This window comes from Enterococcus sp. LJL51 (assembly GCF_054871795.1).
This window is the reverse complement of record NZ_JBTXLW010000002.1, coordinates 115,344-172,601: the sequence shown is the minus strand read 5'-3', so window position 1 is coordinate 172,601 and position 57,258 is coordinate 115,344. Positions and strand designations below refer to the sequence as shown.

The 57,258-nt window shown below is 36.7% G+C and carries 59 protein-coding genes, 2 tRNA genes and 1 other RNA gene; 20 read left to right on the top strand and 42 right to left on the bottom strand.

Features of this window, described 5'->3' with window-relative positions; translation table 11 throughout:
* The first annotated feature begins 137 nt into the window (after positions 1-137).
* A complete protein-coding gene (gene efbA / locus ACYSNQ_RS03015) occupies positions 138-1,841 on the top strand; it encodes a fibronectin-binding protein EfbA (RefSeq protein ID WP_426081320.1) in 1,704 nt (567 codons plus the stop codon).
* Positions 1,842-1,939: 98 nt separating this feature from the next.
* On the opposite strand, the gene ACYSNQ_RS03010 is transcribed toward efbA, so the two are convergent.
* Both ACYSNQ_RS03010 and ACYSNQ_RS03005 read right to left on the bottom strand, forming a co-directional pair.
* Positions 1,940-2,485 carry an ECF transporter S component gene (locus ACYSNQ_RS03010; protein ID WP_426081319.1) on the bottom strand — a complete coding sequence of 182 codons (546 nt, stop codon included), beginning with the start codon at positions 2,483-2,485 and terminating at the stop codon, positions 1,940-1,942.
* Entirely contained in the window at positions 2,457-2,828 is a 372-nt protein-coding gene (locus ACYSNQ_RS03005; protein ID WP_426081318.1) for a DUF4430 domain-containing protein, read from the bottom strand. The genes ACYSNQ_RS03010 and ACYSNQ_RS03005 overlap by 29 nt, the downstream gene beginning before the upstream one ends.
* Before the next feature lie 392 nt (positions 2,829-3,220).
* Between ACYSNQ_RS03005 and ACYSNQ_RS03000 the strand changes: the two genes are divergently transcribed.
* A tRNA-OTHER gene (locus ACYSNQ_RS03000) sits at positions 3,221-3,313 on the top strand.
* Positions 3,314-3,878: 565 nt separating this feature from the next.
* Here ACYSNQ_RS03000 and ACYSNQ_RS02995 read toward each other — a convergent pair.
* Positions 3,879-4,952 carry a ComEA family DNA-binding protein gene (locus tag ACYSNQ_RS02995; protein WP_426081317.1) on the bottom strand — a complete coding sequence of 358 codons (1,074 nt, stop codon included), beginning with the start codon at positions 4,950-4,952 and terminating at the stop codon, positions 3,879-3,881.
* A 315-nt stretch (positions 4,953-5,267) separates the two neighbouring features.
* Here ACYSNQ_RS02995 and ACYSNQ_RS02990 point away from each other — a divergent pair, with 315 nt between their 5' ends.
* The gene (locus ACYSNQ_RS02990; protein WP_426081316.1) at positions 5,268-5,636 is read left to right on the top strand and encodes a VOC family protein; all 369 of its coding nucleotides are present in this window, start codon (positions 5,268-5,270) and stop codon (positions 5,634-5,636) included.
* 279 nt (positions 5,637-5,915) lie between these two features.
* On the opposite strand, the gene ACYSNQ_RS02985 is transcribed toward ACYSNQ_RS02990, so the two are convergent.
* Positions 5,916-6,791 carry a hypothetical protein gene (locus tag ACYSNQ_RS02985; RefSeq protein ID WP_426081315.1) on the bottom strand — a complete coding sequence of 292 codons (876 nt, stop codon included), beginning with the start codon at positions 6,789-6,791 and terminating at the stop codon, positions 5,916-5,918.
* A 303-nt stretch (positions 6,792-7,094) separates the two neighbouring features.
* Here ACYSNQ_RS02985 and ACYSNQ_RS02980 point away from each other — a divergent pair, with 303 nt between their 5' ends.
* The 4 genes from ACYSNQ_RS02980 (at position 7,095) to ACYSNQ_RS02965 (ending at position 10,490) form a co-directional block, all read left to right on the top strand.
* Entirely contained in the window at positions 7,095-7,676 is a 582-nt protein-coding gene (locus tag ACYSNQ_RS02980; protein WP_426081314.1) for a hypothetical protein, read from the top strand.
* Positions 7,677-8,004: 328 nt separating this feature from the next.
* Complete coding sequence (locus ACYSNQ_RS02975) at positions 8,005-8,877, top strand: hypothetical protein (protein ID WP_426081313.1); 873 nt, start codon at positions 8,005-8,007, stop codon at positions 8,875-8,877.
* 394 nt (positions 8,878-9,271) lie between these two features.
* Complete coding sequence (locus ACYSNQ_RS02970; protein ID WP_426081312.1) at positions 9,272-9,604, top strand: hypothetical protein; 333 nt, start codon at positions 9,272-9,274, stop codon at positions 9,602-9,604.
* A gap of 535 nt (positions 9,605-10,139) precedes the next feature.
* A complete protein-coding gene (locus ACYSNQ_RS02965; RefSeq protein WP_426081311.1) occupies positions 10,140-10,490 on the top strand; it encodes a hypothetical protein in 351 nt (116 codons plus the stop codon).
* A 100-nt stretch (positions 10,491-10,590) separates the two neighbouring features.
* Here ACYSNQ_RS02965 and ACYSNQ_RS02960 read toward each other — a convergent pair whose 3' ends face one another.
* The 7 genes from ACYSNQ_RS02960 to ACYSNQ_RS02930 all read right to left on the bottom strand — a co-directional run bounded on the left by ACYSNQ_RS02960 (position 10,591) and on the right by ACYSNQ_RS02930 (position 14,379).
* A complete protein-coding gene (locus ACYSNQ_RS02960; RefSeq protein ID WP_426081310.1) occupies positions 10,591-11,547 on the bottom strand; it encodes a hypothetical protein in 957 nt (318 codons plus the stop codon).
* Entirely contained in the window at positions 11,547-13,019 is a 1,473-nt protein-coding gene (locus ACYSNQ_RS02955) for an AAA family ATPase (RefSeq protein ID WP_426081309.1), read from the bottom strand. Before ACYSNQ_RS02955 ends, ACYSNQ_RS02960 begins: the two co-directional genes overlap by 1 nt.
* A gap of 80 nt (positions 13,020-13,099) precedes the next feature.
* Positions 13,100-13,170: transfer RNA gene (locus ACYSNQ_RS02950), tRNA-Tyr, on the bottom strand.
* 97 nt (positions 13,171-13,267) lie between these two features.
* Positions 13,268-13,510: a hypothetical protein gene (locus tag ACYSNQ_RS02945; protein WP_426081308.1), complete on the bottom strand. Its 243-nt coding sequence runs from the start codon at positions 13,508-13,510 to the stop codon at positions 13,268-13,270.
* Positions 13,507-13,770, bottom strand: a complete 264-nt coding sequence (locus ACYSNQ_RS02940; RefSeq protein WP_426081307.1) for a hypothetical protein — start codon at positions 13,768-13,770, stop codon at positions 13,507-13,509. Before ACYSNQ_RS02940 ends, ACYSNQ_RS02945 begins: the two co-directional genes overlap by 4 nt.
* The gene (locus ACYSNQ_RS02935; protein ID WP_426081306.1) at positions 13,763-14,173 is read right to left on the bottom strand and encodes a YopX family protein; all 411 of its coding nucleotides are present in this window, start codon (positions 14,171-14,173) and stop codon (positions 13,763-13,765) included. The genes ACYSNQ_RS02940 and ACYSNQ_RS02935 overlap by 8 nt, the downstream gene beginning before the upstream one ends.
* Positions 14,170-14,379 (bottom strand): hypothetical protein, encoded by a 210-nt coding sequence (locus ACYSNQ_RS02930; protein WP_426081305.1) that lies wholly within the window; start codon positions 14,377-14,379, stop codon positions 14,170-14,172. Before ACYSNQ_RS02930 ends, ACYSNQ_RS02935 begins: the two co-directional genes overlap by 4 nt.
* A gap of 154 nt (positions 14,380-14,533) precedes the next feature.
* On the opposite strand from ACYSNQ_RS02930, the gene ACYSNQ_RS02925 reads away from it, so the two are divergent.
* Entirely contained in the window at positions 14,534-15,436 is a 903-nt protein-coding gene (locus ACYSNQ_RS02925; RefSeq protein WP_426081304.1) for a tyrosine-type recombinase/integrase, read from the top strand.
* A gap of 72 nt (positions 15,437-15,508) precedes the next feature.
* Here ACYSNQ_RS02925 and ffs read toward each other — a convergent pair.
* An RNA gene (ffs, locus tag ACYSNQ_RS02920) (signal recognition particle sRNA small type) lies at positions 15,509-15,594 on the bottom strand.
* Between the two features lie 31 nt (positions 15,595-15,625).
* Positions 15,626-16,144, bottom strand: a complete 519-nt coding sequence (tadA, locus tag ACYSNQ_RS02915; protein ID WP_426081303.1) for a tRNA adenosine(34) deaminase TadA — start codon at positions 16,142-16,144, stop codon at positions 15,626-15,628.
* 174 nt (positions 16,145-16,318) lie between these two features.
* Here tadA and ACYSNQ_RS02910 point away from each other — a divergent pair, with 174 nt between their 5' ends.
* The gene (locus tag ACYSNQ_RS02910) at positions 16,319-16,552 is read left to right on the top strand and encodes a hypothetical protein (protein WP_426081302.1); all 234 of its coding nucleotides are present in this window, start codon (positions 16,319-16,321) and stop codon (positions 16,550-16,552) included.
* A 39-nt stretch (positions 16,553-16,591) separates the two neighbouring features.
* On the opposite strand, the gene ACYSNQ_RS02905 is transcribed toward ACYSNQ_RS02910, so the two are convergent.
* From ACYSNQ_RS02905 to ACYSNQ_RS02895, 3 genes are all read right to left on the bottom strand, one after another.
* The gene (locus ACYSNQ_RS02905; protein ID WP_426081301.1) at positions 16,592-16,927 is read right to left on the bottom strand and encodes a hypothetical protein; all 336 of its coding nucleotides are present in this window, start codon (positions 16,925-16,927) and stop codon (positions 16,592-16,594) included.
* 83 nt (positions 16,928-17,010) lie between these two features.
* Positions 17,011-17,715 (bottom strand): zinc metallopeptidase, encoded by a 705-nt coding sequence (locus ACYSNQ_RS02900; protein WP_426081300.1) that lies wholly within the window; start codon positions 17,713-17,715, stop codon positions 17,011-17,013.
* Positions 17,716-17,880: 165 nt separating this feature from the next.
* On the bottom strand, positions 17,881-18,198 hold the full coding sequence (locus tag ACYSNQ_RS02895) for an inorganic pyrophosphatase (RefSeq protein WP_426081299.1): 318 nt from the start codon (positions 18,196-18,198) through the stop codon (positions 17,881-17,883).
* Between the two features lie 112 nt (positions 18,199-18,310).
* Here ACYSNQ_RS02895 and ACYSNQ_RS02890 point away from each other — a divergent pair, with 112 nt between their 5' ends.
* Positions 18,311-18,676 carry a YxeA family protein gene (locus ACYSNQ_RS02890; RefSeq protein WP_426081298.1) on the top strand — a complete coding sequence of 122 codons (366 nt, stop codon included), beginning with the start codon at positions 18,311-18,313 and terminating at the stop codon, positions 18,674-18,676.
* Between the two features lie 82 nt (positions 18,677-18,758).
* On the opposite strand, the gene ACYSNQ_RS02885 is transcribed toward ACYSNQ_RS02890, so the two are convergent.
* On the bottom strand, positions 18,759-19,763 hold the full coding sequence (locus ACYSNQ_RS02885) for a nucleoid-associated protein (RefSeq protein ID WP_426081297.1): 1,005 nt from the start codon (positions 19,761-19,763) through the stop codon (positions 18,759-18,761).
* Between the two features lie 389 nt (positions 19,764-20,152).
* Between ACYSNQ_RS02885 and ACYSNQ_RS02880 the strand changes: the two genes are divergently transcribed.
* Together ACYSNQ_RS02880 and ACYSNQ_RS02875 are read left to right on the top strand one after the other, a co-directional pair.
* Positions 20,153-21,496 (top strand): TrkH family potassium uptake protein, encoded by a 1,344-nt coding sequence (locus ACYSNQ_RS02880; protein ID WP_426081296.1) that lies wholly within the window; start codon positions 20,153-20,155, stop codon positions 21,494-21,496.
* 256 nt (positions 21,497-21,752) lie between these two features.
* Entirely contained in the window at positions 21,753-22,484 is a 732-nt protein-coding gene (locus ACYSNQ_RS02875) for a class I SAM-dependent methyltransferase (protein WP_426081295.1), read from the top strand.
* 517 nt (positions 22,485-23,001) lie between these two features.
* Here ACYSNQ_RS02875 and ACYSNQ_RS02870 read toward each other — a convergent pair.
* Positions 23,002-23,298 carry a transposase gene (locus ACYSNQ_RS02870; RefSeq protein ID WP_426081516.1) on the bottom strand — a complete coding sequence of 99 codons (297 nt, stop codon included), beginning with the start codon at positions 23,296-23,298 and terminating at the stop codon, positions 23,002-23,004.
* A gap of 442 nt (positions 23,299-23,740) precedes the next feature.
* Complete coding sequence (locus ACYSNQ_RS02865) at positions 23,741-24,097, bottom strand: winged helix-turn-helix transcriptional regulator (RefSeq protein ID WP_426081294.1); 357 nt, start codon at positions 24,095-24,097, stop codon at positions 23,741-23,743.
* 97 nt (positions 24,098-24,194) lie between these two features.
* Between ACYSNQ_RS02865 and ACYSNQ_RS02860 the strand changes: the two genes are divergently transcribed.
* The 3 genes from ACYSNQ_RS02860 (at position 24,195) to ACYSNQ_RS02850 (ending at position 25,548) form a co-directional block, all read left to right on the top strand.
* Complete coding sequence (locus ACYSNQ_RS02860) at positions 24,195-24,578, top strand: hypothetical protein (RefSeq protein WP_426081292.1); 384 nt, start codon at positions 24,195-24,197, stop codon at positions 24,576-24,578.
* A gap of 39 nt (positions 24,579-24,617) precedes the next feature.
* Positions 24,618-24,959, top strand: a complete 342-nt coding sequence (locus ACYSNQ_RS02855; RefSeq protein WP_426081291.1) for a YrdB family protein — start codon at positions 24,618-24,620, stop codon at positions 24,957-24,959.
* A gap of 460 nt (positions 24,960-25,419) precedes the next feature.
* A complete protein-coding gene (locus ACYSNQ_RS02850) occupies positions 25,420-25,548 on the top strand; it encodes a hypothetical protein (protein WP_426081289.1) in 129 nt (42 codons plus the stop codon).
* Positions 25,549-25,828: 280 nt separating this feature from the next.
* On the opposite strand, the gene ACYSNQ_RS02845 is transcribed toward ACYSNQ_RS02850, so the two are convergent.
* Positions 25,829-26,971, bottom strand: a complete 1,143-nt coding sequence (locus ACYSNQ_RS02845; protein ID WP_426081288.1) for a glycoside hydrolase family 88/105 protein — start codon at positions 26,969-26,971, stop codon at positions 25,829-25,831.
* Between the two features lie 313 nt (positions 26,972-27,284).
* Positions 27,285-28,265, bottom strand: a complete 981-nt coding sequence (locus tag ACYSNQ_RS02840; protein WP_426081287.1) for an aldo/keto reductase — start codon at positions 28,263-28,265, stop codon at positions 27,285-27,287.
* 219 nt (positions 28,266-28,484) lie between these two features.
* Between ACYSNQ_RS02840 and ACYSNQ_RS02835 the strand changes: the two genes are divergently transcribed.
* On the top strand, positions 28,485-29,852 hold the full coding sequence (locus ACYSNQ_RS02835; RefSeq protein WP_426081286.1) for an Nramp family divalent metal transporter: 1,368 nt from the start codon (positions 28,485-28,487) through the stop codon (positions 29,850-29,852).
* Between the two features lie 186 nt (positions 29,853-30,038).
* Here the strand turns inward: ACYSNQ_RS02835 and ACYSNQ_RS02830 are convergent, their stop codons facing one another.
* From ACYSNQ_RS02830 to ACYSNQ_RS02800, 7 genes are all read right to left on the bottom strand, one after another.
* Entirely contained in the window at positions 30,039-30,701 is a 663-nt protein-coding gene (locus tag ACYSNQ_RS02830; protein WP_426081285.1) for a PepSY domain-containing protein, read from the bottom strand.
* A gap of 153 nt (positions 30,702-30,854) precedes the next feature.
* Complete coding sequence (locus ACYSNQ_RS02825) at positions 30,855-32,222, bottom strand: sensor histidine kinase (RefSeq protein ID WP_426081284.1); 1,368 nt, start codon at positions 32,220-32,222, stop codon at positions 30,855-30,857.
* Complete coding sequence (locus tag ACYSNQ_RS02820; RefSeq protein WP_426081283.1) at positions 32,212-32,919, bottom strand: response regulator transcription factor; 708 nt, start codon at positions 32,917-32,919, stop codon at positions 32,212-32,214. The genes ACYSNQ_RS02825 and ACYSNQ_RS02820 overlap by 11 nt, the downstream gene beginning before the upstream one ends.
* 309 nt (positions 32,920-33,228) lie before the next feature.
* A complete protein-coding gene (locus tag ACYSNQ_RS02815; protein ID WP_426081282.1) occupies positions 33,229-33,417 on the bottom strand; it encodes a cysteine-rich KTR domain-containing protein in 189 nt (62 codons plus the stop codon).
* Between the two features lie 51 nt (positions 33,418-33,468).
* Complete coding sequence (locus ACYSNQ_RS02810) at positions 33,469-34,239, bottom strand: ABC transporter permease (RefSeq protein ID WP_426081281.1); 771 nt, start codon at positions 34,237-34,239, stop codon at positions 33,469-33,471.
* Positions 34,229-35,086, bottom strand: coding sequence for an ABC transporter ATP-binding protein (locus ACYSNQ_RS02805; RefSeq protein WP_426081280.1), 858 nt, complete (start codon positions 35,084-35,086; stop codon positions 34,229-34,231). The genes ACYSNQ_RS02810 and ACYSNQ_RS02805 overlap by 11 nt, the downstream gene beginning before the upstream one ends.
* 114 nt (positions 35,087-35,200) lie before the next feature.
* A complete protein-coding gene (locus ACYSNQ_RS02800; RefSeq protein WP_426081279.1) occupies positions 35,201-35,845 on the bottom strand; it encodes a TetR/AcrR family transcriptional regulator in 645 nt (214 codons plus the stop codon).
* Between the two features lie 358 nt (positions 35,846-36,203).
* Between ACYSNQ_RS02800 and ACYSNQ_RS02795 the strand changes: the two genes are divergently transcribed.
* The 4 genes from ACYSNQ_RS02795 (at position 36,204) to ACYSNQ_RS02780 (ending at position 40,784) form a co-directional block, all read left to right on the top strand.
* Positions 36,204-37,304 carry a helix-turn-helix transcriptional regulator gene (locus ACYSNQ_RS02795; protein ID WP_426081278.1) on the top strand — a complete coding sequence of 367 codons (1,101 nt, stop codon included), beginning with the start codon at positions 36,204-36,206 and terminating at the stop codon, positions 37,302-37,304.
* A gap of 67 nt (positions 37,305-37,371) precedes the next feature.
* Complete coding sequence (locus ACYSNQ_RS02790) at positions 37,372-38,091, top strand: ABC transporter ATP-binding protein (protein WP_426081277.1); 720 nt, start codon at positions 37,372-37,374, stop codon at positions 38,089-38,091.
* Positions 38,084-39,634 carry a hypothetical protein gene (locus tag ACYSNQ_RS02785; RefSeq protein WP_426081276.1) on the top strand — a complete coding sequence of 517 codons (1,551 nt, stop codon included), beginning with the start codon at positions 38,084-38,086 and terminating at the stop codon, positions 39,632-39,634. The genes ACYSNQ_RS02790 and ACYSNQ_RS02785 overlap by 8 nt, the downstream gene beginning before the upstream one ends.
* A 763-nt stretch (positions 39,635-40,397) precedes the next feature.
* Positions 40,398-40,784 carry a YxeA family protein gene (locus ACYSNQ_RS02780; RefSeq protein WP_426081275.1) on the top strand — a complete coding sequence of 129 codons (387 nt, stop codon included), beginning with the start codon at positions 40,398-40,400 and terminating at the stop codon, positions 40,782-40,784.
* Between the two features lie 319 nt (positions 40,785-41,103).
* On the opposite strand, the gene ACYSNQ_RS02775 is transcribed toward ACYSNQ_RS02780, so the two are convergent.
* The 14 genes from ACYSNQ_RS02775 to ACYSNQ_RS02710 form a co-directional block, all read right to left on the bottom strand.
* Entirely contained in the window at positions 41,104-42,411 is a 1,308-nt protein-coding gene (locus tag ACYSNQ_RS02775; protein ID WP_426081274.1) for an MFS transporter, read from the bottom strand.
* Positions 42,412-42,837: 426 nt separating this feature from the next.
* Positions 42,838-43,305 (bottom strand): MarR family winged helix-turn-helix transcriptional regulator, encoded by a 468-nt coding sequence (locus ACYSNQ_RS02770; RefSeq protein WP_426081273.1) that lies wholly within the window; start codon positions 43,303-43,305, stop codon positions 42,838-42,840.
* A gap of 393 nt (positions 43,306-43,698) precedes the next feature.
* Complete coding sequence (locus tag ACYSNQ_RS02765) at positions 43,699-46,002, bottom strand: immunoglobulin-like domain-containing protein (protein ID WP_426081272.1); 2,304 nt, start codon at positions 46,000-46,002, stop codon at positions 43,699-43,701.
* A gap of 255 nt (positions 46,003-46,257) precedes the next feature.
* On the bottom strand, positions 46,258-47,103 hold the full coding sequence (locus ACYSNQ_RS02760) for a hypothetical protein (protein ID WP_426081271.1): 846 nt from the start codon (positions 47,101-47,103) through the stop codon (positions 46,258-46,260).
* Complete coding sequence (locus ACYSNQ_RS02755) at positions 47,104-48,177, bottom strand: DUF3696 domain-containing protein (RefSeq protein WP_426081270.1); 1,074 nt, start codon at positions 48,175-48,177, stop codon at positions 47,104-47,106. It lies immediately after the preceding gene.
* Positions 48,162-49,688: a DUF262 domain-containing protein gene (locus ACYSNQ_RS02750; RefSeq protein ID WP_426081269.1), complete on the bottom strand. Its 1,527-nt coding sequence runs from the start codon at positions 49,686-49,688 to the stop codon at positions 48,162-48,164. Before ACYSNQ_RS02750 ends, ACYSNQ_RS02755 begins: the two co-directional genes overlap by 16 nt.
* 290 nt (positions 49,689-49,978) lie before the next feature.
* Positions 49,979-50,164, bottom strand: a complete 186-nt coding sequence (locus ACYSNQ_RS02745) for a type II toxin-antitoxin system antitoxin (RefSeq protein WP_426081268.1) — start codon at positions 50,162-50,164, stop codon at positions 49,979-49,981.
* Positions 50,165-50,199: 35 nt separating this feature from the next.
* Positions 50,200-51,219 carry an SPFH domain-containing protein gene (locus tag ACYSNQ_RS02740; RefSeq protein ID WP_426081267.1) on the bottom strand — a complete coding sequence of 340 codons (1,020 nt, stop codon included), beginning with the start codon at positions 51,217-51,219 and terminating at the stop codon, positions 50,200-50,202.
* Positions 51,220-51,425: 206 nt separating this feature from the next.
* Positions 51,426-52,031, bottom strand: coding sequence for an AAA family ATPase (locus ACYSNQ_RS02735; RefSeq protein WP_426081266.1), 606 nt, complete (start codon positions 52,029-52,031; stop codon positions 51,426-51,428).
* Complete coding sequence (locus ACYSNQ_RS02730; protein WP_426081265.1) at positions 52,028-52,903, bottom strand: class II fructose-bisphosphate aldolase; 876 nt, start codon at positions 52,901-52,903, stop codon at positions 52,028-52,030. The genes ACYSNQ_RS02735 and ACYSNQ_RS02730 overlap by 4 nt, the downstream gene beginning before the upstream one ends.
* Positions 52,904-52,929: 26 nt before the next feature.
* Entirely contained in the window at positions 52,930-53,340 is a 411-nt protein-coding gene (locus ACYSNQ_RS02725) for a tetratricopeptide repeat protein (RefSeq protein WP_426081264.1), read from the bottom strand.
* A 24-nt stretch (positions 53,341-53,364) separates the two neighbouring features.
* On the bottom strand, positions 53,365-54,648 hold the full coding sequence (locus ACYSNQ_RS02720) for a PTS sugar transporter subunit IIC (RefSeq protein ID WP_426081263.1): 1,284 nt from the start codon (positions 54,646-54,648) through the stop codon (positions 53,365-53,367).
* A 25-nt stretch (positions 54,649-54,673) separates the two neighbouring features.
* Entirely contained in the window at positions 54,674-54,982 is a 309-nt protein-coding gene (locus ACYSNQ_RS02715; protein ID WP_426081262.1) for a PTS sugar transporter subunit IIB, read from the bottom strand.
* Between the two features lie 37 nt (positions 54,983-55,019).
* Positions 55,020-57,101 (bottom strand): BglG family transcription antiterminator, encoded by a 2,082-nt coding sequence (locus tag ACYSNQ_RS02710; RefSeq protein WP_426081261.1) that lies wholly within the window; start codon positions 57,099-57,101, stop codon positions 55,020-55,022.
* Between the last annotated feature and the right edge of the window lie 157 nt (positions 57,102-57,258).

The window sequence follows — 57,258 nt, the reverse complement described above, 5'->3', positions numbered from 1 at the left end:
TTCAAATTTTTTTATAATACTATTTGCTGCTTCTTTCTATTCTCTTTCAACTGAAGCTTGTTTAGGCAACTTCTTTATTAATCAGGAAGTATTCGTTATAATAGGAGTATTACGGACTATAGAAAAGAGGAAATAACATGTCCTTCGATGGCGTTTTTACACATACAATTGTTCAAGAACTATCAGAAACACTTCTATCTGGAAGAATTTCTAAGATTCACCAGCCTTATGAAAATGAGGTTGTTCTGGTTATTCGTTCACATGGAAAAAATCATAAGCTTTTGCTTTCTGCCCATCCCAGCTATGCACGTATACAGCTGACAGAGATGGTCTATAACAATCCAGATTCACCACCAAATTTTGTTATGATGCTCCGCAAGTTTTTAGATGGCGCTATTCTTGACGGGATTCGTCAAATTGAAAATGACCGTGTCATTCATTTTTCCTTTTCAAAAAGAGATGAACTGGGCGATTTACAAAATATTTTATTAATCGTTGAGCTGATGGGACGTCACAGCACCATTGTCTTAATGAATCAGGACAGCGGCAAGATATTGGATGTTATCAAACATATCGGCAGCTCTCAAAACAGCTATCGTTCCCTTCTTCCCGGAGCAGACTATCTTGCGCCACCTGCAAAAAATCAAGTAAATCCATTTACCGCTTCTAAAGAAAAGGTGTTCGAACTACTGTCTATTGCTGAAGAACTGAACAGCACGTATCTACAGCAGCATTTTCAAGGTCTTGGCCGAGACACTGCCGAAGAGCTTGCCTTTCAAATGAAACAGCAGCCAAATAATAAAATGGTAATCTGGGAAAACTTTTGGAAAAAACTAAAGCAACCTACTCCCACACTAACAAAAACAGAGAAAAAAGAATTTTTTACTCCACTTGCCTATGACAGCTTACTTGGTGAAAAAGAACAGTTCGACTCACTTAGCTCACTGCTGGATGCTTTTTACAGCGGCAAAGCAGAAAAGGACCGTGTCAAACAGCAGGGCGGCGAGCTCATCCGAAAAATAGAAAACGAACGGAAGAAAAATCAAAGCAAGCTGATCAAGCTGGAAAAAACCTTAGCCGATACAGAAAATGCCGAGACTTTCCGGCGAGACGGCGAGCTTTTGACAACCTTTATGAGTCAGGTGCCCAAAGGCGGCGAATCAGTAGTTTTAGAAAATTATTATGAAGAAAATCAGCCTATCACTATTAAATTAAACCCGGCATTGTCGCCCAATCAAAATGCACAAAAATATTTCCAAAAATATCAAAAACTAAAAAATGGTGTACGTATTATTCAAGATCAGATAAAACAAACTAAACAGGAAATTCTTTATCTCGAATCTGTCCTTTCCCAGTTAGAACTAGCTACCCCTATCGATTTGGGTATGATTCGAGAAGAGCTGATTAGTCAGGGTTACGTAAAAAAACAACGACAAAAGAAGCAGAAAAAAGAGCAGCCAAGTAAACCGGAAATCTTCATTTCATCAGCTGGGGATACAATTTTAGTCGGAAGAAATAATCTACAAAACGATCAGTTGACGTTAAAAACGGCTAAAAAGTCCGACTATTGGCTTCATGCGAAGGATATTCCAGGCTCCCATGTCATTATTCGAAATGCTGAACCAAGTGAAGAAACACTCTATGAAGCAGCCTTATTAGCAGCCTACTATTCAAAATTCCGGCTTTCTGCTCAGGTTCCAGTTGATTATGTTCAAGTGAAGCATGTTCACAAGCCTAATGGAGCAAAACCCGGCTATGTGATTTACGAAAATCAGCGGACACTTTATGTTACACCTGTTTATGAAGCCATTCATAAACTAAAAAATAATAAGCTGAACTAGCTTTGCAAGTCCAGTTGAGAGCATCGTTAACACTATTCAGCCAAAAAAAAATAAGCAGTTTACCTGAATTTAGGTAGGCTGCTTATTTTCTAATCTATTCAACTGTTCATTCTATTTTGCAGCAGTCGAATAAATACTGGTGCTAAGATTAAGTAAAAAATCAGGTTCCCAATCCCATGCATGAAGTCAAAGGGGATACCTTGTAAATAATACGGCAGGAAAGCCGGCATGCCGTAAACCTGAACATCAATGAACGAGATAATCAACCCATAAAGAAAACCCGCTAAAAAACTAAATAAGCTTTGGAGGAAATAGCTGTTTCTGAATTCTTTAAATCGACTTAGTACCATAACGATCAAGAGAATAAAGAAATAACTCAACAGCTGCGAAAATGTCCATATACCCATGCCTAAATAGAAATTAGTAATCAAAACAGACAGAAGAGCAACAATCATTCCTCTTGATAAACCCAGTTGAATCGTAATAATCAGAAATATTGCTGTCAGCGGCTGTACATTCGGCAGCGGCTGACAGACAAGCCTGCCGACTACACAGGCAGCAATAACTAAGGACAAATAAGCAATCTCTCTGATGGAAAACGGGCTATCGCTTATCCTAAATTTTCTCATAAAAGAATTCGACATTATCTCCGGCCTTCAGTTTTGTTTCTTTAGCTCCGGTATTAATTGTTTCACTGTTAATTGTATACACCCAATAGTAGCCTGCAGCTTCATCCTGCTTTACGCCTTCAATAGAAGTAATCATCCCTTGCTTTTCCTCTACCTCAAATTCCTGTTCCATTACCTCCATGAGCGTACTTCCCTCAGCAACTTCAAGAACTTCATGAGCAAAATCCTCTTGATCCTTTAAGAGCGTAACTGTCACTTCTATCATTTTATCCGATTTCTTATCGCTATTATTTGAGCAGCCGCTAATCACTAATACACCGAAAATCAACGTCATCGCTAAAAATAATTTCTTTTTCATCGTCTTCCTCCTGATAAACACATATAAATAAAAACACTCCTCCTATTTTAGCACAGAATCGCACCCTTTGTGTATACTAAAGAGCTGTTTTTCCCACTTCTCTTTTTTTTCTCACAGCAGCTATTGGCGTCTCTTTTCGGATTTCTTTAGTGTTTTTTCAACTGTTTAACGCTTTCTTTAAACAGTTCACAATTCCTTCATGAAAAGTATTTTTTTCTTCTAAGTTTTTTATGTTCCATTTAATCTTGTTTGGTTATGATTAACTCAGCAAATACGAAAGGGGCTGTTTCAAGGATTTGAATTTTCTTTTTTGGGTTTTGTCTTCAAGATTTATAAAGAAAGCCGGAAACAAAACCCCAACTATTAAAATTGTATAGAGAGCTTACTATTAAGTGGATGAACGTGGTGTTTTAACTCTCATGAGGCATTAAACAGGATGTTTGTTCTCAACCCTAGAGGTGTAGGTTCGAATCCTACCGTCCACGTAGAAAACTCCCTTTCCATAAGGGTTTAATATATATTTACCCCAAATTTGCCCATAGAGGCAAAACTGAGGTGTACTCTAAACATGAAAGGATTGCTGCCCATGAAATTACTAATTACTGTCGGTTCGTTACTTTCAATCACTGCAATTACTGCGGTTACACTTAACAGAAAACACAAGTACGTGTACGCAAGAACGACCACTCGATAATCGTTTGAAATAAAGACGTTTGGCTCTAAAAGATAGGATGGATTATTCGGATTCAGTATAAAGAAAGGGTTTAGGCATGAGTAAACGCCTAAACCCTTTCTTTTCGCTACTCTCTAAACAAACATCGAACAGCAAGAATTTTTAGCAAAAAAGGCTAGTTACTTTTTAAAATTTGCAAGCTTAGAATTGGAGCCAGTCAGTATCATCAAAAAAATAATTGACTGATAATCCTGTTCAATAACGATTTTATACTAGCTGCTTAACTAATAAGTCTCCGTATAGTTTTTGAGTGCACCTTGTGCTCTGTTATATGTGGGATTTGCCTAATCAAGAAGATAAACTATTATTTACCAATACTATCTAATTGATAAATAAGCATCTGGATTTCCTTTAATTTCTTCGAACCAATCATTCACAAAATGAATATTGGGTATATTTAAATCATCGATAATTCCCAACATATCTTGAGTATTAATGCCAGAGTTCGCATAGCGAATTGCTTCTAGTTTCGGCATTTTATCTAAATAACCAAAAATATCTATTCCTTTATCTAGCGGCAGATAAAAAAATGAAGTAGTAACATCTAATACTTTTAAGCTCTTCAATTTTAAGAAAATATCAGGATTTGGAAAATAGGAATAGAATAGTGTCAAATACTCAAGTTTATTCAAGGTAGACATATTATCTATAAATTCTTTACTCACATCAGTAGCGAAATTCGCCCACTCAAAATCGATTCTGTCAAGATTCGGAGTATATTTAAAGAGATTTTTACCATTTTCACCCACACCAGCAAATTGAGACAAGGTCAGGTGATTTAACTTTCGTAAGTTCTTAAAGTAACTAAAATCACCTTCTATTAACTTATCATTAGACTGTAAAAGGATACTTGAAACATTACCCAATAAATAAAGTTTGTCAAACAATTCCTGTCCTAGAAAATCGCTAGATAACGAATAAAAGTCAAGGCTATGAGTTTCTCTTAACTCTTTATAAGTAATCTCCCAATCTAATTCTTTTCTTCTCTCCTCTAGATTGTAATCAGCTATACGCAAGACAGCTTTTGCCAGCTCATCATTTCCCAGCCATTCTCTGTATGTTTTTGTTTCTGAATCTTTGATTGCAAATGCTACATCCTGAGCTTTGATTTTTTCTAAAGTCTTGGTACCAATTCCCTTCACCTTCATCAACTCATCCAAGGATTCATAAGGTCTTCCCTGCACAATTCTTTCTGAGATAACCGATCCTATACCAGTTATCAATTCTAAGTCTTCTCGTGCTGCATAATTAATATCCACTTTATCCAAAGCTTCTGTGTTTCCCCGTACTGGCAGTATAAGCAAACCGCCAAGAATCACAATCAACACTTGCCATCGCAACAGCTTCATCAAAATACTTGCCCAACTATTTATTTTTTCTGCTCTTAACATTCTATCTCCCCTTCCTTATGAGAATATTATAAATTTCTTAAAGAAATAAATAAAATGCTTTTTAACATAAAAAAATAAAAAATGATAATTTAATTCTATTTTAAGAATTCTACCTTATTTTTCGAGTAAGATACTTCTGCCATGTTCTTCAGACTATATACAAAACCAATTATATTATGAACTAGTATAGTTTAATAGAATAAACATACAGTCATTTATTTTCATTTTTTACTCTGATATAATTGAACTAACACGGATTTTAAAGAAGGCAGAGTTTGGACACTTCATTCTGTCTTAAACTCGAAGGAGGACAATATGGTAAACAGTTTCTATTGTACTAATATTTTCACCAGAAATGCAAAAGAACTAATAAAATTTTATTGTGAAACACTGGAAATACCTATGTTGAGAACAGACTGTGATGATTACAATGGTGTTTATCTTGGTTTTATTGAGGATGCACCCTCCATTTGTATTTGGGATGCAGCACAGTGGGATGCGCCTGTTACCGGAGCTATGTCCTTTGTCTTTGTATGTGACAACCTTGACAACACTTGTTTGGAATTAGAACGAAAAGGGCTTGTCTTCGATCCCCCGGAAAAATTTGATTGGGGTACCTACGAACTTCGTCTAAAAGATCCGGATAATAACGAAGTTGTGATTGCTGAGTATTTAAACCAGTAGAACGAGTAATAAAAGTCTTTTCTAAATTTAGTGATGAAAACCAAGGAATGTAATGATTATCAATTCAACTATCGAGTAATAAGCCGCCAGATATCAAAAATATCTGACGGCTTATATTTTTTGTTTATTCCTTGAACTATAGAAATAAAAAGTATAGTTTCCATGCTGGTTATCACTACTCCTCCAGCAGAAACAGTATCCTTTGTTCCTTATTTTGCGGAGTTATTTGGATAATTTAAAATCTATTTCGTCAGTCATTAACATTTATCTTTTCAATGATTAATCCTGCCAAACAATTGGAATTTTCATTTGTCCCCAGAATTTAACAAAGAAATGGTCTCTCATCTCATCTGGTGTTTCTATCCAAACCGAAATGTGTAAATACTCAGTTTCTTCCGGAATATTTTCCCAAATCAACTTCCCTGTCGGCTCCCCTTCAGCATCCATTTCCTCATAACCAAACTCCTGATCATGAACCACAATACTTTGCTCACCAGTCTCCATTTGTCGAGGTAATTTTACTGGTAAATACATCGCATGATTGGGATTATTTCGGCTAAGCCTTACTTGCGAAGCTAGGGTACCATCAACACTGACTAATGCTTCAAACTTCTTATCAGGATTTTCAAACGTTTCCAAAGCAGAGAGATCAGAAGGAACAATACCACCAATTCCTTGATATTGATGGAGTTCAAAGCTTTGTAGACTTTCCAATTCCTCTAGAAAATCAAGCGAAGGAACAACACTTTTATCTGTTAGGTTCAGTTTCAATGTTTTTAAATTGGATAGCTTGCTAATTGGTGTTGCATCAAGTAAACTTCCTTCATAATCTAAATAGTCTAAATTGGATGCATGCTGTAATCCTTCTAAGCTAGAAGAATCTCCATTGACGACCTGCATCTCATTTTGCTCATTCTGTTGCTCTCTTGAGAATACATCTTTTGGCAAAGAATTAAACTCTTCAAAATTGGCAATTTCTTCACTTGTCATTACTGACCTGTAACCAGAATACTCATCTCCCAACAACGCTTCCCTTACTCCTTGGCTTGGCACAGCCACATAATCTTCACTAGCCTTCACTACTGAAAATCCAATGACCACACTTAACATCAACGCAGTGCCGCCCAACCCCGCTACTAATTTTTTCTTTTTCATCTAAATAACCTCTTTCTAAATTTTAACTATAGTATAACATGATTGAACACCATAAAATAATGCATTATGCATGATTTACAATCTTTTTTGAATAATTTTATTTAATAAATAAATTATTATATTGCTTATTTTGAACAAAACATTAAAAAATCACTTACAATAAGACAAAAAAATAATTTTTCATTTACTTTTTTCTGTTATAATGGAAAAGGTCTGATTGTTTTTTTTAATAGGATTACAATTTATGATAGACAATCTCCTATTTTAGGATGCAGACAAATCATTTATTTTAAGGAGCTTATAATGGATTTAAAAAAAGGAACAGATGTTTTTATATGGTTAGGCGTCACTGGTGTTGGTGCTTTTTTGCTGATTATTGGATTGATTATGCTAATTGTTCTTGCTGTTCGACGAAAAAAGATTTTATCAGGCTTGATTGTACTGCTCATCGGGCTAGTCTCAGCTTCTGCTGGCGGTTACCAGCTGTTTACAGTTGCAAAAACTCTTGATGTAGAAGGCTATATGGACTTAATTGATTACAAAAATGTAGGCAAAGATATTGATGAATTAGATGCAAAACAAATGAATAATGAAGACATCTACAACTTAGTTGACGATGCTACAGCAGAATTCGACAAGATCGAAGCAGAGCTGCAAGGCTTCATTGATAAGCCAGAGACTTATAATATTCTTGCTATGGGAAAAACAATGACTTCTGCTGAAAAGCTAAGAAAACAAGGGTTGAAACTAGAAGAAGCTCTTGAAAATGATACACATACACTTTCTAAAGAAGAAATCGATGTATTGAAAAAGAAATTAGAAGAAAAAATTTTAGTGCTTTCTGAGCTTGTCTCTCAGCTGCCTGATGAGGAATTGAATCAATAGCTTTTTTTCAAATCCTATTACTCAAAAATGTCATTCTGAATAATCATATTTCAAGACCTTAAACAAACTGCTTTTTATCAAAATTTATTTGAGAAACAGTTTGTTTTTTTATGTACTTTCGTAATTCTATTCTGTAAAATAAATACATTTTTCTTTCAAAATTAAGAGATAATCCATGCTTTACCATTTCAAAAACAATTAGAAATTAAAATAAATCTGAAAGCGATTCATAAAATAACTAAAGTTATCCTTATATTTCTTTGAGTGCATTGCTATCTATTGAATAATAGTATAAAATAACAATATATTAATGAAAAGGAGAGATTTTATGAACTTGAAAAAATGGGGAACGTTAGGTTTGGCAACAACAGTAATTTTAGGCAGCTTACTTATTGGAGGACATCTTTCTGGCGCCAGCGAGAAGAAAATCTATATCCATGATGATCAGCTAAGACAGGAACTAGTCCGAGCAGCTTCTTATGATCCGGAAACTGGCGAGAAAATTGTCATAGAGGACGAGCTGCCAACAGCAAAACAACTTGAAACAGTTGAAAGCTTTTCTTTTTGGGAAGCGAGCTCGATTGATGGGATTCAATATGCGAAGAATATGAAATACCTAGTATTTGGCGCCAGTACTTCTGAGGAAGGGAAACAAGTTGCAGTTGATTTTAGACCTCTTGGGAAATTAACGAATTTAGAGATGCTTCAATGCTACAGCTATTGGACCGAAGATGAAACCACTTATTCGGTTCAAGATATTTCTTACGTGAAAAACCTTACTAAACTAACTAGCTTAGACTTTTATCATTTTCCAGTTTTGGATTTAACTCCAGTATCAAACTTAAATGAACTAATTTGGTTTGATACAAACACAGGCGTACCAGTCGAAATTGATTCTGTTGCTGTTAGTGGAACAGAGAAAAAAGTAGTTATGGAACACCCTGTAAAATACTCAGTTCAGTTTAACGATGGAGATAAATCTGCTACAGGAACTGCAAGAAATGAAAATGAAGAGTATAGTGCCGATATCAGTGTTCAAATGGACGGCAATAAATTAACGATTGAGAATATTCCTGCAGAAGCTACCTACATTGAATTAGAACTGCAAGCAACATCAAAAGACTACTATAGCCGTGAACAAATGGCGGAAAAACATTTTAGAGCAAATACTACTGTGAAAGTACCACTTTTCTGGTACTAATATACACTTAAGGGCAGCAAAGTCATTTTTGATTTTGCTGTTCTTCTTCAAATTAGTGATTGTCTCAAGAATCTCATAAATTAGCATCTTGCTCCTTCTTTTGGCAATCATGGTTGAAGTAGTTTAATAACTTTTCTCAATATTACTTTCTTGTTATTTGCCTCCTCCCAACAGCTTGTTTTTTTGGTATACTATTCCTATCAGCAAATCGCCTGCTGAAATAATTAAAAAGTTGAAAACTGACCTAATAACTTCTCTTAGAATTAAAAAATTATTTTAATATTAATCGCTCAATGGAAAAGATAGTAAAAAAACTAACCAGCTCCGCAAAAGCTGATTAGTCTCATATTATAGTATGTTGCAAAAATATTATAACACGGAATGGAGAGTTTAAATGAAAAAATTTTGGACTGTTTTAGTAACGGGGTTTCTACTTATTTTATTGGTAGGCTGTGAATCCAAAGAGGTAAAACCTGATTATAGTGAAGCAGATGCAGAAACAGCTTTGAATGAGGGAAAAGATTTAGAGGGTAAAACGGTTGAGGTTAATGTTGCTGAATTAGTTCCAGATAGCGCGTTTGGCTACAACATCCAAGCTGGTGAACATTTGAATTTTGTTTCTACTGATAATCCTAAAGTAGAAAAAGGAGATACATTAGTTCTTAAAATCATAAACGTAAAGAGTGTTACGGGGTCATTTATAATCTCATACGAAAAAGTTAAATAAAAAAACACATCCCCTGCCCGACTAAGAACGAAGATGTGCTAAACAAAAACTTAAACCTAAAAAGGCTTATTTGATTATACCTATTTTAACAGAAACAGAAACGGTTAACAATGTAGATTGAAAACAAAAAGAACGAAAATATCAAGTTCTTCAACTTTTAGGAAAGTTCACGAAGCTGAACTATAATTTTTTGCCCCTCATTTACCCCTTTTGTACTTTTTAGCAAAATAAAAAGGGCTCTAAGCCCTGACCAATCAATATTTATACAGACACATGGTGGCACCTGCTTAGTGTTTAATATAACGCCTTATTGTTGTAAAACCTTGTATTTTCTAGCTATTTTTCATTTCTAATCTGTTTTAATATAGCTATTATTATACAATGTTATATAATGTTTGCTACTTTTATGCTACTAATATTATTTTTTAAAATAACATAAACGGCAGGACAAACATTAGAACATTTCTTTTCGTGAAATATCTCATGCTAGACAAACCAAACAAATGTTCGTATAATCTTTTTCAAGGTGATAGTTATGAGATATGTAAAAACAGTTCATTTAAAAGAAGTAACTTCTGCTTATCAGTATTTCTATAAGAAGAATGTAAAACCCTTTCGGAAATTATCGGCTAATCCAGTTTTTATTGATGATATTGTTTATAACATCTGGACGTTTAACTCTAGAAGTACACGGGATTACATCACTGCATTCCCTATTGAACAAGCTGATCACTTTCATATTTTTGAATTAACGATTGAAGAAAAAGTGACTAAATATTTCTTTAAGAAAGTGAATAAGTTATCTGATTTTTCAACAAAGGAAATAAAGCGTGATACAACATTAACAGAATTAAAAAAGATAATGGAGGAAGCCAAAAATGACTAAAAGAGGTGCAACGGGAGTTGAAAAAATAATAAAGAAGGTTGAAAAATCAGCCTTCTTTATTATTTTTATTATCTGTATCCTCAGCTCAAGTAGAATGATATCAAAAAGACTCTTCTATCATTTTTAATTTTAAATTGAATTTTTCTGACTTTGGTATCCATTGTCTATAAAGAATCTCTTTTACTGAAGCTATACATTTTAACTTTGAATTTAGAACTATGGAAAATATTGCTTCAACACTTTTGTTTACAATTTTACCTTTGTAGTAATACCTAAATAGTTCAAAAATATTTGTGGGCAATAAACATTGAGAGCATACCTCTGAGACTATATTTGGAAAAAGATTTTGTTGTATCTTATCTAAATTGGAAGTAATGTAATTAATCAACCTCTCGTCTATTGTTCGACCAACTGCTTCTGGTATCTTCCCATTTATTATAGGCTCTATATTTATTTTAGAACAAAATAATGCATATTCTTGAGGTTTAATCAATTTCGTATTAGTATCTCCCTTAAAATGAAGTTCTCGAAATATATTAAGATGATACAAGTATATAAAGTTTTCATTTATATCAAATTGATTAATTTTTTGCAAAATATCATTCAGTTCATACTTTTCTCTTTTTGGGTAAGAACAAACTAGAAATTGTTCAAAAATTTCATCATCAAACAAATAATTTTCTAATTCGAAATAATCGTAATAAAATACATTTTCATCTACTAAATTATCATTTAAGAGAAAATCATAGTCCCTATCAAGTAATACTTTTATATTGACTCCAAATTTATCTTTCATATTATTATAACTTTCTATAGCATTTCTTTTACCATCGAAAACAATATCTTCATCCAGTATTGATGCTCTTCTAATTTCAAAGGGCGGAGTTTTTGATAATAACCTGTAATATGTCTCAATAACTGTCTCATCATCTGCACCTTCAACTAAAAGAATATTTTGAGAAATAGGAATATCAAAAAATTCCAAGCCTATTTCATCAATTTCCAAAGTTCGTGGTATAGAACTTCCTTCTTGAATTAAATTTTCATGCTTACTCATCAAAACTGTTCCTCCACTAATTTAAACACACTGGACTTTAAAGACTTATTAATAACATATGGTGAGTGAGTAGCCGTTAGTATTGAAATGTTACTCTTTTCTGTTAGACTATTGAGAAGTGTGTTTTGCCATTTGGGATGTAACGATAGTTCAGGTTCATCTATAATGACTAAAGAAGGTTCATCGGTTGGCAAATGGAGTGCGCAGTATACGAAAAAAGTAAATAATTGTTTTTCTCCAGTTGAAAGCTTCCCAAAATTTATTTTATTTCCGTTTTTTCTAATTGTAAATTCATTATTTTTATGTCTATCCAAACTCAATTTCCCATTGCTAAATTTAGATATATTATCAGATATATATTTGTAATTTTTTAACTTATTAGTGAGTCTATTTTGGTAATTTTGATACAGACTTTCAAGTACAGATAGATAAGTTGTTCCAGTATCTTGCAAGTCCATTAGCCTAAAAATGAGTCTTTTCACTTCAATATCATCTAAATCTACATCTTCTATAGTTTGATTTTTTTCTTTCAATTCCTTCATTATTTCTCTTGCTTCATTATTCTTTTCTTGATAATCCACTGAAAAACTATGAATAGCATCTTCATCTATTTTCAATTCCAATGTAGAATTTAAATTAGCCAACATATCAAAAATTCCTCGTTCTGGAGCAGATCGAAACAATTCTATGGTCCCATCGCTATCCATAATAATTTTTATAACTTCTTTTACAAAACTTTTCAATAAGTCATCTAAATTTTCTGATACAAACTCATTTATTTCTTGTGTGTATGTTTCCAAATTATTTACTATGTCGTCATTAGAAATACCAACCACCCTGCGATTTCTTGGTCTTTTTCTTTCAATAGAATAGGGATTTTGATGATTATGCGGTCCTAATATAGATTCTATTGGATATCCCAAATACGCCTCCATATCTATATCCACTCTCCTGTATGTTGGAAAATATAGAATTGACTCTTTTATTTTTTGTAGCACATCCCAGATATCAAACATTCCTATTCCGTCAACAACATCACTTAGTTGTTCGACTGTATCGAAATATAGCGGTGAATCCTCCATCTCAAAGTCCCAAACTTTTTGATTAGCTTCTATACGTAATAACGCGATTTGGTTTTCATCAAAAGAATTCATTTTTGAAAAAACAAATAAAATGTCCTCTCTGTCTTCCATATAATATTTAATAGAAAGACTTTTAAAAGGTGCTTTCTTTTCACATTTAACAGTTATTTTTTCTAACAACTCATATTCTTTTTTAAATGTTATATCTACTGTTTTGAAATCGAAATCGAATAAATCGTTTATATCACCCACTAAGATACTGTAGAGAATATTCAAAATAGTTGTCTTACCATTTCCATTATCTCCTGTAATAATTAGAATGTTCTTATCCATTTGTAAATGAACATTTTTTTCTCCAAAAAGATTTTTTATATCAACGTTTTTTAACATCTACACATTTCCTTTCTTTCTATCATTCTAATCCTATAACATAAATATAAAACAAAAATAGTTAAAAAGAAAGTACAAAAAGAACAGGATAGGATTTGAACCTATATTCTCTTGAATTACCATCAAGCGCATTCCTGTCTGCCACCTGTTCTCAATCAAATAATACCTTTTTTTCTTTGATCCAACCTCTCAAAAAACTCCCGATTAACTTTCACTTTTCCAACTGAATCAACACTGTAAAAAAATCGTTATTCAAGATCTTGTTGAAGCACCCAACTGTGAATCTCTTTTAGAAGATATGCTCTTTTAGAATTCGGATTATTTACAGTTTTCACTTGCTGAACAGTATAGGTCTTATTCTTAACCCAAGACGGAATACGTTCTAAAGTTTGCATATCTGATTCTAGACACGTCCAATCTCCGTTTATATAATTCATACAAATTCCATATTCAGTTTCGTATTTCTTGATAACTTCATCTAACTTACTCATGTTCTGCCTCCTTTTGCTCTTGCAGATGCATCTAACTGTTTTGAATTCATTTTCATTTGTATAACTCCGTATCTCATTTCTGTAAAAACAAGTTTTTTATAGAACTCCCAAAAATCACACTTCCTTAAAACGTGTTTTTTCGGCAATCGAATGTATACTTTATATGCTTGCTTCACATGTTTCATATTGAAATAAGAACCTTGCAGCTTTTCTTCCCGCTGCATAGAGATTAAAATAGAACGCCATCTTTTCTTACTCATGTTTTGCCTCCTCTAGCAATTCAGGATTTTCGTATATGTTTCCACAAACAATATATGGACACTTTTTCCAGAAAGGGTAATATCGTTGGCCTCTTTTTTTAGTTACTTCTCTAATGTCTTTTATCCACCACTGTCCAATTTCTTTATTCCAATAGACAAAACCTCTACCAGACATTTGGTTAAATTTGAATTTTATCAAATCTCCCTCGTAAATCTCCACGCCGTTCTTGTCTTTTAAGCCTGTGTATTGCATGAGGACTTGCTCAGGTATGTTGTTTTCAGTGATATGCTGTATAAATATATCTTCTGTCCCTATCATCCAAACATATTCGTTTCCATTTTCCATTTGTAATACCATTTGCTCTGCTTCTTTATCCCACGCCCGAAACTTAATCTCTCTCATTCCTGCTCACTCCCCTCAATAAGAATCTCTTCCGCTGACAAGTAATTTGCCAAGCAGTCATTATCACAAAAGATATTGTCTTCGCCATCGGCGAACTGGAAAAACTTCACGATCAAAAAATTGTCTCTGACTGTCACGAAGCTATCTGATAGCTCTTTTTGGCAATGGGCACAACACATGCTTTCTTTAATTTTTGGATAAGTCATAAGTTCTACTCACTTTCTGCTTTCTATGCTTTATTGCACATTCTGCATGTTGAACTCTCCAACCTTGACCTCTAACACGCTCAAAGTGTCCTTCACCTTTTTCCACAATCCTTTTACATCTATAGCAGTAGATCAATGGTGGCAACACCACAAATTGACCATTAGAAATTCATCAGTAAGAATCTATACAAACATACTTAAATACATTTCTGAGAATATAAACGGGGATGCGTTAATTAAAAATGCTGATGTTCTCTTTTTCCAGAATTTTATGAGTAATCTCCCTCATTCTTATGCTTACAAAAAGAAATTCAAAAGCGTTTTGAAAATGGCTTTTGATTATGCAGTAGATATGGAAATGATTACTAGTAATCCAATTTTAAAAGTAACTGTTCCAAAGCCCCCACTTACTAGCGAAAACTACGAAAGAATTGAAGATAAATTTTTGGAAAAAGAAGACGTCAAGAAGCTCTTAAAAGTGTTATATGGTTCTTTTCAATCAGTTCACATGGGACGTTTAGCAGAGTTTATGTATTTAACTGGTTTGCGTATAGGTGAGGCTACTAGCATTACTTTAAAAGATGTTGATTTAGAATCTGGAATACTCAAGGTTTCAGGTACACTCGACTATTCAAACGGTTATAAAAACGCAAAAAAAGAACTACCTAAAACACTTAGTTCTTTCAGAGAAATTGGGCTATCAAAAAGAGCGATAAAAATAATGAAAGAGTTAATTCTTGAAAATACAATAAAGCATCCTAATGCTGAGTTTTTATTTGTAGGTAAAACTGGAAAACCAATTCAAATCAGTGCTTTCAATACCGCACTAAAAACAGCAAACAATAAATTAGGATTCGAAAAAATAGACAAGAATATATCAAGCCACATATTTAGGCATTCTCATATTTCTTTACTTGCTGAACTTGGTATCGAACCAAAAACGATTATGGAAAGAGTAGGTCATGCTGACACAGAAACGACAATGAAGATATACACTCATGTCACCAGACAATCAAAAAATAACATCATTAATAAGCTTGATGAAATCGAACTATAAATTTTTGCTACTTTTCTGCTACCTTTGCATTTTTGACAAAATAAAAAGGGCTCTAAGCCCTGACCAATCAATATTTATACAGACACATGGTGGCACCTGCTTAGTGCTGCTTCCTTCCAGATCTGACACGCTTCACTGGCCCACCATTGTCCTGCCTTACGGCATTTAATAGTATACCGCACTTTTTCATTATTGGCTAGTCTTTCTTTTATTTTTTTCAGCTTTCTTTTTTGCTCGTAGTTCTCTAAAGAAACTTGAAAGGAGTTGACCACAGGTTTCTTCTAAAATGCCGCCTTCCACATAGGCAGTATGATTAAATCGGTCGTCATCCAGCAAGTTCATGAATGTTCCTGCGGTTCCCCCTTTAGGGTCAGCTGCACCAAAATATACTTCATCCACACGAGACAGCAGCATTGCACCGCTGCACATGGGACATGGCTCCAGCGTTACAAAAAGCTGTGCCCCTTCCAGCCGCCAGCTGTCCAGTTTTTTACAGGCTGCTTCAATTGCAAACATCTCTGCATGGGAAGCAGCCTGTCGGGTATGTTCCCTGAGATTATAGCCTTCCCCAATCACTTCTCCATCCTTGACAATGACAGCTCCTATAGGAACTTCATCAAGGGCTCCAGCCTGCTCAGCTAAGCGAATCGCTTTGCTCATATAGTATTCTTTTTCTTCATTCGTCAGGTTAGATACCTGTTCCTTCATTCATTGTTCCCCCACTTAATTATCAACGTTCTTTTTATTATACTGACAGATCTTTCCTCTGTCCATGCTCGTTAAACTAAACAAGAAAAACATTTCTTTATTTTACAAAAAAAGAAAGTGAGCAGGACATAACTCATTGAGTTATATCCTGCTCACTTGGAATCCGGATAAACGATGGGAGCAGTAGCATATACCAGTATTGAACTGCGACGAGTAACCGCAGGAGCAAGACCTTCGAAAATAAGCCGAAACTCACAAAAATTTAAAGAACACCAAGTAGGAATTAGTCAATATCGACTGACTCACATTCGTGTTTCCTGTCATTTCCGTGAATTTCTTCTTATTGCTGAGAAACACAGTGAGGGACGAGCTAATGTTAAACAGTACCTATTTGGTTCTCGGGACTAAACACTTCTGTCCCATCCTCCTTCTTTTCTGCTCTTATTTTTACAGAAGCTCTTCGATAAAAGATAAAATCTTATCCTTCATGCCTTCTGCATTTTCTTTCACTTTGTCACCATAATCGGATGCCTTTTCACGGCCTTCTTTGACCTTGTCTAAAACACTTAATACTGCATCTAAATCTTCATCTGATAAATGGTCAACCATTGACATGATTTTATCATTTCCGCCCAGCTTTTCCTGAACAATTTTTTTAGCCTTACAGCGGTTCGATACATGTCCAATTTTTTTGATAATTTTTTCTGAAGCTGTTACAGCAACTACAACACCGGCTACTGCAGCAATACTTAAACCGACTGTGATTTTTGTTGATGCTTTCATTTCTACTCAACTCCTTAATTATTTTGTTATATTTATCATAGCACAAACCTGAAAGTCCGCCCAATAATTCAACTGATTTCCTATTAATTCCTTCGGTTATTTCCGCCAAAGAGAATGATTAGACGCAGTAGTTGCAAAAATGTTGATAGAGCTGCAGCCACATAGGTTAATGCTGCTGCAAACAACACTTTTCGTGCCATAGGTACTTCTTCAGCCGTCAACAGATTACCGTCAGATAAAATCTTCAAGGCTCTTCTAGATGCATTAAACTCTACCGGCAGCGTCACCAGCTGAAATAACAGTGCCAGCGAAAACGCAAAAATACCAATGTTAATCAGCGTTTGATTCCAGCTAAAAAGTACACCAATCATAATCATTGGAAAAGAAAGCATTGATCCAAAGTTTGCAACGGGAACAATTGCTGCCCGAATACGCAGCGGACTATAGCCTGTATGGTCCTGCACAGCATGTCCACATTCATGAGCAGCCACGCCTATTGCAGCTACAGATGTTGATTGAGCAGTTGCTTCCGACAGACTGAGTGTTTTATTACCTGAATTGTAGTTATCTGTCAAGTGACCGGAAATCTGTTGAACCCCTACATCAGCAATATGTTCTTCCTGTAAAATGTATTGTGCTGCCCGTGTTCCAGTAACACTGTTTCGGCTCTTTACCTCATCGTATTTTCTAAATGTGCTGTTCACATAAGCGGATGCTGCCATAGAAATGACCAGCCCGATGATTACTAATAAATAAGTTGGATCTAAAAATCCATAAAGCGGCAACATAATTTATTCCTCCTATCCTTGTATGTAGCTCCTGATAAACGTATGAAAACACGCCTCATAATTTTTTTCGCATAAAGAAAGGCAAATGTGACTCATCACGTTTTTATAGGATTTATTATATAGTACCATGAGCTATCGAAAAAAGTGTGTATGAACTTCTAATTTTTAGTTAAGCACTTCAATACTTGAATCAAAGTATTGTTCAATAAAGTGAACCGCATCCTCAATCTGTTTTTTAGAAAATGAACATCCCGCTGGTGCGGCTACCCATTTGTCCTCCACATCGTCTTTACGATGAATCACCGCAATTAGCCTGCCTTCAAAAGATGCGATTGGTTCTGCCACGCCCAAAATATAAACATCCTGCTCTTCTCCATCGCCAGCTATCAGTCCTTCCACATAACCGTAATTGATAGGGTATACCGTACCAAATTCATTTTGATATCCAATTGGACGATCAACAACTACACTTATTTTGCTCATGTTCTCTCCTCCTATCCCTCACATACAGACTAACAAAACTGTCACCTGAAAGAAAGACTTATCGATGGCAAAAATAACGAAAACGAGGATAATAAGAGATGAGGTGAGGACATTGAAAAAAATAATCGCAGCACTTATTGTATTCCTTTTAATTGGAGGAGGTTCCTGGTATGCCTATAATTACTACTTTGGCGGCACATCCTACTATACAGAAATTCAAGAAACCGGAAAAGCCACTGAAGATATAGATACCCGAGGACAAAAATACACCACTTATCATTATGAGCAAAAAGCTTATGATGAGGACGGAAATCAAACTCTGCAAAAAATGAACGAAGTGCGAGAAGATCCTTTGCGCATAGGTGCTTATTTGAAGCTAACCGTTAATGAACGTAAAGGTGTACTTAGCTGGGAGGAAGTTTCTGAAAAAGAAGTACCGGAAAAAGCCTTGGATAAAATCAAGAATGATTCTAATTAAATAAAATAAACCAGAGACTGCCGCATAGTCGAAATAACTATGTAGCAGTCTCTGATTTTTTTCTAAAAGCATTATCGATTCTTTATAATTGATTACTGATTTTTTCAATATTTTTCAAGGTAATTGAAACAGTCCCGTCAGGATTGTTTACAAATTCAATTAAATCACTATTGCGGTAAACTTCAATAGGAACGATTAATTCAATTCCATTATCCATTTTCAACTTCTGTTTGCCGAATTTTTTCTCTGATATTTCCCTTGCTTCACGTACCGGTGGTGTTTTATCAACAAACTTTGATTCATTGACTTCTTCCTGATAAGCCATTCGTGCCGAGATATTCTCTTTAAAAACCTGCTCGGCAATTTGCTGATTATCGATGGTGCCAGTCTCTTCGATACTTTCATAAACAGCTTCCTTCACCGAAGCAATTAGTTCGAACTCATCTTCATCATATTTCTTACCGATACGTTTCACAGCTTTCTTTATCTCTTTGATATTTTCCTCCAAAGAAGGAGCCGGTTGAGATTCAATCACTTTTTCAGAAAAATACCAAAGCTTCTCACCTGAGAATTCATACCTTTTTTCCAACAGCTCATAGCTCAACGTATCTAAATTGATAATGATGCCTTCGTCTGGCTTCTGCGTTTTTGACGGCAGAATTGCCCGGTTGATAATCAGCTTGTTGTAAACTGACTCATTTTCATAATCCACGAAATGCGTATAGTTTTCTTTGTAGTTCAGCTTCAGCATAGCTAAATGCAGGATGGTATCTTCTTCATAGAGAATAACCAGAATATCAGCACTCGGTCCGTCTTCACTACTGGAATAAATGTCATACCAATGCTGAACAAGCTGCTGGCTTTTTGAAATAAAATCAGTGGGAATACCGTTCATCTTATCAACAAAGCTGCTTTCCTGAATCAAGATACCAGTTTTTGTCTGAGCGGTCGACAGCTTATTCACTTTATTTGTCAAATAAATCCGAATATATTCAGTTGTTAAATCCAGTTCGTTTTCTGAGAAAACTGGTGTCCCCGTCTCTCTGTCGATAATATGTAATACTGCTTTTTTCAAATAAATATCCATTTTGTCTTTCTCCTTCTATTGGTCAGATACGGATATATTACTGCCTAGATACAGCTGTAATCAGGTAACCTGTTCACTATTTCTCTGACCACTGCAAATCAAACCTTATTTAGTCTACAGGAAATCAGAAAAAAAATCAAAGCTCTATAAATTGCTGACTGTTTGTATGTACATATAATTCTAGTATAGGCTTGATACTATTCCCCTACTTCCTTTTGTCTAATCGGTTGCCACCTCTCTTTGTTCTCCCCTGTCTAACCGATAACTTTTTCTTTGGAAAAAAACAGTAATTTCCTTTTATTCTATTTTGAGTTAAAGGCTGAAATATTTGAAGGAAAGTGATACACTAGAAAAATCAAAAACTATTGTAAAGGACACATACACCTACTATGAAATCTAAAAAACATTTTTCAGTCGTTCAAGTACTGGCTTTAGGTTTTTTTCTGATTATTTTTACTGGCGGAATTCTGCTTTCTCTACCAATTTTTTCCCGCAGTGGAGAAGCAACACCTTTTATTGATGCATTATTTACTGCTACTTCAGCGGTCTGCGTAACCGGATTAACAACAGTAAATACTGCTCTCCATTGGAATCCAGCTGGACAGGTGCTGATTATGCTTTTAATTGAACTTGGCGGTTTAGGATTTATGACGCTTCCAGTAATTTTCTATTTTGTTCTAAGAAAAAAAGTATCTCTTAGTACCAGAATGCTGCTGAGGGAAGCATTGAATTTAGATGATATGTCCGGAGCTTTTCGCCTAATGATTTATATTTTAAAGCTAGCTCTGTTTATCCAATTGTTAGGAGCAGTCTTACTTTCTTTCCAGTTCATTCCTGAATTTGGCTGGGGAAAAGGAACATTCTATAGTATCTTCCATTCAATATCCAGCTTTTGTAACGCTGGTTTTGACCTGCTTGGGGACAGTCTGGTTCCTTACCAATCAAATCCGTATTTATTATTGGTTATTGGCTTACTGATTATTTCGGGCGGACTTGGTTTTATTGTCTGGCAGGATATCTTACTTTACCGTAAGCGCAAGCGGCTTTCTCTTCACACCAGAATTGCCCTAACTACTACTTTCTGGCTATTGGTTGGCGGGTTTATTATCTTTTTCTTTACTGAGCAAAATGCTGGAAATCTAACCGAGGGAACAAATTTCATTGATCGCCTTGCGAACACATTCTTTATGTCTGTAACTCCGCGAACTGCAGGCTATTATTCGATTAATTATCTAAATATGACAAATGCCGGCTTAATAGCCACTATGTTTTTAATGTACATTGGTGGAACTTCGGGCTCTACAGCCGGCGGTTTGAAAACCACGACCTTTGCAATCCTTGTAATACAGATAAAATCTTTATTTCAAGGTCGTGAACGAGCTGAATATCATGAGCGCACGATTCGCAGTACGGCTGTTTTCAGAGCACTTACATTGTTCTTTCTCACTCTATCATTATGTGTTGTTTCAATTATGATTCTTTCAATCACCGAAAAAATACCTGATTATTACGGGATTGAGTATATCGCTTTTGAAGTCTTTTCTGCTTTTGGCACAGTAGGTTTAACTATGGGACTAACACCAGAACTATCTTTAGCAGGAAAAATTATTATTATGCTTTTGATGTACATTGGCCGGGTCGGTATTTTTACTGTTGGTTTTTCATTGCTGGCAAGAGGCAACAAACAGACCGGCAAATTCAAATATCCTGATGAGAGTGTAATGATTGGTTAGGAATTTAGAAAAATTTCTGCTTTATTTTGTATAATTGGTTTAGCAATCCTCAAGTCATGTCTCTTTCACTAAAATCATTTCCGTTGTTCATTTAACTTTTTTGTACAAATGCTTTCTCATCATAGCGGTCTTTACTTCTTTATGCTAGAATACAGGTATCAAAATAGAAATAGGTGATGATATGATTGCCCATAAAAGAGAATTCGCTCCATGTAGATAAAGGACTAGCTAAGTAATTTACATGGAGGGAAATCAAATGAAAGAAAACCATTATGACAAACAAACATTTTTTGAGAAGTACAGCCAAATGGAGCGTTCAAAAAAAGGGCTTGACGGAGCTGGCGAGTGGCAGACACTTCAAACGTTACTCCCCGCCTTTTCGGGAAAACGAGTGTTGGATTTAGGCTGCGGTTATGGCTGGCATTGTATTTATGCCGCGGAACAAGGAGCTGCTTCCGTGATTGGTGTTGATTTATCTGAAAAGATGTTGGCTATTGCAAAAGAAAAAACACACTATCCTCAGGTAAAATATCTTCATGCAGGGATTGAAGATGTTGATTTTCCGGAAGATAGCTTTGATATTGTGCTAAGCTCTCTAGCGCTGCACTATATTCCGTCATTCGAGCTTGTTGCTCAGCACGTCGCAAAATTTTTAGTATCCGGTGGAACCTTTGTTTTTTCTGTAGAGCATCCGATATTTACAGCTGAAGGAAAACAAGATTGGCTGTATGATGATCAAGGAGAAATTAGCTCGTTTCCAGTAGATAACTATTTTTACGAGGGCAAAAGAACTGCTGAATTTCTAGGTGAACAGGTTACTAAATATCACAAGACTCTAACAACTTATATTGATGGACTCCTGCAAAATGGATTCCAACTGGAACGAGTTGTCGAGCCTATGCCCCCTGAAAATATGCTGAATATCCCTGGAATGAAGGATGAGCTGCGCAGACCTATGATGTTGATTATTAAAGCTGTTAAAGTTTAATCAAAAACAGCTGATTGTAGGACTGCAACAATTGATAATTTCTCTAGCTGTCCGTTGTTTGATTTAGACAGGATTAAGCTTAAGACAGACACCCATGGCGGGTTCCCGGCACCAAGCAGAATGAAAATAATCGACCTGCAAACTATCTCCTATCATATTAAAAAGGGCAGAAGTAGCTTGTGGGTCGATTATTTAGGTTCTACGTCAAAATGTGTTGGTAGGACAAAAAACTGAATAAAACGATAGAGCTTGGAACAAAAGAACAGAGAAACCTCTGAGTTTGTTTCAAGTTCTTTTTAGAGAAAAGGAAAACAGCACGAATGATTTGGGCAGCTAAGCCCATAAGTTCATTATGCTTTGCCTCGAGTAATCGCAGAGGCAGGCTTCGCAAGGTATATTCGTAGTTGGACAGCTAGCTCCAATATAAGGTATGAATGCTGCACATTCATCTATCATCGAACGCATACCATCCCACTAAATGTTCCTACACAAGTAGAACTGCTAATTCCCGATTTGCCTATAGAGCTGCGGAACTATTCGCTTGTTTTTCTTTTTCATGTTGTGAAAAAATAAGACCTTGAATACTGTAAATACGCGAACGAAAATGATAGAAATTACGATAACCATAGACAACACGCTTGATTACTTTCATCTTGTTGTTTAGTCCTTCTGTCACCCCGTTGGAGAAAGAATAACGAAAAGCATTAGTGATAATTTGACCTTGATTTTTTAGGCCACATCTTTCGCAATGTGTTGTTCTATATGTAAGTGTGGCTTTGTGACTTGAGCCTGAACTCCTTTCATCTGTCTGTATTCAAGCCACTCCTCTCCAAAGGAGAGGTGTTTATCTGTTAGTCCAAGTAATTTTCTGGTTTTCTTATCCATAGGGAACAAACCTTTCTGATGATTTGGTTTTTAGTCGATTTCATTTTATCAGTTAGTTGTTCCTTTTTTGTGTTTGAACACTCAAAAAACTGTTAGTGCGTTTTCCTTTAGGAATTTCCACCAACACAAAATATTATAGAGCCATTATTTATTGAGGCACCTTGAGGGACAAACTAGATCACTCTACTTAGTTCACCAATCATTTAGTCATAGAACCTGCGTATAAGAAATGGTCAGCTTCAAGCAATACGGCTAAAATTTTTCCACAGATTTTTACGAGTTTTACCGTATTGTCGAAGAGATTAATTTTGAAACACCATTTATCCGAGTTTAAATGGACTGAGGTATAATATCACAGCTCCCTTTTATTTTTATCTCATTTCTAAAACATCTCTGTTTTCCTCATACCATTTTCCAAATACTTCATAAACTGGCAAAAGACTTCTTCCAAGCTCTGTAAGCAAATATTCTACTCTAGGCACAATTTCATTGTATTCTATTCTTGAAATTAGTTTGTCTTTCTCTAAGTCTTTAAGCTGAGCCGACAATATCTTATGACTGACCTCAGGAATTTTTCTTTTTAGTTGTCCATATCTAATATTAGCGTTCCCACTCAAGTGATAAATAATTTGTATTTTCCACTTGCCACCTATCATAGTTAATAATTTTTCTATATTTTCAAAACCATAATCTGCAACAATGCATTTATTTTCTTTTTCTGATTTCAAATCTTAACCTCCACTAGCTACTTACTTTTTTGTGCGTAATTGTACCATCCAATTTATTATTATATACTCAAACCAGTTAATACTAAAGGAGAATACAATGACAGAAATACTTAACATAATAATTGCAATCAGTTTTTTTCTCAATGCCTTACTTCATCTACTATTAATATTTGGTTTTCCTTTTGGCGAATATGTACTAGGTGGAAAAAATATCGTGCTGCCATTCAAAGTAAGAATTGTCAGCTTCTTTCTCTTGCTCATTTGGACGATTGTTGGCATTAGTTATCTTAACCATGGTCAATTGATTCATATTTCAGCATTTAATCAGTTTGACAGAAGTTTAATAAACTTAACACCTATATTCCTTTTCTTCGCTGTTTTATTTAACGGACTATTAACGAAAAGTAAGAAAGAACACAAAATTATGACACCATTTAGCCTAGTAACTTTTGTGCTTAGTTGTATGATATTGTTCTTATAGTTGCTAGTGATAAAATATATAATAAAAAAGGAGAACGTAATGAACTTAATTAAAAATAGTAATATAGCAATTGCTTTTCTGATAGAAATATTTGCTATATTTATTTTGGGATATTGGGGATTCACTCTTCACTCCAGTAAAATTATTCGTGTTACAGCTGGTTTGTTAGCACCAATACTAACAATTGTCATTTGGAGTATTTGGTGTGCGCCATCTTCAAGCTATCGTCTTGAAGGGCTGTGGCTTGTGGCGTTAAAATGCTTGCTTTTTGGAATTGTAGTGTGCTGTTTACTTAGTACGAAGCAGTCTTCTGCAGCAGTCATTTTTGGTGCTATTGTTGTCATTAACCTTGGACTTAGTGCCTACTTTGGAACACTTTAATCTTATCATGTATGATTTATGCTCAATCAGACATTTTATTTTTACTAAATATTATTAGTGTTGCAGAAATATAGTCAGAATAATCTGGAAATATCAATCTGTTAAAAAAGGAAAAAAATCGAATGCTTAAGCAATCGATGACTTTTTTTCTAGAAATTATGCGAATTATTTAACGAGTTTGGGACATAAGTAAATGCCCGAACTCTTCTTTCTCTAAAATCCGAATAAACGGCGTTCCAAAAGTAGCTCTCTCGGAAATAAGCCGAACTATCTCAAAAATATGAAAAGCTATTTTCGGATAATTCGTCTTATTGCTGTGAAACACAGCGAGGGATGAGCTGATGTTGAACAGTACCTACTTGGTTCTCGGAGCTAAACACTTTTGTCTCGACCTCAATTATAAATGTAGAATATTTACGTTGTTGCTAGTTTTATCAGTTTTTTTGGAGTAATATTACTTTTGATTGGTTTTGCAAAACAATTTAAGGAATTGACACTTTTACAAAAAACAGCACTCAGTCTCGGTTTTATCGACAGCTTTATTCCAATATTTGTCGGAACGATTCAAGGCTTTTTAACAAATGCTTAAATTTTTCAGGTTCTACTAAAAGAATGTAAATAAATGTACCAAGTTTGCTATTTTTATCAAAAAAATTAATTTTTTTAAACATAATAATTTTATCTGAAGAAGAATTATGCTATTATTTATATATAGTTTTCTCTATTATCAGACCTTTTGCATAAAAAAGCTGAGTAGCTTGTAATCCTTTCTGGAATTACTTAACTGCTCAGCTTTTATTTTTTATTAGAATTGTTATTTATTACCATTTAAAACAATTTTTCGGTGGTATATAAACGATTAAATTACTTCAATGTTTTTTTTGAATATATTCCGCATAGGCAAAAACCAGCGGAGCAATTCCTTTAGCATCATTTTCCACAATGGGCTCGGAAATATAGTAGGCATAGCTGCCGTCCCGTACTTTATAACTGCCATGCCCCGGCATTCCTCCCAAGCCAGCAACCAAACAGATATCCTGCAATACGTATCCTGCTTCTGTTTTTATCAGCTTGTGATGAACGATTGACTCCAAAAGCTCTGCTCCACGTTCAAAATAATTAAGAGGAAGATAGCCTTTTCGTGCTCCTTTCATCAGAGAATAAGCAATAGCACAGCTGCCGCTTGTTTCAAGGTAGTTCCCTGCCCTTGCTCCCTGATCCGTTACTTGATAGAACATGCCGGTCTTTTCATCCGCATATTTAAGAAGAGTAGATAAGAGCTCTTGGAACTGACGAATGAGCTCGTTGTATTCCTCTTGGTTCTCAGGATCAAAGTAATCAAGGGTATCAACCAGTGCCATCGCGTACCAGCCATGTGACCTCGTCCAGAAGTTTTGACTGCAGCCGGTTTTTGCGTCTGCCCAAAAAGCTTCTCGGCTTTCATCCACTCCGTGATAGAATAATCCTGTTTGAGGATCACGCATCAGCTGATAAACCTGCTGAAACTGTTGAAAGATATCAGCGTGATTAACGCCACTATTAAAGATTTGATCATATTGACTGTAAAAAGGCTGAACCATATACAATCCATCCAGCCAAATCTGATTTGGATAAATTTCTTTATGCCAGAAGTTGCCTCCCGGGGTTCTTGGCTGCTCCAGCAGCTGCTCATATAGCTTTTTTAGTGCATAGCCGTATTTCGCTTTCTTTGTCTGCTCCATTAAAGGATACAGCACTTTTCCTTCATTGATATTGTCACAGTTATGCTCTTCTTTATCATAACCAAGGATTTCACCGTTCTCTTCAACATAAAAGTCAATAAACTCATCAAGAAAGCGTAAGTAATCGTCTGTTTGCTCCGCTTCATACATTTTCCACACAGCCAAGGCCATACATCCGTCAATATAGCTCCACTTAGGCGCACTGGTCACCGCTGCTTCCTTGTTCCATAACGGCCGCTCAGGGGTTGTGTTAGCCAATATTTCATCAAAAAACTGCTTCACTTGTTCCATAATTATCTTCTCCTTGCTCATTCTTTTTACTGCATTTCGACAAGAACAGCTGCGTGTTGCCAATCTTATCTTATTTCTGATTTTAGTAAAAACCTAAGCAGTCAGCCAAAGTTTGCGCTTTCATAAAAAGTATAGCAAGGAACTTCCGGCCCAACAAGCCATCTACAAAGGAATTGTCACTACTGACGAATAATCAAGTGAAACTGCCCAAAATGAATCAGACAGCACGTTAAACAGTAAACCACCGAGACTATTAGTGTCGGCTACCGGCAGTTTCAGCAGGCAACTATTCATCGAACTGTTTTCATGCTTTCTAAGAAAAACCGACAATAGCATGGGGAATATAGGGTTCTTCCAAATAAAGGACATCTTCTGCTGAAAGCCGGAAGTTTACGGCGTCCGCTGCTGTTTCTACATGGCTCAGCTTCGTTGCACCAATAATTGGCGCAGCAACCGATTCTTTTTGAAGCAGCCATGCTAACGAAATATGAACTCTACTTACCAGATATTTCTCAGCCAGCTCTGCTACCCGTTCAATAACCAGCTGGTCTTTTTCTGCTGTCTGATCATATTTTGAGCGGGCAATCGCATCGGATTCCCCTCTTTTTGTTTGAGTTGATAAATCCCTTGTTAGTCTGCCAGAGGCCAACGGACTATAAGGCGTCAAAGATATCCCTTCTGATTGGCAATAGGGAATCATCTCTCTTTCCTCTTCACGGTAAATAAGATTTAAATGATTCTGCATAGAGACAAATTTCGTCCAGCCGTTTTTCTCTGCGATATTCTGCGCCTTTTGAAACTGCCAGGCATACATCGCAGAAGCGCCAATATAACGGGCCTTTCCAGATTTTACTACATCGTGCAGCGCCTCCATCGTTTCTTCGATAGGCGTATCGTAGTCCCAGCGATGAATAATATAGACATCAACATATTCTGTTTGAAGTCTTTTAAGACTGTGTTCAATTTCAGAAAGAATTGCCTTTCTTGATAAACCTGAGCCGTTCGGTCCTTCATGCATTTTACCGTGTACCTTGGTTGCAAGTACAATTTCATCTCGATTTGCGTAATCCTTTAACGCTTTTCCTAGAATTTCTTCGCTGCGTCCAAGAGAATAAACATTAGCTGTATCAAAAAAATTAATCCCCAGATCCAACGCTTTCTTAATAATTATTCGGCTGTCTTCTTCTTCTAAAACCCACTTGTGTAGCCAGCGTTCCGGATCCCCAAAGCTCATTGCTCCTAGACAAATCCTGGAAATATCCATACCAGTTGTTCCTAATTTTATATATTCCATCAATGAAACCCCTTTCGAAATAAGTTGCTTTTACTATACCACTTAAAGTCGACTTTAGGTCAAGAACAATCACACTATTTTTTACTCATATTTTTTTGATTCTGAATCAGCTATTTTATTTTTTTCTTTCCTTTAACTAAGTGTTTTTGCTTGAAATCTATGATTTTTAGGACTATTATTTAATCAGTTTTAGGTACACCTAAAAAGGAGATGAGCTACATGGATGAACAATCACAACATAACTACCATAAATTTCTAAAAGATGCGAACGGACCTAGTCTGTCTGAAATAAATAATTCAGTAGCCGTACCAAACTCAGGAAGCTTTTGGAAAAATCTGCTGGCCTTTTCTGGTCCTGGCGCTCTTGTTGCGGTAGGCTACATGGATCCCGGAAATTGGATTACTTCTATTAGCGGTGGTGCCAAGTATGGCTATCTGCTAATATCCGTCATTCTTCTTTCAAGCTTAATTGCAATGCTGCTTCAATATATGGCGGCTAAGCTGGGGATTGTCACTCACCTTGATTTGGCACAAGCTACTCGAGTATATACTGGTAAAAAGTTGGGCTTTGTTTTATGGATTGTTGCAGAACTGGCAATTATGGCCACAGATATTGCTGAAGTTATCGGCGGAGCAATTGCCTTGAATTTGCTGTTTGGTATCCCTTTGATAGTCGGGGTGGTTTTAACAATTTTCGATGTTTTGCTGCTGTTGTTTTTGATGAAGCTGGGCTTTCGAAAAATCGAGGCCATTGTTATCACCTTAATTACAGTCATTATGGCGGTTTTTCTTTATGAAGTAATTATTTCTCAGCCAAATATTCCTGACGTTTTAAAAGGTTTCATTCCTCAAAGGCAGATTTTGAATCACGGACAACTCACCATGGCTTTGGGGATTGTAGGGGCAACCGTCATGCCTCATAACCTTTATCTTCATTCTTCTCTCTCTCAAACAAGAAAATATGACCGGGAGGATGAAGAACATACAGCTAAAGCGGTTAGATTTGCCACTTGGGATTCAAATATTCAGCTTTCCGCTGCTTTTATTATTAACTGTCTCTTATTAATTCTTGGAAGTGCTCTTTTCTTTGGTCATGGAGAAGAACTAGGAACATTCTCCTCTCTATACAATGCTCTACAGGATTCTTCGATTGCCGGAGACGTTGCCAGCCCTGTGTTGAGTACGCTTTTTGCGGTTGCCTTGCTGGCTTCTGGTCAAAATTCTACTATCACAGGAACACTAACTGGTCAAGTTGTTATGGAAGGCTTTATTCATATGAAAATACCTACCTGGGCACGCAGAGTCATCACTCGTCTGCTTTCAGTTGTTCCTGTTTTACTTTGCACGATATACTTTGGCGGCAATGAAGCAGCTTTAGACAGCTTGCTTATATACTCTCAAGTATTTTTAAGTATTGCCTTACCAATTTCTATGATTCCTTTGGTTTATTTTACTGGCTCGAAAAAAATTATGGGTGAACGTTTCAAAAATCCTTTGTGGGTCAGCATTTTAGGCTGGGGCTGTACCATCTGTCTAACAGTTCTCAATTTTCAGCTAATTATTGAAACCTTATCCAATATTTTCTAAAAATGAGACTGGAACATTGGTTAAGCTGAATAAAAGAAGCTTTAATCCTTATCTTTCAAAAGTATCCTATTAAAAATAAGCCGGAATATCCGAAAATGATTGCTTGAGGTACGCTCATTTTCAATATATTCCGACTTATTTTCTTGAGCTGGACCAATCCTCCACGCTCTTTAAGATAAACTTTTTTTAGTCATCCATTTCTGTTTCCAAAATTGCTCCGGTTTTTGCATCTAGCTTGACAGATGCTTCAGAACGTCCATTCACAACTTTTACTTCCCAATAGGTAGTAGACATTTCTCTCTCCAATGACCATTCAATTGCCTCGCCTTGTCCAACTGCTTTCAGTGCCGCAGCGGCAGCCTCATCAATTGACAAAATCCCCTCGAGAGAGAGCTCTTCACTTTTCCGTTCAACCCCATTTTGTTCATCGGCGTCAAGCCGTTCCTCTTTTTCTTTGGCCAGCTCGCCGGTTTTGGCATTTATCTTCACTTCATACTCCGCGTTGTCATCCATTCCTTTGACTTCATAATAATAACTGCCAAATGAAGTATCTAACTCCAGCGATGTCACAGATGTATCGGGGTATGCCTCTTGATAGGCTTTAATGGCCTCTTCTGCTGAGCGTTCAATCCCTTCTAAGGCAGAGCCTGTTTGAACAGATGCCCCACTCGTTGCCTCCGTTGTGTTTTCAGGCGCTTCACTGGTTTGAGATGACTCTGCTGCTTCTGAAGATTTACTCGTAGTTGAATTGCTGTTCCGATTCTCTGGCGGTAGCTCATTTCGATTAGCAGTACACCCTGTCAAAAGCACACCTAAGGTAACTAGTCCTATTATTCCTATTTTTTTCATTTTAATCGTTCCCTTCTTTTTTGAAATTAAAGCAGCTGTTAGTAAATATTTTCTAAAATCAGCTAATTATATTGCTTTGATGACTCTATAGTATCAGAAGCTGAACGTATAAAATCCAAACAAAAATAAAACTTTTATGAAGAAATCTTCATTTTATTTTTTTATTGGAAAGCGGACAATAAAACGGCTTCCCTGAGGTGCATTATCCAATACCTCTATTAATCCATGATACTGCTTAACAAGCTCTTGGACGATGGCTAATCCAACGCCTGAACCGGAAATTCGACTAGATCTGGAACGATCCGCCCGATAAAAGCGGTTAAATATAAGTTCTTTATCCTCTTCAGTAATGCCAAGTCCTGTATCTGCCACTTCAAAGTCGACTGATTCTTTTTTTTGCAAGAGACGAATAAAGATTTTTCCATCTATTGTTGTGTATTTAGCTGCGTTTTCAATCAAATTACGAATAATCTGTCGTAAATTATCTTCATTTATTTCAAGGTAAACCTGCTCATCAATTTCTGTCACTATCTCTTGCTGGATCATCACCTGCAGCTCATCAAGCATTAGCTGTAAAACAGCTGAAAAATGAAGCATGGAAGAAGCTTTTTGTTCGCCTCGACCTAATACCAGCAGTTGTTCAACCATTACTGTCATACGTCTCGATTCAGAATCAATATAATGAATTGATTTAGGAATGACCTCAGGATGCTTAGTTCCTCTTCGATTAATTAAGTCTACATGACCGCGAATAGCAGCTAGCGGCGTCCGCAGTTCATGGGAAACATCGGTTACAAATTGCTTTTCTCTTTCCATGGAATTTCGCTGCTTCATCAGCAAATCATTAAAGGATTCAGAAACATACTTGACCTCTTGCGGGCTGTTCGGAACAGTCAATACTCCCTCTTGCTCTTCCGTTCTGCTCAACTCTCCGATTTCTTCATTCATTAAGCGCAACGGACGGCTAAATACATTGGCAAACCGATAAATAAGAATAGAGCCAATTAGTAAAATTACAATCGTTAGAATACTAGTGAGGATAAGTACGCTTTGAATCAATTCAAACTGATCTTCGATATCCACCAGAATGGCAGCCGTTGCCCCATCCTTAGCCATGGTGGTGTAAAAATAGGGATCCCCATCACTGTCCCATAATATATTATCTAAAAAGAACAGCTGCTTCATACTGGAAAAGTGATTGAACACAGTCTTAGCTTCATGTGAAAATATAACTTCCCCAGAACTCAAAGTCACCCGCACCAAATAAGGGGAGCTATCTCCAGAAGTGTAAGTCTCTAGAAAATCCAGCCATTTCGCTTGATTCTCAGTATCAGCATTCTCCATCGTTTCAGTCAGCATCTCTGCCTGATTTTTGATAGAATCATACAATTCTCTAGTCAAAACAGCTACAATTGAAAAACTTAACAGTAAAATTGCTGCTGAAAGCAACAAAGTAAAACGAACCGATAATTGATGGCGGCTACTATTACGCCAGATGTTCTGTCTTTTTTTATTTTTCATCTGCTGCCCTCAAAATATACCCCACACCTCGAATAGTTTGAATTAGCCGTGTCTCCTTTTGATAATCCATTTTATTTCTCAAAGAACGAATATACACATCTACAGTATTGGTTTGTCCAAAATAATCGTAGCCCCAAACTTCATTGAGCAGCTCACCTCTACTTAAGACTTCCTCCGGTCGTTTCATCAGAGCAGTCAGCAGTGCAAATTCCTTTTGCGTAAGCTGAATAGACTCACCATAACGTTGTGCAATATGCTTTAAAGGCTCAATAATTAAATCCTGATACTGATAAATAGAAGGTGTTTTCTTCAACTGTTCCAGCTGTTGATTTCTGCGTAGAATGACTCTTATTCTTGCTAAAAGCTCTTCGATATCAAAAGGCTTTGTAATATAGTCATCTGCCCCAACATCCAGCCCGGTTACTTTATCGCTGAGCTGATCTCGAGCGGTCATCATAATAATCGGGATATTGCTTTTCTTTCGAATTCTCCTGGCAACTGTGATGCCATCATATTTGGGCAGCATCCAATCTAATAAAATCAACGTCAGTTCATTTTGATGCGCCTCAAAAAGTTCTAAGGCTTCACCACCGTCTTTGGCATGAAGCACTGCGTATTCCTCAAATCTCAACTCTTCTGATATAAAGCTCGCCAAGCTTTCTTCATCTTCTACCAATAGAATCTGAACATCTGACATACAAACCGCCTCCTTAGTAACAGACTACTTAGTTAAGGAATGAAGGTCAACCATTTTATGATGAAAATATCTTCATAAAGAATATATAATGGCAGACTAGTAGCTAGTAAGTCAGATGCTCTTGATCATCTACTAAAAAGAACCAATCCAAAGAAGTTTTGCTTCTTGTCCAAAACGCTAAAAGCTTAAACTGAGGGGTTAGTTTATATAATATTCTTTTTTTAAATTTACTGCTATTAAGGCTTCATTAAATAATTCATGCTTTTCACAATTAAAAATGCCGATAACTTGAAGCACTTACTCCAACAGTTATCGGCTCTGCGTCTTTGCGTCTGGCTCTTTTATGATTGTTACATTAAATTCCTTTATATTAACTAAATTTTCTTGTTTGCATTTTGGACAATATAAGGGTAGTTTGTTAATAATTGTATCTGCATAAATTTTTATTCGTGTTTTAGCATGACATACAGGGCAGATAATCCATGACGATTCTCTCATAATATCACCAGCTTTTTTTTAATTTATTCGTCTTGTTCTTGTTGCAGTCTCCTATGATACTTTTCTTTTGTATACTTGCAGCGAGACAAAATATGCCACAATGATTGTACCCACGCACCAAACCAAAGCTATCACTAGACTATTATCTAAAGGTAAATCCAATGTTAGTGATCGAATGCTATCAATAATCGGTGTCATCGGTTGATTTTCAGCAAACCAGCGAATACCGCTGCCCATAGTTGCGACAGGAGCAAAGCCAGAACTAATAAAGGGTAGGATAAAAAACGGAAGCATCAAACTAATTGAACCCTCTGCTGACTTTGCGATTAGTCCACATAATACGCTGAGCAGAGAAATTGCAATGTTAACAAGAATAAGAAGTCCAACTACAGTACACCAGCCCCAAAAGTCAGCTTGCGGTCTAAAGCCTAGAATAAAGGCGGTACCAATAATTATGATAGTTGAAATTGTATTTCTTATAATTCCAGCGCCAGTATGACCTATAATTACGGCAGATTTTGAGATGGACATCGTACGAAAGCGGTCAATGATACCTTTGGTCATATCATTTGCGACATTCATTGCTGAATATTGAGAAGCCTGGCCAATGCTTTGCAAAATGATACCCGGCACGATGAAATCAACGTAATTAAAGCCTTTTATATCCGCCGTAGTTCCCAATATAGCAGTAAACAACAGCATAATTATAAATGGTAGTATGATTGACGACAAAAGTGCTTCCGGATTTCTAAAGGTGATTAATAAACACCGTTTAAATACAATCCATGAATCGATAATTACACTTCTCTTCTTATGATGCATGACTGGTATCCTCCTTTTTTTCATCAATTAATGTTAAAAAGACATCTTCCAATGAAGGTAGATTTTGTTCAACAGTATCAGCTGTAATACCATTCTCCCTTAAAAGTTCAATTGCTTTAATCGCACTTTCTTCACTATTAAAATTAAGTGACACTCCTCTCTTAGGCAGTATCTCTTTTAGATATTGCGGTGTCCCCTCCACGAGAATCTTTCCTTTATGAAGAATAGCAACATGATCAGCAAGGTATTCTGCTTCTTCTAAATATTGTGTTGTTAGAAATACGGTTGTTCCTTTCTTTGCTAAGCTTTTTACCAATTCCCACATTGCAATCCGATTTTGAGGGTCAAGCCCAGTAGTAGGCTCATCGAGGAAAAGTACCTGAGGGTTATCCATAAGGCTCATGGCTATATCCAATCTGCGGCGCATCCCGCCTGAATACGTTGATACCTTACGATTAGCTGCATCCTCTAAATTAAAAAAAGACAGCCACTCATTCGTTTTGCTTTTGACATCTGGCAGACGCCGCAGCTGTCCGATAAGTTTCAAGTTTTCCCTGCCTGTTAAGACTTCATCGACTGCAACAAACTGACCAGTCAAGCTGATGCACTCTCGGACCTCATCGCTTTGACTCTCTATGTCAAAATCATTGATGGTAGCATTCCCACCATCTGGTTTCAATAAGGTAGATAGAATTTTAACAATAGTTGTTTTCCCTGCACCATTAGAACCTAATAAAGCATAGATTGTTCCACTGGGAACAGAAAAGTTGACATCATTTAACACCTCCTTGCCTTGATAGCTTTTCTTCAATGATGATACTGCAATAGAAATAGTTGATTTTGACACGGCATTTCCTCCTTTGATTAGTTCTTGGTAAACCTTTAACTACATTAATAAAAACAAACATACCTACCGAACGAATGTATAAGATGAATAAAAAATTGTCTTGCTAAAGACAATTTACTTACTTTCTTCAGAGAAATAGGGTAATGATTTTATCATTTCCTCCATTTCACTATCATGGATAGGTACCCCCATTTTATCCAGTATTTCGGCTACAAAAAGATATCTCCTTTGACTTTCCTCAGCACTACCTTCGGACATGGAAATCATGAACCAAGTATCTATAAACGATAAAAATTCCGACAATTCCTTAGCATATTCTGTACGAATAGACCCATCTTTTTGCCCTTCTTCAATTAGTTCCAGCCAATACGGATATAGGATACGGCGATTTGATTCTATCATTTTTGCTAAAATATGAGGGTTTTTTAAGAGCGGAATCGCTTGTCTTGATAATTCTACCTGATCTTCATTTGACTGATTTAATTTAACAGCCATTCTCATTTTTTGATGAGCATTTAAGTCAGTCCGCTTTTTTACAGCTTCAAAAGGATTGTTGTCGAAAAACATTTTATCTCCCAAAGCATCCATAATATCTTCTTTCGACTTGAAATGATGGTAAACAGCTCCCTTGGTTAAGCCATCCAATTCATTAACAATATCAACAATTGTAGTATTGTCATACCCTTTCTCTAAAAAAAGTCGTCCAGCCGCTTCTAATATTTTGTCAACCGTTATTTCCGGATATTTGTTTCGAGCCATAATATCCCTCCTTTAACATTCGTGCGGTATGAATGTATTGTAAAACACCAATCATAACTTGTCAAACGTTTTCATGAAAGCTATTTGAATCAGCAATAACTCTTTTAGTCACATCATTAGTAATTGACATCTACCAAAAAAACAAATGCAAGATAGCTGAAGAAAAGCAAATCCTGATAAAATCGGATGATTTTTAGCAAATATACAGTAATATCAATTACGCAAAAAATCATATGCTTCCTTATTCTGTATCAACCTAAAATCTACCATTAGTTGATTTTCACCTTGTTTAGTTGATTATAAATCGATTGCCCATTTATAAATAGCGACGTATACTTAAATCAAAGAGGTGTTATCTATGGAAATGAAGATTGGTGAATTGATTCATATCAAGCGTAAAGAAAAAAACATCACGCAAAAGCAGCTGGCAGATTTTGTAGGGGTTTCCAAAGCTTCCGTCTCAAAATGGGAGACAGGACAATCATACCCTGATATCAGCCTGTTGCCTTTACTCGCTGCTTATTTTAATATTACAATCGATGAGCTATTGAGCTTTCGAACACAACTAACGTCTACAGAAATCAATACAATTTATGCTGCTCTTCAAAAAGAATTGATTGAATTAAAACCGGAAATTGATCAGAAAATCAGACGGCTTATTCGCACTTACTGGACATGCGGACCCTTTGTTTTTCAAATGGCTGTACTGCTTTTAAATCATTTAGACAGCTTGACTGCTTTTGATAAAATGGAAAGCTGGCTTGCCGAAATCCGTGGACTCTTTCTTCATGTACAGGAGTTATCAGATAACCCTCAATTGATTCATCACGCTAAGGTTATGGAAGCTTCTGTCGTGCTCATTCAGGAAAAACCCGAAGAAGTAATAGATATTTTGGGTACAGCAACACCTATTTTTTTGCCGCCGGAACTGATTATTACTAGCGCATTGCAAATGATGGGAAAAATAGAGGAAGCTGAAACAGTTATGCAGACCTCTCTTTTCCAATATACAATCATCATGATGAACGTTTTTATCCAATATTTGCCGCTGACTTATCAAAATGAAGTTCAGTTCGTCGAAACAGCTCATCGTGCTCAGCAGTTTGTTACTGTTTTTTCAATTGATCAGTACCATCCTTTAACTGTTCTGCCCCTCTATCTACAAATTGCTGCAGGGTATCTGTCTCTAAACAGAGAAGCTGACAGTTTGTGTTTACTTGAAAAGTTTACCTCCTTAATGGAGCAGACAGCCTTTCCGATTGAGCTTCACGGCGACAGTTATTTTACTAAAGTGGCAGATTGGCTTTCAGAATATTCAAATGGCGGACAGCCTCCTAAAGAGACGCAGCTTATTAAGCTGCAGTTAATCCAAGCAGTATCCGGTCCTCCTTTTGATCAATTATCAAAAGACAAGCAATACCAAAGGCTTTTAACACGGTTAAACACCTTAGTTGATTAAGGGCTATCCGAGAAGGTCTGATGATTAAGCCCTTGTATAAAACTCCTTAAAGAAAGTTGGAAAAATAATGTCAGTTTTGACGATTGAACACTTAACTAAAACATACCCAGGAGGAAAAGTTGCCGTTTCGAATCTCAGTCTTAAAGCAGAGCCTGGTGATATTTTTGGCTTTATCGGACATAATGGCGCCGGTAAAACAACGACTTTAAAGTCAATCGCTGGAACACTACATTTTGACCAGGGAAAAATTATGATTAATGGACATGATATTGAAAAAGAGCCGCTTTTGTGCAAAAAGGACATTGCTTATCTCCCCGATAATCCAGACCTTTATGATTATCTGACCGGCGTTCAGTATCTTGATTTCATTGCAGATATTTTTGAAATTTCTAGTGAACAGCGTCAGAAAAGAGTGGTCAAATTCAGCGAGAAGCTGTCATTAGCAGACCAGTTAAACAACTTAATCGGCACTTACTCTCATGGCATGAAACAAAAACTAGCTATTATCTCCGCCTTTCTTCATCAACCAAAGCTTTTGATTATGGATGAGCCCTTTGTTGGTCTGGATCCGGAAGCAGTCTTCCACGTTAAACAAATGCTGCAGGAGCTTTGCCGTCAAGGCAGTGCTGTTTTTTTCTCTACTCATGTTTTAGAAGTAGCTGAAACCCTTTGCACCAAAATTGCGATGATTGACCAGGGGCAATTGAAAAAATATGGACCGATTGAAGAAGTGCGCAACGGGCATACTCTTGAAGAAATATTTATGGAGGTAATCGGGGATGAATAAAATTCCTATATTACTTCGGCTGGAATTGCGTGGTCTTAGTCTTAATAAACTTCGTTATCGTTCCAAGAGTTATAAGATTGGTGCAGGAGTAGGATTTATTTTACTACTGCTTTTAGCCATTAGCTATATTTCCGGTGCTAGTTTTACCTTAATCTATTTAAAGCTTGACCAATATGTACCTACGCTAATGGTTTTTCTAACGTCCGCGGTTTGTCTCATTCTGACTTTTATGAAAGGACATCAGCTACTATTCAAATTTCGAGACTTTGACACGCTCTTTTCCTTACCTATACAGCCGCGAATGATAATTATTAGTCGTATGCTGACATTGTATCTGTTGAATTTTGGTTTTGCTCTGCTAGTTCTTTTACCCAGTATTAGTATTTACAGCTTTCACCTAAAGACTCTTCAGCCGTTGCTGTTCTCTTTACTGATTACGCCATTTATTCCATTAATACCAATCACTGTAGGGGCTGTATTGACCTTAGTTATTTCCGTAATTGCGGCTGGCTTTCGTCATCAGCAGCCAATTATTATCCTGCTAACATTGGGCGGTCTATCAGCTTTTATGTTGGGATCGCTTAATCTAACTCAGTATGATGATGCTGCAGTTACTCAATTATTGGAGCAAGGGCTGAAACAGCTGGAAGGAATCTATCCACTATTGTCGCTGCTAAAAAATGGCTTAACCCAACAACCTTGGCTGCTGTTGCTTTTCGATTTGATTTCTCTTCTTGTTTTTGGTTCTTTTTCTCTGCTTCTAGATCGTTTCTATTTACAGATAAACTCTTGGTTAGGGGTCCGGTCAAATCATAAAAAACTAATAGTTAACAAGCTGACTCGTCGCAGTATTTTTAGCAGACTCATTCGACGAGAGGCCCGGCTTTATTTTTCAAGTTCGCTTTATGTTATCAATACGGTGATTGGTCCATTTCTATTCCTTTTGGCTGCTTTTAGTGTGCCTGTTCTTATGAAACAGCTGTTGGTTGTATTACCGACTACCCTATCTTTATCTCAGTTAACTGAGTGGCTGCCTTTTGTCCCTTGTCTTTTTTTAGGAATGAGCACACCAACAAGCTCTGCCATTAGTATGGAAGGACGTAATAGCTGGCTATTGGCCGCTTTGCCAATTCCTGTGCAACAAATTTACGCAGTGAAAATACTCTGGAATCTTATTGTATTTCTTCCCCTGATTTGGAGCGGCTGTCTTATTTTGGCGATTAGCTTTCCTATTACTGCTGCCGGCGGAATTTTACTCTCTTTACTCCCTAGCAGCCACTGCTTGTTCATCGTCACACTCAGCTTATGGCTTAATCAGAAGTACCATCGGTTTGACTGGACAAATGAACAGCAAATAATTAAGCAATCTTTACCAGTCTTATTGACAATGCTTGTAGGTTTTTTATTGATTTTGCTGCTTGTCGGAATTGCTTTTGTGTCTCAAAACGTTACTTTAATAGGCTATATAGCCGCTTTCTGCCTGGTAGCCGGCAGTTTAGCCATCTGGTCACGTATGAAAAAGGTCAATGTATTTATTGTTTAAACCAAATAATTATTTAATTCCTACTCTTGAAAGAGGATGGGACAGAAGTGTTTAGTCCCGAAAAATAAGCCGAAATTCACGGAAATGACAGAAAACACAAATATGAGCCAGTCGATGTTGACTGATTCCTACCTGTGTTCTTCAAATTTTTGTGAATTTCGGCTTATTTCCGCAGGTTTTGCTCCTGCGGTTACTCGTCGCAGATGGTAATAAGGCATGTGCTCCTGCGGTTACTCGTCGCAGATGGTAATAAGGCATGTGCTCCTGCGGTTACTCGTCGCAGATGGTAATAAGGCATGTGCTCCTGCGGTTACTCGTCGCAGTTGGTAGTAAGGCATGTGCTCCTGCGGTTGCTCGTCGCAGTTGGTAATAAGGCATGTGCTCCTGCGGTTGCTCGTCGCAGTTGGTAATAAGGCATGTGCTCCTGCGGTTACTCGTTGCAGTTCAATGCTGGTATGTGCTACTGCTTCCACCGTTTATCCGAATTCCAAATGAGTTATGTCCCACTCACATTCAAGTTTTTCATTTTTCTTCAAAAAAAGCTTATTATTGCTTTTTAGATATTTTCTAACCCTTTACTTTTTCAGCTGCATGTTTAACTTTTCTTAATATTTTTTTTAATCCCCAATACAATAACTGCGTTAAACAAGCGATGGCAATCCTCTCCAAATGACCTTACAATTTTGTTATTTATTAATCAGTCTAAAGTTTGATTTCTTCCAGCTGTTTTGAGAGTATTATCATTACAGAAAGGGTGATTCACATGAAAAAAGCGATAACAGGTAGTCTTATTTTTATTAGTATTGTAGCCGCACTGGGATTTGGAGCAAAATATGCAATGGACAAATATTGGGCAGATAATTATGGTGGTCCCTCCTACTACACAAAAATAACCAGCATCCCTGAGGATACTGGTACTCCTGAGGATGAGAGTCCCGTTTGGCAGTATGATCAGATTTCTTATAATGAAGATGGTCAGGAAAAAATAGTTCATCTCAAAGAAGCCCGCCCTCAGCCGTTAAAAGAAGGTGCATACTTAAAGATGGTAGTTAATGAGAATAAAGGCGTTACCTCTTGGGAGGAAGTAAAAGCTGCTGAGCTGCCAAAAAAAGTAGCTGAAAAATTAGAAAGCGAGGGCGACAATGATTGATGCTCTGTTATCCATTATCAGTGAGTTTGGAACTGCTTTATTTGAAGTTCTTCTACAATTTTTAATTATTCCATTCGAGGTATTAGCAGATATTGTCCAGACTTTTTTTAGTTAAATAGATAAAATAAAAACTTTAACGCAAAGCTTCGTCAGTTGCTAAATTGCTGTGAATATCAAAAGTGGTAATCTCCAGAATCTAAGAGAGACAGCCCTAAAGATAGTACCTTTCAGTTTTTTTAGCTACTTGGGAAGCTTTGCTTTTTTCTTTATTCGAATAAATACTACGAACCTGACTATCACATAAACTCTCTCGTTATTCTCAATTACTTCTTAGATATTTTTTCTCTTCACGATCATTTCTCTTTAGTTCTCTCGGCTGAGCTATTTCATAAAAAACTTTACGGGTAAAGAAGCTGATACAAAACATAATGAGTGCTGCTCCATAAAACGGCAGATAGATGCTGCTGCCGATATGTTCGAAAATAATTCCATAGATGAACTGACCAACTGGACTGGAGCACATACACAAACATAAAACACAGGAAATCACTTTCCCAGTTAGTGCTTTTGGCGTCAGCATTTGTAAATATGTCATCATTTGAATCGTGAACAACGTGGACAACACCAATAGTAACCCACAGCTAATCGCTAGAATGAAAAAGATTTTTATTGAGCGACCTACAAGGAGCTGCAACGCAGCTCCGCTAACCAGTATTGTTAAGGCGCAGCCGCTAAGAATCAGCGGACTAACCTTTAAAGTCAGCTTTTTAGAAAACACACCAGCTAGTAAACCACCGATAATACTACCAGATGCCATAATTCCCTGTGCATAGCCATAGAGACGATTCCCAGCACTCACATCAAAACCTAAATGCTGGGTGATAATTACTGGAACACCGACTAAGATCAGAGAGGTCAAAAATAAATTAACAGAAGCAAATACCAAAGACATCTTCCAAAGGATTGGTTTTTCTTTAAAGATAAAAGCGATACTCTCTTTTAAATCATTTAGTCCGGTTATTAAAATATTGCCTTCTCCCTGTTTCTGTACAAAAGGCATATGAATAAACAGCTCCATTACAGCAGCTAAAAAGAAACAAGCCATACTCACATACAAAATTGGTGTTAGACCAAAAACCGAATAAAGAATACCGCCAATGACCGGACCAGCCATACTTGCTAAGGAGCTGATTAAATCAACAATGGCATTGCCCTGCATAATGTATTCTGTATCTACTAACTCAGGGACACTAGCTTGAACAGTAGGCTGATAGGTTCCTTGTATTCCATATAAAATGACTATTGTCATGCCCATTAATGGAACAATTTCCATTTTATTTGCTAGTAGATAAAATAAAAAAATTAGTATGGCTGTACTAAAATCAAGAAACACCATAATATTTCGCTTGTTGACACGATCAGCAATAATCCCGCCAATTGGAAAAAGTACCAGCATAGGCACAAAGGATATCGCCAAAATAGTACCAAATAAAGCGGCAGAGCCGGTTTCATTTAGTAAATACAAGGGTAAAGCATACCTTAAAATCTGATTTCCAAATAGTGAAATGATTTGACCAACGGCTACGAGTAAAAAATTCTTGGAATAAATTGTTTTCTTAGTTATCATTAATAGTTCTCCTTTTCAGATCAGTTGCTTTGTTTCCTGAGTTCCAACATAAAGCTCTATCTCCTAGTGCTGAATAAGGATTTCCTATATCATCTAGTCCAAAATACGCCGCGGTTCATATTCGGATTTTTAATTTCCTCGGAAACAAAAACAACTTTACCACCATTTTGATTCCTTGTCAACAAAAAAAACTTCATTAGACTCCGCTCTTTCATCTACCTTAAATGCAGATAAATATTGAAAGAATTTTCCAAATCTACTTAATGACTTGCAGAAAATACGACAACTGTAATTGAAAACATAATCCCTTTGGATACAAAAAAATCACAGAAATTTGACAACTCATTTCTGTGATTTCTCCTTTATTCTTGAAACTTACCTACATGTTTTAGTCTTCTACATAGTCAAGCTACTTTTTGAATGTTCTTAGCTGATTGTCAGACCTTGCTTTTTAATTTCTTCATCCAGATGCTTGCTGTATACTTCAATAAAACGAAGCATACTGGTAAGCTGTTCTTCTGTCATTTGCTCGAAAACAACTTTATCTCGATCCCGAAATGCTTTATGTTCTTCTTCATGAATCGTATAAATTTTCTCTCCCAGCTCTGTCAGCTTAAAATATCTCTCTTTTTTATTTTCTGGTTTCTGGTAGCTTTCTATCAGCTTTTTTTGTATCAGCTTCTTTGTCAGCTTGCTAATTGCACCTCTGGTCATATAGAGACTTTCAGCAAGCTTTGTAACATTGGGCTCTTTTTGTTTTTTTATCGCTTCTATGCAATGAACTTCTGAAGGCTTATAACCTTTCAGGCTTTCTTCCATTTTAAATTTATTAAGCCAGCTCATTTTTTCAAATAAATCTCTAGAATTTACAATTAACTCTTCTTCTTTACTCATTTGCTGCCTCCAAATAATCAAATAGTTGATATTAGTGTATCAGCTTATTATTTCCCTTTCAACAATGCTATAAAAAAGACATATTAAAAAAAGGCTGAAACAATAATATGTCTCAAGCCCTAAAACGAAATAAGCGGTGTGTCTCAGAAGACAGTTCCTTGAAAATAAACCGGATGATATCGAAAATACAGGAAATTCTAGTCAAGTATTAATCAACCGCTTCTTGATTTTCTCTCAGTGTTTCTTGTCAAATTTCGACTTAATCCAGTTTATTGCTGAGAAATACAGCTAGGTATGAGTATGTTGAACAATACCTAGCTGGTTCCCAGTGCTAAACACTTCTGCTATATTCTCTTTTAAGCTGCTAAACAAACTAAGTCTGTACAGCTCTCTTTAATATAAATCATTTGTTGTTTCATCCTTTTTCTTTTTTAAAAAGTAGGCGAATGCCAACATAAACAATCCTGAGATAGAGGTAAGAAGACTGCTCTCCTTCATGCCTGTTTCCGGTAATTCCTTCTCAGCAGACTTAATTTCTTCCGTCTTCACTACTGTTTCTTTAGCAGCCGGCTGTTTAGTGGTTCCCATTCCTTCTGGCTTAGCTGCTTCTCTGTCCTTAACCGTTAAAGTCATGACAGTTTCAGCTTTTTTATCTCCTTTTTCTGCAAAGAATTTAATTTCATGAACACCTGTTTCGACTAATGTACTATCGGAAGCTTTTACTTTAATATTTTCACCCATTACTTCAAAACCAATAGCTTCCGCATTTTCGGCTTCAGCCCATTCCAAAATCATCTCCTCAGTCAGCTTATCCCCCACATACATCACTTTGTCTTCTACCTTAATAGAAGGAGTCAGTTGATCAACCACTGTTAAGGTAATCGTTTTTACAGCTGTATTTCCTGCTGTATTGGTAAAGGAATATTGAATCGTGAATGTTCCTTCCTTAGTAGTGTCAATTGGTCCATCAAGGACTGTGAACTCAGTTACTGCAAGGTTTTCACCATCCACAGGATCAGAAGCCTTCGCCCAGTTTAAAATGTCTGCATCACTAATCACTGTTCCAACCTCAACAGTCTGATCAGCTGCTTCAATTGTCGCTTCTCTATTTAACACAGTTATGCTAATCGATTTAGTCGTTGTATTTCCTGCCGTATTTGTAACAGCATATTCAACCGTGAACACTGCACCAGCAATAGAAGTGTCAATACTTCCTTCAAGAATCGTATACGTCAAATCTAAATCAGTATCTACTGGATCACTGGCCTGAGCCCAGCTTAGAATTAATTCATCAGTGATTTCCTGTCCTTGGTATACTTCCTGATTATCAGCTGTAATTGCTGCTGTCCGCTCAACTACGGAAACTGTAATTGTCTTGGTCTCTGTTGTACCTGCAGTATTAGTAGCTGAATATGTCACACTGTAGGTACCGATTGCTGCAGGATCTACGTTGTTTGAATCAACTGATACAGTAAGTCCGCCATCTCTTTCATCCATCGCTTTCGCATAGTCTAGCGGATTAAAAGCTTCCCCCTGCATAATGGTCACATCCGCTGCTTCAATAGTAATCACACTAGCTGCAACTGTAACATTGACTGTTTTCGTTTGATTGACTCCGCTCGCTGTTTTTGCGCTGTAAGTGACAGGATACACACCTGCTGTCGTAGTGTCTACTAGCCCGGAGTATGAAATTCCAGTATCAGAGACACCATCATAGGCTCCTAAAGCAACTATTGATCCATCTGCTTTATTTTCTGTTGCACTAACATTGGCCATTGGATCAAAAGTATCTCCAAGAAAAATCTTACTGTCAACTGCATTAAGCGTTAAACCGCTCATAACAGTGATATTTACCATTTTTTCAGTATATGTTCCATAAACCAGCGACTCTACAACCACGGAAATATTATACGTACCCACATCTCCGCCACCAGCTGAACCACTTGTATATAGCGTATACTCAGTTGGGTCAGTTGTTGTTCCGTCTGGATTTTTTACAATAATTCTTTTTTTAATTTCTGCCTGATAATCGCCATTTTGAGCAATTGTAAAATCAGAAATTGACACATCCAGCATACCATATACTGAGTCATCAACAACCAATACTTTGGTTGTGGCTGTCATCGTTTTACCAGCTGAGTTAGTCACTGAATAACTCACTTGATAAGGTGTGGTATTTTCAGTGTTAATGTCCACATTATTGCTGGTGACAACAATGCTTGAGGTAATATTCCCATCTAAGCTGTCGTATGCGGTTACCCCTTCCAACGGATTAAAAGCTTGACCTTTTCTAATTGTTTTTACTGGTGTAACTGAAATAACCGGCGCATCTGCATCACCCATAGCCGGCGGCAGCTGGGTAATGTCCAATGGAACAACACTATCCGCTGTTTCAGCCGTTGCCAGAACTTCTGGAAGTACAGATTCTTCATAAGGTACTTCAATCGGTGCTTCAATCACAGGTGATTCAGCCGGAGCTTCTACTACTGGCGTTTCAGGCACTGACTGTTCAGCTGTCGGCTCTTGAACTGAAGGTGTTTCTACAACAGGCAGCGAAGTAGCTTCCTCCACGGCGGGTGTTGCTGATTCAGCTGTCATTGGCTCCTGTAATGAATCAGCAACGGCCAGCTGTGCGTTCAAAAATGTCGGAGCAAGCAGTGTAACTAAAGTAAATGCAACAATCTTCTTATTTTTCATTTGTATTCTCCCTTTTCTAAATAATTAGTGTGTAATTCAAAGCTGGAGGAAAATTAGAGGAATTTAAACATGATCAATTTTTCTTCCAACTCTGCTTTCACTACTAATACCTTGCACTCTCTGAAAAGGTTACAAAGGAAAAAAAAATTTGAAGTGCTGCTGCGAAAATTCCCCCAAAATAAAATTATAAATAAAGGACTTTTACATAAAATAAACCAGAAAACAGGGATTGGTATCTGTTTTCTGGTCTATTTTTTATTTCTTTTTCACTTTAATATGTCTACCAATATGAGCGATAATAATTTTTTCTTTTGCTTTTTCTGGCCATTTAAAATAAATACGCTCATCACTATAATTTGTAAACAGTTTTGTATGAGGAATACAAGTAATTATTTCATCTTTCTCCGGATCTGGATGAGCGGTTTTAAAAATCTTAAGGCTTTCCTTATTCCCTTTACCGGAACAATAAATATTATATTCAGAACCTAGAAATTTTAGCCATACTCCCGTATCTTTTTCTTCTAAATCTTCTAGCTGTTCACTAAACAAATTTAGGGCATTTAAATGCTTGGTTAATTCTTTGACATAATCAGACCACAAATAATCCTTTGACTTCTTTTTAAAAGAAGTCGGATAAATTTCCAGTGATTCATAGCACCCCTTAGCTAATTCAGAATAAGCCTGAAAGGATTCTGAGTTTTGGATGAAGTCCAAATCTAATTCATAAGAGTCATTCTTGGATAAGATACTATTTTCGATTTCCCAGTCTGTGATATATTTAGTAAAATCAGTAATCGCAAGCGACTTAATATCAGCTAATGTCTTCTCTTTTTCCCAATTAGCTCCCTCATAACCAATTTTAGTAAAGAATTCCTGTAACAAATTCATAGTATCGCTTTGTTTATTAGTCTCACTCAATAGATACTCCGCAATACTCAGTCCTGCAGAATCTACCTCGTTATAAATACTTCCTACTATAGATAGCTTTGGTTCTTCCTTACCCATAAATTCCCGAGCAAATCCAACATAATTATAGACTGTTTCATGAGAGGACGAACGATAATCATACAACGGGTGAAGATAGATTTTTCCAAGCGTCACCTAGCTCCCCTCCATTCGATTCTTAATCAGCTCCCTGACGTCCTGCATACTTTGATCAAAAAAGCCTTTAGGCCAATGAGAGAGTTCTCCATATTCATCAACAGAAATCTTTTCTGCCTTTCCTTCATCAAAAAACAGCACACTCATCAGCTTCGTTTGTGCTTTCAGCGCTAAATTCAACCGTGCTCCATTAATCACATGCTCACTATGGGTTTCAATGATAACTTGAACACCTTGGATGGCCAATTCTGATAAGAAACTACCAATCTTAGATTGACTATATGGATGCAAATGGGCTTCCGGATTTTCTATAATGAGTACGGCTCGTTTCTTTAATTCGTCATCTAAAGAAGCACAGTATAACCCTTGCACAATAATTGGTAAAACATAGGTCAAGCCAAATCCTACTGTAGTTGGTACAAAATCCTGATTATATCTTAAAGCCGATATACCCAAATCACTGTCACTTCTTGAAGAAAAGCCTGACCCCGGGATAATGATGTTCAGCCACTCGCTACAGTTGTTATAAAACCGCAGTGATTTGCCCCGCTTTAAGGCTTCTGGAATATTCATACGCTCATTTTCTAAACGATCCAGCATGAAACTGGTATTTTCGCCATGAACGCCGACGCGGTCTGCTAAATTATCTGTTAATTGATTAGCTAGTCTAGGACCAATACGCTCAGCATTTAGATAAAAAACGTCTCTTTGCCAGCTGCCATCCAGCTTTTTATTAAAATAATTTTCTTCAAACCGCTCTTCTACTTCTAAAGTAACCCGCATTTTATCTGGTTCAATAAAAAACTCTATCTGATTTCCTGAATTGCTGTTCCCTACCTCCATAGAATTTTCTAAAGTAAGCAGTTTGGAAGCTAAACCCAAATTAGTACCATAAACATCCGTCGTGTATACACGGTCTTTATTGGTGTTTACTGCTGAAGCAGACAACAGAATACTTTGAATCACTGAAGATTTTCCGGCAGAATTGCTGCCGGTTAAAATCGTCATTCCGCTAAAATCGACAGAATAATCAGAAAAGCATTTAAAGTTCTTAATCCTTATACTCTCAAGCATTGCTCAATAACCTCCTTAACCTCTTCAAAAAGAATACGTACATTTCCTCTATTATTTGTTCCAATTGAAATTGCATTAAAGAAACGATAATCCTGAATTTTTTCCACCATTATTTTTTCAGCTGCCTTTTGGTATTGAGAAAAATCAATAGTTTGGTATTTGGGATCAGCTAGTAAAACAGTGAATGCTGAGTAGAGGGGTTTATTAATAATTGACGTTGGACGATAAGAACCATCTTCATAAACGACATATTTATTAAAAGCATTTCTTTCGAAAAGCTCGTAGGATTTCATTAACCCTCGCTTAAACGCTTTCTCATATGCATCAAATTCTTCTGGATGATCCAGTAAAAATTCATGGGTCTCATTCAATAAATCAACGATACTGGAATGTTCGTAGTTAATCTTCTGATTTTCAAAATCATAAATGCGATAAAAAGCCACAAAACGCAGAACCAATTCCTGATCCTCTAATCTTCTTTCTCCTACACGATGACAGGTAGCTAATAAAAACTCTTCAGATTGCCGACAACGTTTGTAAAATTCTCTAACTGCAGGAGAGCTAATTGCATTTCGCATTTCCTGATTATTTAAAGGAACCCCCCCTGTGTTAATTCGCTTGAAAATGTCATAAACCACCCGCTTGGGAGAAGTGATATCAATCGTATTAACAGAGAGCTGAGTTCGATAAATCTGCCCTTTAAGTTTGACGGATAAATCAGCAAACGCTAACCCTTCATAGTCATTGAGATATTCTAATCCTTTTAGCCTAAATTTTCCTTGTAAAAAACCAAAGATAGCATCTAATCTTTGTTGTCCATCAATAATCTGGAAACCGCCCTCTTCTGTCTCATACATATAGAAGGCTGGTATAGGAATATTAAGAATCAATGACTCAATCAGCCGTGATTTTTGCCTATCATTTTTCCAAACCCGCTGTCTTTGAAAATCCGGACTTAATTCAATCAATCCGTCTTCGTACAGTTCAAACATATATTTAATGGATAACAGCTGTTGGGAGATTTTTATTTTCTCAGGACTATAAGGCTCTCTAATCACAGGAACATTCTCTGATAACATTTCTTCTGCCTCTATCCCGCTAGCTGTTTTTTCACCTAGTTCTTTCGATTTATCTGAAAGATATTCATTTAGATAGTCCAAAAACGCCGGCTTTGATTTTTCTTCTGGTTCATTCTCTGTATTTGAAAACACTAAAAACATCTGTTTCTCACCATTAAAGACGGAAAAATCGCTAACTCCGGACTCAAAAAGTTTATTGACTCTCTGTTTGCTCATCAGAAATTCAAGCTCTTTATTGTTAGTTGCTTTGACTTCAAAGAAATAAACAGGCTGTCGATCAATTTTTGAAAGAATGACTAAATCAAATCGAAAACGCTCTTTATCCATCACATATTCTCTGTTTAATTCAAAGTTATTATTAAGATACGCATTAGCTTCTAGAAAATCTTTTATCAGCCTAAACAATGCTTCTCCGTAGATACGTTCTTCCATGTATGATTCCTCATTTCAAGAGTTTATTGCTGCATTTGTCTTTCTAATTATAGCATATACTGCTTTTACAAATGTAGTCTATTTATCTCATAAAAAAGAGCATCGGACATAAAATTTTTAACGTTTTTTACTCAAAAGAACCAAATAAGCAGCGGTATAAAAGCTGCACCTTGGAAAATAAACCGGACTATACTGAAAATGAGGAGCCATTTTCGTATAGTCCGGTTTATTCTTTGAAGCAAAACACATTTGGCTTTGCCTCTTTATTTCTTACTTATATTTATTTTTCGTTAGTCGTCATTCGGCTTTTTTTCACTGGAACGTTTGCGCCGCTTAACATTTTCGGTCAGCAAATACTCTATTTGTCCATTCACACTGCGAAACTCATCCTCCGCCCATGCAGCCAGCTCATTGTATAGGGCAGCTGATAAACGAAGCGGTACCTGCTTTTTTGCTTTTTGCTCTTTTTTTTCCATAACAGCAGCCTCCCTGATAAGCAATAAAGAGTATTTTAATACAGTGAGCCACTATTGACAACTGGCTGAGCATCCCGGTTTCCGCATAGAACAACTAAAAGATTGCTAACCATTGCCGCCTTGCGTTCTTCATCCAACTCAACGATGCCCTGCGTACTTAGATTTTCCAAGGCCATCTCTACCATGCCGACAGCTCCTTCAACAATCAGCTGACGCGCATCTACAATTGCAGACGCCTGTTGACGCTGCAGCATTGCAGCAGCGATTTCTGGTGCATAAGCCAAGTGAGTAATCCGTGCTTCAAGAATCTCCAAGCCTGCTACTTCAACCTTCTCTTGAATTTCTTCACGTAGTTTCGAGCTAATTTCCTGACTAGAGCCGCGAAGACTCTTTTCATTTGCATCTTCATCATCGGCGGAATCATAAGGATACAAACGAACAATATTACGAAGAGCTGAATCACATTGAATTGACAGGTAATCTACAAAGTTATCAACATCAAACATTGCTTTAGCTGTATCAGAAACTCGCCAGATAACTACAATACTAATAATAATCGGATTTCCAAGGGCATCATTAATCTTCTGTTTATTATTACTCAATGCCATCGTTTTTAGTGAAAGCTTCTTCGTTACTCTGTTAACATTGGCATTTTTCGCCTTTTCTTCCTCTGTCATCTCCGTCGTATCCATCGATGATAGGCGCTTAGGTACTGGCAGAGCAGTCGTGAATGGATTAACGAAGTAAAAGCCTTCGCCTTTTAAAGTTCCTACATATCGGCCAAAAAGGGTCATAACCATTGACTCATTGGGGCGGATGATTTTCAATCCGGCAAATAGCAGCGGCATGATAACACACCAGTAAAATACGCTAATTCCTAAAAGGATGCCGCCTAACACATAGGTTTCTTTTTCCAAATAGACAACCCCAAAAATAAAAGCGGCAATTGACAAAGCGATTCCCAACACATTCAGCAGTAGAAACGGCATCCCGCTTCCTGCTTTCATCCTCACTTCTTGAGACGGTGTATTACTTTCGAATTTTTTGACTTCCATCTTTTTTTCCTCCTTTTCTTTATGATATCAAATTGATATCACTTATATATTAACTAGATGTTATCAGTAAAATAGAGATTTGTAAAGAGAAATTGTACTAATTTTTTACCTATTGCCGCTAAATGTTCTATTTCTTAAAGAAAAAAGCGATTCTCACTTTTTTATCAGTAAGAATCGCTATTTTGTTTTGGCTGTAAATCTGCTGCTTAAGCTAAATTAGCCAGATAAGCTAACAGCTTCGAGTAATCAACCGTTGAAAAGTCTGATACATCATACTCAAATAGATGTCCTAAAGAAAATTCATTGTACCGCCGCAGCTCAATTATTTTTTTAAATTCTTTTTTTGTAATCAGATTATCTGCCTGAGAACGATCTCTTAAGCAATCGCCATAATGATAATGAGTCATAATATGGCTCAGATGTCGATCAGGTTCCCTATCACGAAGCTCTCTTCTCGCCCACAGCTGTTCAAAATCGGCAGTTAATCGAATGGTGATTACTTCATAATTGTAAATTACGGCCAAATCATTCAACCGCTTTTTCTGCTTTGCAGAGAACGGATACTCAGAAACAACAAATTTTTTCCCAGCATTCATATATAGCTTCAATACTCCATAGTAGAATTGCCAGACACGTTCTTCCAGCGCTGCCTTTTCATTTAGATTATCAAATCCGACAGAATCAGCATAAAGCTCCTTTCCTTCATCTGGTGTAATGATGAATATGTCAGCTAGAACTTTCTTTATCAAATGAATTAAATAACTTTTTCCAGTGGCTGGACTTCCGGCAATCAGAATCAGATATTTTTTCATGCGGTTTCTGTTTTTACAGCCAAAGGACTTTCGGTGTTCATAAATAATCCAATCTTATGTTTAACGATCTCTTTGACTTTCATATTTGCCGGGATAATATTGTGTCTTAGAGATTTATTTACTTCGGTAGCTCCAAAGCATTCTTTTGCCTCCTGAGTCCAGTTTACTAACAGCTCAGTTCCTACATTAAATTTACGAATACCGTTATTAATTAGCTCTGGGTAATCCTCTTCTTTTACACCTGTTCCACCATGAATAACGAGTGGTACACTCACTGCCTGATGAATGTCTTTCAGCAAAGGGATATTTACTTCTGTTTTAGACTTGAACTGTCCGTGATTTGTACCAATCGCAATCGCTAAAGCATCTACTCCTGTCAATTGAACGAATTCAACAGCATCTTCTGGTTTCGTATAGATTTTATCTTTTTCTGAAACAGAAATCCCTTCTTCTGTACCACCGATTGTACCTAGCTCTCCTTCCACAGATACACCACGTGCATGAGCATATTCAACCACAGCTTTCGTCTTCGCAATATTTTCTTTGAAAGGCAGGTGGGATCCATCATACATAACACTGGAATAACCGGCTTCAATCGCCGCTTTGATTTCATCAAAATCTCTGGCATGATCCAAGTGTAAAGCAACATCTACTAGTTCATCTTCAGCAATTTCTTTTACTACTGAAACAACTACTTTATAACCAATGTATTTCGCAGTATCGATACTTGTCTGAATGATAATTGGCGAACCCATTTCTTTAGCTGCGCGAATCATCTCAGGCAGCATCTCCAGATTATGAGCATTAAATGCTCCAATTGTCATATTCAGTTCTTCTGCTGTCTCCGTCACTTCTTTTAATGTTTTATACATGTTCGCTTCACCCTTTTTCCTTAGTTTTATCCAGTAATCGTTACCTGCTTCGCAATCTGCCGCATGTCGTCCATTTTCTGCATGTACGTTTCAATTCCAGCATCATCACCGCTTCGGGCAGCCGCCGCCCGTTTTGCATTATACAAACTCATGAGCTTTTTATAGCCATCGCCAATTGAAAGCTTAAGCTCTAAACTTCTTTCAAGAGCAGCAATCGCTTCATCCAGCTGCTCCATTTCAGCTAGTACCAAGCCCTGTTCTTCATAGAGCTCAGCAAGTACCTCACGGCTTTCAGAATCCTTATCAGTTATCCTGCTGATTTCATTTGCTTTACCTTCTACAAGCTGCTTCAGCCTATCAAGCTCTTGCTCAGTTAAAGCTTTTTTTTCTGTTTGCTCTTGAGGTTTTTCTTTTTTTCGTTTGAAAAAATCAAGCATCTCTATTCCTCCTCTAGTCGCTGCTTAAAACATTTTTAAGATGGGACTTAGCAGCCAGGCGTACAACATTGCTGCAATAACCGTATCCACATCTGTCGCAGTAGCATTGATAAAGCCCATACTATTAAAAATTGTCACCAGCAATGCCGGTAAGAGTGTGATGAAGAACCCGTGGGCAATTCCTCCGATAATTGCTCCTCTTCTTCCACCAACCTCGTTGCCAAAAATACCCGCTGTTCCTCCAGCAAAAAAGTTTGTCAGCATTCCCGGTAAGATCATGGCCAAACCAAACATCGGCAGAACAAACATTGCAATTACGGTTCCAATAGTCGTTGTGATAAACCCTAAGATAACTGCATTAGGTGAGTAAGGGAAAAATACTGGACAGTCCAATGCCGGAATAGCATCCGGCACCAGCTTCATGGCAATCCCTCGAAAAGCCGGAACAATCTCACCTAAAAGAAGACGTACGCCAGCTAACAGCACATAGACACCTACAACAAACTGAATGGCTTGTAAGAATGCAAACATTAAATAATGCTGCGATCCATGATCACCTACGCCAGGTCCGGCAAATGCTGCCGTAATAATATAGAGAGGAACCATCACAACCATTACAGAAAGATACGTATCCTGCAAAAACTCAAAGGATTTTGGCAAATTGATGTCTTCTATGGATTTCTTATTTTCACCTTTTTCACCAAATATTTTTGCAACTCCCGCTTCAAATAAATAGCCAATTGTACAAAAATGTCCTAAAGCAATATCATTCGATTCTGTAACCTTACGAATAATCGGCTGAGCGATTGCCGGCATCGCAACTGCAAATACTGCACCTACAAAGCCCCCGACAATAATCAAAACAAAGCCCCTTAATCCGGCAAAGTAACCAAAAACAGTTGTCATTGTTGCCATCCACAAAATTGCCTGACCTGTTAAAAAGATATATTTCCATTTCGTAAAGCGGGCAATCAGAATATTAAAAATAAAGATTGCTAAAAAGGTCAACGCAATATCTCTCCCAAGACCTAGCTCATTCATTGCCTGCCCATTGATTGCTTCAATTGAAGGAATAATTCCCTGCATATCAAAGCCTTCTGTAAAAATTTGTCCGAAATATGTCAGACTACCGACAATAATGCTTGAGCCAGCACTCAACACTTGAAAACCCAATAAAGTTTTCAAAGAGCCAGAAATTATCTGTCCAGCTGATTTCTTCTGTAGAATCAGCCCCAGCATAGCAATCAAGGCAATAGTGATTGACGCCTGTGTAAGAATATTATCAATAATAAAATTTACAACACCCATTAATATTCACCTCTATTTTATTTTTTTAAATAGCTCCTTTAGCTTGTAAAATCGGAACTAGTTTTTCTTCAATTTCAGCCTTAGACACAATATTTTTCAAGTAGACAATTGCGGTTTTTTCTTCATCCATCGTAAACTTTTCAAACTGTGACTGAAAATTTTGAGCTGTGATAATAATATCCGGCTGCATGGAAGCCGCAGTTGAAATATCCACATGATCCAGTTTAGCATCTACATGATGTTTATTTAGTACATCCTCTGCCGACATTTGCGCTGCAAAACTGCTGCCTAGTCCAGCACCACAAACAAATAAAATTTCTACTCTTCTTCCCATACTTCTCTCTCCTGTTCTATTTTTTTGTTTTATTTCCTTAATCAACGAAAAATACTTCTTTAAATGCAGTGATACTTTCTGCTTTGGATAAGCGATTGATTTTATCTTCATCGTTAATCAGGTCAATCAGGTTCTTCATAATATTCAAATGAGAATATGAATCCACCGCTGAGAGACAAAAAATAAGTGTGACTGGATCATTCTCTTCATGTCCGAAATAAATCGGTTTTTTCATAACTGCTACGCTTAAGCCCAGCTTCTCTGCTCCGTCTTCTGGTCTTGCATGGGCCAAAGCCAGGTGGCGGCCAATGACGATATAAGGTCCAAACTTTTTAACAGCTTCAATCATTGCTTCTATATATTGCTGGTTGATTATTTTCTCTTTCAACAGAGGCTGAGAAACTAAACGGATGGCTTCCTGCCAATTTTCTGCTTCAACATCGACCAGTATATTTTCATCCTTTAGAACGTCTTTAATCATAGGTTGTATCTCCTTTGCATCGATTGATAAATGATTTTCCAGAAAAATATTTTCCAGTTCTTGATAGTCTTCTCCAGTTATTTTTCCATTTTTTCTTTCAATCAGGTGGAGTAAAGAATGAAACATATGGGTGGCATCCTCCTGACGTCTAGCCAGCCTTTGACAATTCTTATGCTGCATAAGAAATGCGGTAATTGCTTCTTTATTTTCTTTTTTGATGATTGGATCAATAATCAAGGTAGGCTTTGTCTGTATTGGAACGGATAATGTCGCAAAAACTAAATCGATATCCAACTTACTGATTAAATCAGTTTCACGTGAGCTAAGCACCGCTAAGACTTCAATATTGAACAGCTCTTTAAGATTTTCTGCCAGCAGTTTTCCTGTAGCTACACCATGATTGCAGATAACCACTGCTCTGTAATAATAGCTTTCCTCCTGATTAAGCTCGCTAGCTGATGTTGAAAAATGAATAGCAAGAAAGGCCAATTCATCCTCTGTTATTTTTTTCCCGGCTGCATTATTTATTTCAGGCGCAAAATCAGCGACTGCCCCATAAATGCCCTGATAGCTGGCCTTTATATTTTCTTTTAAAGGATTAGCGAACTGAATATCATAGCGGATTCTATTTAGTAATCCCGCAATATGCTTGTACAATCCCTCCTGCAAAGCTTCTTCTCTTCTTGAAAACGGAATTTTTGTGATCTTTTCAACGTGTTGGATAAGCTGGATTGATAAAATCTGCGCCTGCATCCATTCAATCGAGTTATTCATATTTTTTTGATTAAAGGTATTTAGCATAAAAATCAGATAGTTCAGTTCATTCCCTTCCGGCTGTATCTTAAAGTCTTTGCAGATGGTATGAACAAACTGTTGAATTTCACTCGGCAAATCAGCCGAGCTACCTTTCCAATGAGTATTTTTTATCAGATTTTCCTGCTGATAACGAATAAGCCAGATACCAGTAAACAAAATAAAGTTTTTTCGGTAAAAATTCTCTTCTTTACTAGAGATTACCTGATCATATATGCTATCTATTTTCTTGAATAATGCCATTGGAAGATACTTAAAGATTATCTGTTCTTTTATCGGGCGGCTTTCCACCCGTTCAGCCAACGAAAGACTCTTGACTGCTTTATTGACGACTGAGTACAGCATTGTTCGGATAATCCGTTCCTTGCCCTCCAATACCAACCCTTGTTTTGGCATACTGATTACTTCTAGCCCATATTCCCTCAGGAACACTCTGACACGCCGCATATCTTCATCCATAGTGCTTTTAGAAATCTGATATTCTTGTTCCTTCTGGTAGAGAAAAACTTTCTGATTTTCTAATGAAATGGATAAAATCAAATCCAGAATCCTCAGCTCTCGAGACAGAAAATCTTTTTCTCTTTGCTCTTCCATCAATCGAATCGCTGCTTTTTTCTGATCTTCGTTCAGCTTTAGGTACATCCCCTTCCCTCTAATACTCTGAATGACAGGAAACTCGTTTTTTGCTAATTGCTCATTCATCTCACTGAGCTCATTTCGAATCGTCCGCTGACTAAGTGAAAGCTCCTGACTCAAAGACTGGATACTAACCGGAACAGCTGCTGCAATAAAACGTTTCAGCAATTTTAATTTTCGATCTCTCATCTTTTTATCTCCTTTGTCTGTTTAAAGTATAAAGCCCTTACATTAGATTTGTTAGTAGATATTTCTGCCAGTAAAGTGTGCAGAAATATGGGGACGAACTATTGAAAGCAATCCAGCTTTATTCGTTTGTTTTTCAAAACATAAAGACAAATAAAAT

Coding starts and splice junctions, on each gene's coding strand:
- efbA (WP_426081320.1), top strand. CDS start 138: ATGTCCTTCGATGGCGTTTTTACACATACAATTGTTCAAGAACTATCA.
- ACYSNQ_RS03010 (WP_426081319.1), bottom strand. CDS start 2,485: ATGTCGAATTCTTTTATGAGAAAATTTAGGATAAGCGATAGCCCGTTT.
- ACYSNQ_RS03005 (WP_426081318.1), bottom strand. CDS start 2,828: ATGAAAAAGAAATTATTTTTAGCGATGACGTTGATTTTCGGTGTATTA.
- ACYSNQ_RS02995 (WP_426081317.1), bottom strand. CDS start 4,952: ATGTTAAGAGCAGAAAAAATAAATAGTTGGGCAAGTATTTTGATGAAG.
- ACYSNQ_RS02990 (WP_426081316.1), top strand. CDS start 5,268: ATGGTAAACAGTTTCTATTGTACTAATATTTTCACCAGAAATGCAAAA.
- ACYSNQ_RS02985 (WP_426081315.1), bottom strand. CDS start 6,791: ATGAAAAAGAAAAAATTAGTAGCGGGGTTGGGCGGCACTGCGTTGATG.
- ACYSNQ_RS02980 (WP_426081314.1), top strand. CDS start 7,095: ATGGATTTAAAAAAAGGAACAGATGTTTTTATATGGTTAGGCGTCACT.
- ACYSNQ_RS02975 (WP_426081313.1), top strand. CDS start 8,005: ATGAACTTGAAAAAATGGGGAACGTTAGGTTTGGCAACAACAGTAATT.
- ACYSNQ_RS02970 (WP_426081312.1), top strand. CDS start 9,272: ATGAAAAAATTTTGGACTGTTTTAGTAACGGGGTTTCTACTTATTTTA.
- ACYSNQ_RS02965 (WP_426081311.1), top strand. CDS start 10,140: ATGAGATATGTAAAAACAGTTCATTTAAAAGAAGTAACTTCTGCTTAT.
- ACYSNQ_RS02960 (WP_426081310.1), bottom strand. CDS start 11,547: ATGAGTAAGCATGAAAATTTAATTCAAGAAGGAAGTTCTATACCACGA.
- ACYSNQ_RS02955 (WP_426081309.1), bottom strand. CDS start 13,019: ATGTTAAAAAACGTTGATATAAAAAATCTTTTTGGAGAAAAAAATGTT.
- ACYSNQ_RS02945 (WP_426081308.1), bottom strand. CDS start 13,510: ATGAGTAAGTTAGATGAAGTTATCAAGAAATACGAAACTGAATATGGA.
- ACYSNQ_RS02940 (WP_426081307.1), bottom strand. CDS start 13,770: ATGAGTAAGAAAAGATGGCGTTCTATTTTAATCTCTATGCAGCGGGAA.
- ACYSNQ_RS02935 (WP_426081306.1), bottom strand. CDS start 14,173: ATGAGAGAGATTAAGTTTCGGGCGTGGGATAAAGAAGCAGAGCAAATG.
- ACYSNQ_RS02930 (WP_426081305.1), bottom strand. CDS start 14,379: ATGACTTATCCAAAAATTAAAGAAAGCATGTGTTGTGCCCATTGCCAA.
- tadA (WP_426081303.1), bottom strand. CDS start 16,144: ATGAAGGAACAGGTATCTAACCTGACGAATGAAGAAAAAGAATACTAT.
- ACYSNQ_RS02910 (WP_426081302.1), top strand. CDS start 16,319: ATGGGAGCAGTAGCATATACCAGTATTGAACTGCGACGAGTAACCGCA.
- ACYSNQ_RS02905 (WP_426081301.1), bottom strand. CDS start 16,927: ATGAAAGCATCAACAAAAATCACAGTCGGTTTAAGTATTGCTGCAGTA.
- ACYSNQ_RS02900 (WP_426081300.1), bottom strand. CDS start 17,715: ATGTTGCCGCTTTATGGATTTTTAGATCCAACTTATTTATTAGTAATC.
- ACYSNQ_RS02895 (WP_426081299.1), bottom strand. CDS start 18,198: ATGAGCAAAATAAGTGTAGTTGTTGATCGTCCAATTGGATATCAAAAT.
- ACYSNQ_RS02885 (WP_426081297.1), bottom strand. CDS start 19,763: ATGGATATTTATTTGAAAAAAGCAGTATTACATATTATCGACAGAGAG.
- ACYSNQ_RS02880 (WP_426081296.1), top strand. CDS start 20,153: ATGAAATCTAAAAAACATTTTTCAGTCGTTCAAGTACTGGCTTTAGGT.
- ACYSNQ_RS02875 (WP_426081295.1), top strand. CDS start 21,753: ATGAAAGAAAACCATTATGACAAACAAACATTTTTTGAGAAGTACAGC.
- ACYSNQ_RS02860 (WP_426081292.1), top strand. CDS start 24,195: ATGACAGAAATACTTAACATAATAATTGCAATCAGTTTTTTTCTCAAT.
- ACYSNQ_RS02855 (WP_426081291.1), top strand. CDS start 24,618: ATGAACTTAATTAAAAATAGTAATATAGCAATTGCTTTTCTGATAGAA.
- ACYSNQ_RS02845 (WP_426081288.1), bottom strand. CDS start 26,971: ATGGAACAAGTGAAGCAGTTTTTTGATGAAATATTGGCTAACACAACC.
- ACYSNQ_RS02840 (WP_426081287.1), bottom strand. CDS start 28,265: ATGGAATATATAAAATTAGGAACAACTGGTATGGATATTTCCAGGATT.
- ACYSNQ_RS02835 (WP_426081286.1), top strand. CDS start 28,485: ATGGATGAACAATCACAACATAACTACCATAAATTTCTAAAAGATGCG.
- ACYSNQ_RS02830 (WP_426081285.1), bottom strand. CDS start 30,701: ATGAAAAAAATAGGAATAATAGGACTAGTTACCTTAGGTGTGCTTTTG.
- ACYSNQ_RS02825 (WP_426081284.1), bottom strand. CDS start 32,222: ATGAAAAATAAAAAAAGACAGAACATCTGGCGTAATAGTAGCCGCCAT.
- ACYSNQ_RS02820 (WP_426081283.1), bottom strand. CDS start 32,919: ATGTCAGATGTTCAGATTCTATTGGTAGAAGATGAAGAAAGCTTGGCG.
- ACYSNQ_RS02815 (WP_426081282.1), bottom strand. CDS start 33,417: ATGAGAGAATCGTCATGGATTATCTGCCCTGTATGTCATGCTAAAACA.
- ACYSNQ_RS02810 (WP_426081281.1), bottom strand. CDS start 34,239: ATGCATCATAAGAAGAGAAGTGTAATTATCGATTCATGGATTGTATTT.
- ACYSNQ_RS02800 (WP_426081279.1), bottom strand. CDS start 35,845: ATGGCTCGAAACAAATATCCGGAAATAACGGTTGACAAAATATTAGAA.
- ACYSNQ_RS02795 (WP_426081278.1), top strand. CDS start 36,204: ATGGAAATGAAGATTGGTGAATTGATTCATATCAAGCGTAAAGAAAAA.
- ACYSNQ_RS02790 (WP_426081277.1), top strand. CDS start 37,372: ATGTCAGTTTTGACGATTGAACACTTAACTAAAACATACCCAGGAGGA.
- ACYSNQ_RS02785 (WP_426081276.1), top strand. CDS start 38,084: ATGAATAAAATTCCTATATTACTTCGGCTGGAATTGCGTGGTCTTAGT.
- ACYSNQ_RS02780 (WP_426081275.1), top strand. CDS start 40,398: ATGAAAAAAGCGATAACAGGTAGTCTTATTTTTATTAGTATTGTAGCC.
- ACYSNQ_RS02775 (WP_426081274.1), bottom strand. CDS start 42,411: ATGATAACTAAGAAAACAATTTATTCCAAGAATTTTTTACTCGTAGCC.
- ACYSNQ_RS02770 (WP_426081273.1), bottom strand. CDS start 43,305: ATGAGTAAAGAAGAAGAGTTAATTGTAAATTCTAGAGATTTATTTGAA.
- ACYSNQ_RS02765 (WP_426081272.1), bottom strand. CDS start 46,002: ATGAAAAATAAGAAGATTGTTGCATTTACTTTAGTTACACTGCTTGCT.
- ACYSNQ_RS02755 (WP_426081270.1), bottom strand. CDS start 48,177: ATGCTTGAGAGTATAAGGATTAAGAACTTTAAATGCTTTTCTGATTAT.
- ACYSNQ_RS02750 (WP_426081269.1), bottom strand. CDS start 49,688: ATGGAAGAACGTATCTACGGAGAAGCATTGTTTAGGCTGATAAAAGAT.
- ACYSNQ_RS02745 (WP_426081268.1), bottom strand. CDS start 50,164: ATGGAAAAAAAAGAGCAAAAAGCAAAAAAGCAGGTACCGCTTCGTTTA.
- ACYSNQ_RS02740 (WP_426081267.1), bottom strand. CDS start 51,219: ATGGAAGTCAAAAAATTCGAAAGTAATACACCGTCTCAAGAAGTGAGG.
- ACYSNQ_RS02735 (WP_426081266.1), bottom strand. CDS start 52,031: ATGAAAAAATATCTGATTCTGATTGCCGGAAGTCCAGCCACTGGAAAA.
- ACYSNQ_RS02730 (WP_426081265.1), bottom strand. CDS start 52,903: ATGTATAAAACATTAAAAGAAGTGACGGAGACAGCAGAAGAACTGAAT.
- ACYSNQ_RS02725 (WP_426081264.1), bottom strand. CDS start 53,340: ATGCTTGATTTTTTCAAACGAAAAAAAGAAAAACCTCAAGAGCAAACA.
- ACYSNQ_RS02720 (WP_426081263.1), bottom strand. CDS start 54,648: ATGGGTGTTGTAAATTTTATTATTGATAATATTCTTACACAGGCGTCA.
- ACYSNQ_RS02715 (WP_426081262.1), bottom strand. CDS start 54,982: ATGGGAAGAAGAGTAGAAATTTTATTTGTTTGTGGTGCTGGACTAGGC.
- ACYSNQ_RS02710 (WP_426081261.1), bottom strand. CDS start 57,101: ATGAGAGATCGAAAATTAAAATTGCTGAAACGTTTTATTGCAGCAGCT.